This is a genomic window from Streptomyces sp. NPDC033131, assembly GCF_055578365.1.
Genome location: NZ_JBVIPA010000026.1, coordinates 1 through 56,858, shown reverse-complemented (window position 1 = coordinate 56,858; position 56,858 = coordinate 1). Strand labels below are relative to the sequence as shown.

Here is a 56,858-nt window from a genome sequence, read left to right as displayed (position 1 = left end):
ACGAAGTGGGCAACGGAGCTGCGGCGCATGGCCACCGTCACCGCCTCATGCGTGGCGGCCGGGCCGTACAGGGCCGTGGCGTCGGGGAGGAGGCGCTGCAGAGCGGCGCATTCCTCTTCGGCGGAGGGCAGGGCGGGCGCGCCCGGTGTGTCCGGCAGTCCGACGATCAGTGTGCCGCCTTCCAGGTGTTTGTCGGCGGGTGGACGCTCGTCGGCGCCCGGCCCCTCGTCAGGGCCGGCCGCCCGGCGTGCGTGCGCCAGCGTTCCGATGGTGGGGGTGTACGAGGTGACCGCTCGGTCGAGTACCGACGGACCGGTCCCGGCCTCGTCGTACTGCTCGGCCGCGTGCAACGGGAGGAAGGCCATGATGCCGACCGGACACCACCACAGTCTGGGCAGGGCTGTCCCGTCGGGCGGCGGAACGCTCATGCCGCAGGCGTCCATCACGGGCGACGCGACCGTGTCCCACAGGTCTCCGAGCACCCTCGCCAGATCCCGCTGCGCCGCCCGTCGGCCGCCATAGCTCGGTTCGCCGTAGATCCGTGTACAGGCCGACCGCAGCCGCACCACCAGGTTCAGTGCGCGTTCCCATGAGAATCCGGCCAGTTCGACGACGTCGACCGGCCGGTCACCTTCCGGGCGCAAAACGAGCGCGTCGCTGCGCAAAGGGCCCGCGTAGACCGTGACGACGGGGCCCTCGGCGGCCTGCGCACGCAGTTCGGCGAGCGCGGGCGGCAGCAGGAAGCGTGCGAAGTCGTCGTGCGAGCGCCTGATGCGGGCCAACAGATCTGTCCAGTGGTCCGCGAGTTCCCTGCGCCGCCGGATGGCGGCCCGTTCGGAGAGCGCGGGTTCGAGGCCGGGGCCGGTGGTCGAGGGCAGGAGACTCTCCGCGGCTCGAGTGCGGGAGCGGAGGCGCCGGAACTCCTCGGCCAGGTCCGGTTCACGATCTGCCAGCGCGTCCAGAGCGGTCCGGGTTCCCATCAGTTCCGACTGGAGCAGCGCGCGTGACTGCTCCAGCAGTTCCAGGGCACGTCCGGGCTGTCCTGCAGCGGTGGCGGCCCCCGCCGCCTCCGCTGGCAGCCCGGCCACCGCGCCGAGTCCGGATTCCCGGTCCTCGCGCAGCAGTTCGCGGGGCGCGATCCTCGGCAGCAGGTCGACGGCCCGCTCGAAGGCGGCGAGGGCGCCGGTGTGGTTCCCGGCCAGGTGGGCCGCCCGGCCGGCCAGCCGTGCTGCGGCGATGCGGTCCTTCGCCCTCGCCTCTTCGCGTGCGGCGACGCGTTCCGTCAGTTCGTCGTGCGCCTCTTCGAGGGCCGCGCGTCCTCGGATCCGGTCGGGATGGGCGCTGCCGAGGGCGAAAAGCGCCTGTCCGAGCGTACGGACAGCGGCAGGCATCAGGGTGGACTCCGCGGGCAACATCGTCACCGCCGCCCGCGCCAGCGTCACCGCCTCCTCCAGCTGCGTCACGGTGCCCGGCTCCGCCGCCTGGTCGTCCGGCCACAGGGCGCACAAGGCTTGGGAGAGGATCAGCAGCGCACCGGCCAGGTCCGGGTTGTCGTCGTCCAGCGCGGCCACGGCCGAACGGCAGATGTCGACGGCCTCCCGCGCCGGCGCGGGGTCCGCGTTGGTCCGAGCCGTCTCCAGCAGCAGCCGGGCGAGGTCGTACAGGTTCCCGGCGTGGTGGGGGTGGTCGGGCGGACAGCTGGCGACGGCGAGCCGCGCCAGCGTGACGGCCTCTGCCAGCGGTTCGGGGTCCTGTTCGCGTGTTGCGAGCAGGTGGAGGGCGTTGACCAGTCGGTTGATGACCACGACGCGGTGTGCCTGCCCCTGTGTGGTGGCCGCCACGGCGCGGCGGCCCGCATCCACTGCCCACAGCAGGGATTGCAGGTCGCCGTCCCGGTCATGGCGCAGCCGGAGCGCGAGGCACAGATTCCCGAGCGCGGTCGCGGCCATGGGCCCGTCCGCAGCCTCGCGTGCGGCGGTGGCGGCGTGCCGGACATACTCCTCGAGGCACGCGTCGTCGCCGGTGTTGCTGTACAGCAGACGCAGTGAGGCGGCGAGGCCGGTCAAGCACTCCAGGCGGTCCACGCGGTCGTCGCCGACGGTTTCCACCGCCTCCCGCGCCGCCGCGAGCGAGGCGTCCATCAGTGCGCGGTCGCCGCTGCGCGCGGCGAGCACCCGCAGTGCGTTGGCGTGGTTGGACAGGGCGACCGCTCGGCCCGGGTCCTTGGCGGCGAAGGTCGCGATCGACTCCTCCCCCGTCGTGGTCACCTCGTCCGCCAGGCTGCCGTCATCGGTTCGTTCGAACAGGGACACCAGAGCGTTCTGCAAGTTGCCCGTCACGAACGCACGCACCCGGTCCCGCCGACCCCGGGTGAGCACCTCCGCCTCCCGGCCCACCGTCACCGCCTCGTCCAACGCAGCGCGTTCACCGGTGCTCTCGCGGTACAGGGAGTGCAGGGAGTTGCACAGGTTGGCCATGCGGCCCGGTCGGTTGCGGTCTCCCGGATCGGAGCGTCGTACGGCCTCGCGATTCACGTCGACGGCTTCGGCCAGCAAGTCCGTGCCGCCCTGGCGCTGGTGGAGGTCTTCCAGGGCACATCCGAGATTCGACAGCAGGGCGACATGCGACGGCCGGCCCGCCGCCGCGTCGCGGATCCTCACCGCTCTGCCGGTCTCGACGGCCTCGACCAGCGGCGCGATCTCGCCGGTGCGCGCGAACAGGTCCCGCAGAGCAGCGGTCAGCTGGATGTGGAGGGTGTCGCGCGCCTCGGGGGCCGTGGCGGCTCTCCTCAGGAGGCGCACGATCTCCCGGAGGATGTCGAGATCGTCCGTGCGCCGATACGCGTCCAGCAGTTCGCCGGGAGACCGCTGATCCGGCCCGTCGAAGTCCTCGGGTTCGGGACCCGTCATGTGTCTGCCCTGCCGTCCTGTCACATTTCCTGTGGCCTTTCCGGTCACCCGGATGGCCACCCTTCGTATTGCCTACACTGCACAGAGCGAGCCGTCAGCGAAACGGTTCACATGTGGACGGTCATCGACGCGTGGGGCCAACGTGCCCGCGCGCGAACGGAAGCGAGCCGTTTGTATGGAGTTACCGCCCGTGTACACCGACACCGAGACCGACACCGAGACCGACACCGACATCCCGACGGACTTGCCACCCGAGGCCTCCCAATCGCTGGCGGAGGTAGGGCTGTTCCTCAGGGATGACGTCCGCTCCTGGGAACAGCACTCCTCGGGGGTCCCGGTCGGCAACATCGTCTTCCACGGTTGGCAGGTGCGGCCGCTGCCCACGCCGCCCGACCTGCCGGGCCGCGACGTGTATCTGGTCAAGGCGCGCTACGACGTGGACTTCGACCCTGAGGTGCCGGGGCCCCAGTGGGCCGAGGCGGGCTTCTCGTTCGACGACGGAGACCTCATCGTCAACGCCGCGCTGCCCACGGGTGTGGCACGGCCCGAGCCGGCGCGAACGTACGTACTGACCGGCGACCTTGAGTTCGCCCTCCCGGACGCCGACAGCCCGGGCGGCACGGGCTCGGGCGGAGGCGCAGGCGGCGACGGGAGGCTCGCTCGTGTGCCGCTTCCCGCCCTCACGCCGGACATCACCGTCTTCGGAGTCGGGGGACGTGCCTGCCGCTGGCGGCATCGCGCAGTCGACGGCGGCGAGGTGCGGCTGGGCTCGCACGTCGGCTGGTTCGTCCTTCTGGTACCGGCCGGCTGCGAGGAGGCGCATGTCACGGCGAAGGCAGGCTACAGACTCACCGCTGAGGCGGCGATGGGGATGGAACCCCACGCTTTGACCGACGAGTTCACCGTACGGCTTCCGATGCCGGAGACGTCCGAGCCGCCGGAGGCGTCGTCACCGGGCGCGGCGAGAACGGTCCGCCACGGGAACGACGGCCCGCGCAAGCCGACCGAGATGCGGATGGGCTTCGGTGTCGATGTGGTCGGGTACTCCGACCGTGACGCCTTGGAAAGGACGACACTGCAGACGCGTCTGGACCGGCTCGTGCGTGAAGTCCTCGGCGACATCGGCTTCGACCTGGAGGATCTGGAGCACCAACGCAGCGGCGACGGCATGAACGTCGTCCTGCCCCTGGACACCGACATCACCCAGGCGCTGCCTGGGCTGATCAACGTGATGGGGTCCCTGCTCCGCAAGGACAACGAGCGGCACGACGACCAGATGCGTCTACGGATGGCCTTCGACGCCGGTACCTTCAAGGCGGGCGCCAACGGCTATGAGGGCGAGGCGGTCCTGAGCTTCTGCCGCCTGCTGGACAGCTCCCCGTTGCGCGATGCCCTCCGGGCCCGGAAGAGTGCCGAACTGGGCGTGCTGATCAGCCAGTTCCTCTACCGACAGGTCGTCACGCCGGGCTATCCCGGACTGAGTCCGGCACAGTTCACTCGGGTGACCGCCGTGGTGAAGCACTACCAGGCGGAGGCATGGCTGTACACGTCGCCCCATGCCGGGGGCCTCGAGTGACCCGCTCGTCCGCCGAACGCGCGGATCTGCTCGCGACCGTCCGCGCGTACACCGACGCCCCCGTCGGCGAAGGCGGGCCCGGCGCCGTGGCGGCCCTCGGACGTCTCCTGAGCTCGGTCGGCGACCTCTTCGAGGATGTGGAAGTGGCCGTCGCCGCCGGAGAGTTGCATCTCCGGCGCGCGACAGTGGCGCGGGCCGGCGAGCATGCCGCGGAAGCGGACCTGCGGGCGGCCGCCTGGTACTTCCTCCCCGTGGTCGCGGAGGGTGCGACTCGTCCGCCCCGTGCCGTCGCCGACTTCTACGGACGCGCCGCCGCCGCGCATGTGCCCGGCGGCGGGCCTCCGGCCGCTCCCGGGCTTTCGCTTCGCGCCTGTCACGACCGGATGGTGTCGGCGATCGACCGGCACGCTCCCGGCTCCCGGGGCGGAGCAGCCCTGCGGCCGGCCTTGTTCGTCCTGCGGCACATCGCGGCCACCTCGAAGGCGGGCACCGAACAGCGGGCGGCCTGCCTGTCCAATCTCTCCGGTGCTCTGCTCACGCTCTACCGGCAGGACGGTGAGGCAGGACTGCTGGACGACGCCGTCGCCGCGGCACGCGAGGCCGTCCGTGCGACCGTGACCGAGACCTGTGACAGCTCCGGCACCAGCCCTGGCACCAGCAGCGGCAGCGGCTCCGTGTCGCAGGACGGATCGTCCTCCCTGGCATCGGAGCAAGAGCTGGCGGCCCGTCTGATGAACCTCGTCGGTGCGCTGCACGCCCGCTACGGCCGAACCGGCTCCTCGGAGGATCTGCGCGACGCCTTGGAAGCCGGCCGCAGGGCCGCCTCCCTCGAGTCCGCACCGGCCGAGGACCGGGCACTCAATCTCAGCAATCTCGCCCTGGCCCTCCTGTCGCACTTCGAACGGACCGACGACGAGGAGGCACTCGTCGAGGCGGCGGCCCACGCCAGGCAGGCTGTCGCCCTCGTACCTGACGGAGCTGCCGCTGCCCTGCCTCTCGCCAACCTCTCGGCCGTTCTTGGGACGTTGGGATCCCGGACGGCGGACACCGACACCGTACGGGAGTCGGTGGACGCGGCCAGAAGGGCCGTGCTGTCCGGGGGCGATGCGCTCGACGGCCCCGAGGAGTTCGCCCTCGCGCTCGCCCAGTCGCTTTACGACCTTCACCGTACGACCGCCGACATGGCTGTCCTCGACGAGTGTGCCGAAGTGTGCCGCGCGGCGCTGGTCTCTCTGCCCGCGCACAGCCCTGAGCGATATCGCCACCTGCTGACGCTCGGACGGGCGCTGCGCGCGCGGGCACATTCCACGGCAGGCGGCCCCGCGGTGCTGTCCGAGGCGGTCGGCGCGCTGAGGGAAGCGGCGGCGGCCACACCCCCCGGTCATCCCGGCCGGGCGGCCACGCTCGGTAACCTCATGCTCGTCGTCCAGGACGTCTACGACGCCACCGGTGACCCCCTGGCGCTGGACGAGGCGATCGACACCGGCCGGCTCGCCGTGCGGGCCGCCGCCGAAGGCGATCCCGAACTCCTCAAAGTCCAGGGCAACCTTGCCAATTCCCTGCTCGACCGCTATCACCGGACGGGCAGCGGTACGGATCTCGACGAGGCGGTGGAGCTCGGCCGCCGTGCGGTCGCCACGACGCCTCCCGGTCATCCCGACGAGGCCGCCCATCTCACCTCGCTGGCCCACCAGATGCTCGTCCGGTATCAGGCGACGGGCGACCCGACGGTTCTCGAGGAGAGCATCGCCACCTCGCGGCGGGCGATGGGCACGGCAGGCGCGGGAAGTGCCATCGCGGTCGCGGTACAGTCCAACCTCTCCATGGCACTGGCCACCCTTTTCGAACGGACCGGATCGACGGAGGCACTCGAAGAGGCGGTGGCGCTCAGACGTGAGACGGTGCACACGACACCCGTCGGCTCACCAGCGCTCGCGGGGCAGCTCTCCAACCTCACCGGGGTGCTCCGGATGTTGTACGAACACACCGGAGACCGTTCCGCGTTGGGGGAAGCCGCGACTTGCGCGGGTCAGCTCATGTCCCTCATCACGCCAGGGCAGCCGGAGTTCCCCCTGCGCATGGCGAACGCGGCCACCACACTCCACCAGTGGAGCGAACTCGCCCACGACGACGCGGCCGGCGAGGAAGCCGTGACCGCCGCCCGCCTGGCGGTGGACGCGGTGCCCGAGACCCACAGGGCACGACCGGCACTGCTGAGCAACCAGTGCGGGATCCTCCTTCACCGCTACCGGCGGACCGGAGATCTCGCCCGGCTCGCCGACGCGGAGAGCGCGGCCCGCGCGGCGGTCCACACCGCGCACCCCGACGACCCGGACCGGCCGCTGTACTTTCTGAACCTCGCGATGGTCCTGCGGTCGAAGCACGAGCGCACAGGCGAGCCGACCGTGCTGCGCGAAGGCACCAACGCGGCGAAGGAGGGTCTTCGCCTCGCTCCGGCCGGACAACCGCTCCGCCCGCAGCTGCTGTCCCAGATCAGCCTGGGGTTGCGGGCCCGCTACCACCGGAGCGGCGAGCTACGGCACCTGACCGAGTCGGTCGAAGCGGCACGCGAAGCCGTCTCCGCCTGCCCACCCGCTCACCCGGACCACGCCATGTACCAGTCGAACCTCTCCGGGGCTCTGCAGGTGCTGCACCAGCGACAGGACCAGCCGGACGCCGAGAACACAGTCGGCGAAGCGGTCGCCGCCGCCCGCACGGCTGTCGTGGTCACCGAGCGCGGCCATGCAGACCTGCCCGCTCTGCTTTCCCATCTCTGCGGGGCGTTGCTGTTCCAGTACGGCGTGACAGGCGGTCGGCGGGAGCTGGCCGCCGCCGTCGCCGCCGGCCGCCGGGCCGTCGCCCTCTCCCCGCCGGGTCATCCCGACCAGACGCACCGGCTCGCCAATCTCACGACCGCTTGGAGACTGCGGTATCGCCACGACGCCTCGCCCAAGGCCCTTGGCGAGGCGATGGCCACCGCCCGTCGCGCTGTCGCCTCCCTCGCTCCCCAGCACCCCGACGAGGCGTCCGTCCTTACCGGCTGCGCGGCCGCAATGCGCACCGCGTACCGCGCAGGGGCAGGGGCAGGGGCAGGGGCAGGTCGTGCGGAGCTCGATGAAGCCCTGCGTCTGCTCGACCGGGCGGCTCGCTCCACGGTCAGCCCGATCGGGGACCGCATCAGGGCGGCCCGTGCCCTCGGCCGTGCTGCCCTGGAGGCAGGCGAGACCGGGCGGGCTCTGCAGGCCTACGAGAGCGCGGTCGACCTGCTCGGGCAGCTCGCTCCCTGGCGGCTGGCGCGCGGGGACAGGGAGTTCGGTCTCGGGGAGATGGAAGGACTGGGCAGCGAGGCCGCTGGGGCGGCATTGAACTGCGGAAATCCCCCACGTGCTGTCGAACTGTTGGAGCAGGCACGCGGTGTGATGCTCAACCAGACCCTCGACATGCGCGGCGACATCGACGACCTACGGGCGGCCTGCCCCGACCTGGCCGACGAGTTCGAGGCCCTACGGGCGAGGCGAGACGCCGCCGACCACATCAGTCTCGCAGAGCAGTTCGACGAAGCGTCCGGTGCGCAGCACGATGAAGCCGGAGACACCGACGGCACGAACAGCGTCGTCAGCCCCGGTCAGGCCATACAGCGCATCGCCGCCGACCGGGCAGCGATGGACTCGCAATGGCACGCGCTCCTCTCGCGCATCCGAGCCGTGCCCGGCCTGGACGGCTTTCTCGGCCGCCCCCGCCTGGAAACGCTCCGGCGGCAGGCCGAGCACGGCACGGTGATCATGCTGGCGGTCAGCAGGCACCGCGGTGACGCCTTGCTGCTCACCTCGGATCCGAGTTCACCCGTCACCGTCGTGCACCTCCCTGAGGTGACCGAGAGCCGTGTGATCGACTGGGCGGGCCGGCTGCTGGAGGGACGTGTGCCGGGCTCCCCGCCCGTGACCGACTACGCGCAGGCCAAGCGGCGCATGCGGGACCTCGTCGAGCTGCTGGAGTGGCAGTGGGACCACGTGGCGGAGCCGGTGCTGGAGCGGATCGGACTGACCCGGTCCCTTCGCCCGGACGACGATCCCGGTGAGTGGCCGAGGATCTGGTGGTGCCCAGCCGGAGTCACGTCCTTCCTGCCCTGGCACGCTTCGGGCCACCACCAGGAAGGCGGAGCGCGGTGCGGGACCGCACGCACCGTCATGGACCGCGCGGTCTCCTCCTGGACGCCGACCATTCGGGCACTGGCCCACGCGAGACGCCCCGCGCGGACGACGGCACCGGTTCCCACGTCCAGGCCCGGCGCCCTCGCCGACGGGAGCGGAAAGAGCGCCCTGCTGGTCGAAATGGCGCAGCCGACCGGAACAACCCGCCCGCTGCGGCACGTGAGGACCGAGACCGAACACATCGTCAGCCTGTTGCCCGGTGCGACCCGGATCGGACCTCCTCACAACACGCCGCAGACCGTGCTCGGCGCGCTCTCCGCCCACCGAGTGGTCCACTTCGCCTGCCACGCCGTCAGCGAGTGGGGCTCTCCGGGGCGCAGCGGACTGCTCCTGAGCGACGGCGATCGGGCCGATGGCGATGGCGCCGGCAACGGGACGGCACGCCTCACGGTCGACGCGATCTCCTCACTGCACTTCCCGGACGCCGAACTCGCCTATCTCTCGGCGTGCAGTACCACGCTGACCAACCAGCGGCTGGCGGACGAGTCCGTTCACATCACGGCCGGATTCATGCTCTGCGGCTATCGCCATGTGATCGGCACCCTCTGGCCCGTCGACGACACGGCGGCCGGAGAGGTCGCCGTCGATTTCTACACCCTGCTGGCGGGTGACCACGCCACGGCTCCGCCGACGGAAAGCCCGGCGTACGCTCTGCACCTCGCCCTGCACCGGGGGCGGGCGAAGCGCCCGTGGGCCCCGTCGCTGTGGGCGGCGCATCTGCACGCCGGAGCCTGAGGCGGCCGTGTCGTGTCCTGGGCAGCGCGGTCACCGCTACCAGTCAGGCGAGTACTCCGGCGATGATCACGAGAACCAGCCCGAGGGCGAAGAAGACGAATGACATCTGCACGTGCCGGTGCTTACTCCAGGCAATCTTGCTCATGACGATGAGTTGCCGGCTGAGGACGGGGAGCGGATCGGTGCGTCTCAGGGACTCCGCCAGTTCGGTCGCCTCGCGGTGCAGCAGGTGGCCGAAGTAGACGAAGTTGTCCGAAGCTTCGGACCGCATCCGGGGGGGCTCGAAGCCGGGGTACGACGACGAGTACCGCGAACACGGCAGCGACCATGATGAGCGCGCTGCCGGCCCAGAGCAGGCAACGGGATGCCCAACCGTGCAGATCGGCGAAGAGGTTGTCGTTGCCGGAGAGCGCGACGATCCCGGCCGCGGCGGCTGCTTCGAGAGTGAGCGCGAACGAGGCCTTGGCGTCGACCCGGGCCGTCCACTCTCCGACCGCCCCGTGAATACGCCAGGCTGTCTCCACGGCCCTCTCCTCGGACTCGGAGCGCGCTCCACCCGGCTCGGGCATCAGTTCTTCCACCGGTGAAAGGCTCGGCAGGTCATCGTCACGTGTCCCCCTCACTGACGTCGCCGAGCGGGCCCGCGATGTCCGGAGCTCAGTCGGCGTTTCCCGATGTCGTGCGCTGCTGGATGACATACCCAATTCCGGTCGCCTGGTTGCGGCTGCCCCGTCGTCAGCACAGTCAGGGTGCTCCGAACGATGCCTGACCTCGCTGTCGGTGCCCGGTACGCAACCGCCTCCGCCTCCCCCTGGCGTCCGTCGCCGACACTGACCCCGCGGACGGGGGACCGGGACATTCCGCGGGCCGCGGGAGTCGTACCGATGCGCAGACTGGCCAACTGCCGTTCTCTGTACGCGCTTTCGTGGGTCGGTCACAGGCTCGCGAGGAGGTCGTCGAGCGGGGCCGGTACCTGTCCGGGGTCCAGGGTCTCCACCAGGAGAAAGCCGTAGCGGATCTTGCGGCCCTTCTTCGTGCCGAGGAAGCGCCGCAACTGCTGGTGCCGAGGCCGACCGAGCTGTGCGGGCTGGCGCTGGAAGGTCTGCCAGGCCCGCGAGTCTCCCTCGGTCCGGATGATCTCCTCGACCCGCGCCGTGCCCAGCGCGCGGATGAGCTCGTCCTCCAGGTCCGCCGCGCACACGAAGAAGCCCCGGTGCGGCGCCCTGGCCCGCTCCAGACCGCGGTCGTAGAAGCGCTGCTCACCCTCGTCGCACAGCCCCCTCAGGTGCAGGCCGAGACCGGGTGGCCCGAGAAGACCGGCGTAGCGGCCGACACTCATCGCCCCGCCCATCGCCACGACGCCCACCCCTTCGGCGGCCAGGTCCCGGCCACGCCGTGCGGCCAGCGCCTCGACGGCCGCAAGGTCACTCGGCCCTTCCAGCAGCACCGCCGTGCGCAGCCCCAGTTGGACGGCCAGGTCACTCGCCGTATCGCCGGGGCCCCCGGCCGCCCAGCGGCTGACCTCGTCCCGGAACGCGCGCATGTCCGCCATGGAGCGAGTCTGCACTCCCCCCGACCACAACCGCACTGCATATTCGACGGCTTCCCGCTCGACAGAGCCGACGCCACCTCGGCCCCAGGCCGCGGGAGCGGACACGCGTGATGCCCCGGCCGCGGACTCGCCTGGGCGAACGGCGAGCGGCAGTGACCTCGACCGGTGCCGCGCGCCGAGCGCCAGACGCGCCGCACCGCTGTGAGCACCTTGTTGATCCGGCCGTCTCCGCACGGGCCGGGCTCTCGGCGAAGCACGCCGGCCGTCAGGGTGAGCGGGGCAGGAGCGCCTGCCTACGAGGAGGCCAGTTTCCGCAGGAGCACCGCGGAGACCGGCGTGGGCAGGGCACGCAGGGTGCGGACCAGCGCCGCTGTGGGCCAGGGGAAGTACGCCTGCGCCGGTTCCTTCTCCAGGGCGCGTACGACGTGCCGGGCCGCCTGCTCCTGGCTGATCTGGAAGGGCTTGGGCAGGCCGTCCTGGCTGATGCGCTCGGTGGCGACGAAGCCGGGGTGGATCGTCGTGAAGCGGATGCCCCGGGGTGCCAGTTCGACGCGCGCGGCATCGATGAGGGTGCGCGCGGCCGCCTTCGCCGCCGAGTACGGTCCCTGGCGAGGGATGCCCAGCAGCCCGGCCAGTGAGCTGGTGTGGGCGATCAGCCCCCCGTCCTTCTGGCTTCCCATCTGCCCGATCAGCGGGATGAGGTAGTTGACGACGACGTCGTAGTTCAGCGCCATGATCCGTGAGACGTCGTCCACGGTGACCTGGTCCATGGACATGTCCGGTCCCTGGCCGGCGTTGAGCAGCGCCATGTCGATGGACCCGTACTCCGCCGCCATGGCCGCGACGACGTCTGCGGCCGCCCGTGGGTCCAGGGCGTCGGCGGCGATGTCCAGGCAGTCGCTGCCCGCGGCTCGTATCCCGCGCGCGATGGCGGCCAGCTCGGGGGCGCGCCGTGCGGTGATGACCAGTCGGTTGCCACCCGAGGCGAGGCGGCGCGCCACCTCGGCGCCGATGCCCGACGAGGCGCCGACAATCAGGATGGTTCTGCCGGTGATGCGCGCCATTGCGTTCCATTCGCTCGAAGACCCGTGCCCCGTCACAGCAGCCACCGGTGTCACAGGCAGTGTCACGTCTCCACGCGGTTCCTGGAAACGGTGCCGGCAACCCCGCTGCCGCTGCCGCGCGGGTCGGTCGTGGCCCCTGCGGCGAACCCGCGTACGCCACGCGCATGCCCAGAAGTCAACACCAGGCCGCCACCGCACCCCGTTCGAGGACTGAGGGGCAGGAAGCGAGTACGCCCACGTCCGGGCGATGCCCCAAGCGCACACGCGAGACTTCCGAGTTTCGGATCTCCGCCTCCCCTGGCTCGCTCTACACTCAGCGCGTGGGGCTTCCTGGCCGCGGAGAGAGCGGTGCCGGGCGGGCCCCGTGACGTGTTCGCTCCTATCGTGGAACGGCACAGTGACGCTCGGCGCCGAGGCAGGCAATACATGAAGGAACCGCACATCGACTATGCGGTGGTCTTCCGGGCTCTGCCCGGCATGGTGGCACTGCTCACCCCTGACCTGGTGTACGCCGACGCCAACGACGACTTCCTGCGGCTGGCCGGGCGTACCCGCGAGCAGCTGCTGGGCCGCTACATCTTCGATGTCTTCCCCGAGAACCCGAACGATCCGGCGGCGGCCGGCATGCGGGAAACCCGGGAGTCGATGCTGCGGGTGGTGGCCACCGGCGAGCGCGACACCATGGCGCTGCTCCGCTACGACATCGAGGATCCCCGGCGGCCCGGGCACTGGCAGGAACACTATTGGAGTCCGGTCAACGCACCCGTCATCGGCCCCGACGGGCAGGTGGCGCTGATCGTGCACCGCGTCGAGGAGATCACCGAACTCATCCGCGCCCGCGGCGGCGCGGGCAGCGACAGCCGGGCTCGTGTGCTGGAGGCCGAGCTCTACACCCGCGCCCGCGAACTGCAGGAGGTCAACGAACGCCTGCGCAAGGCCCACGCCCACGAGCGCGAGGTCGCCCTGGCTCTCCAGGCGGCGATGCTGCCCGCCCCCCGGCCCCTCGGTCACCACCAGGCGGCCGTGCGCTACCAGCCCGCCATCGGCGCCCTGAACGTGTGCGGCGACTGGTACGACCTGGTCGAGCTCACCGGCGGGAGGCTCGCCGTCGCCGTCGGCGATGTCGTCGGCCACGGCCTCGCCGCCGCCTGCGTCATGGGACAGCTGCGCAGTGCCCTGAGCGCTGCCTGCCGCGTCGCCGTCGGCCCGGCACAGGCCCTGGACGCTCTCGGACTGTACGCCCGCTTCGTCGAAGGCGCCGAGTCGGCCACCGCGGCGACGACCTACATCGACTGGGACGACCACTCCATCACGTACAGCAGCGCCGGCCACCCGCCGCCCGCCCTGCTCCACCCCGACGGCACCGTGGCCTTCCTCGACCAGGCCACCGACCCACCGCTCGGCGCCCGGCCCGAACCGGTGCCCCGCCCCCAGGTCCGCACCCCCTTCACCGAGGGGTCCAGCCTGATCCTGTACACCGACGGCCTGATCGAACGCCGCACCGAGGACATCGACACCGGTCTGAATCGCCTCGCCGACTCCCTCACCCACCATCGGCACGCCGCCCCCGAGGCCCTGGCCGACGCCCTCCTGACCGACCTCCTCCCGCCCACGGGCAACACCGACGACACCGCGCTGATCGTCCTCCGCCTGTAGGACGACCCCGGTCCGCGGTCCGCGGCAGGAGGAGCCGCCCCGGCCCCCGGCCGGCCTTGTCACGGTCGAGCGCGACGGTCGCCGAGGCCGCGGTCGCCTGCCTCGATCCCAGCCGTCCCCGCCGCGGTGGTCCACAGCCGTCCCTCGCCGTCACGGGTGAGCCAGCCCCGCTCCACGTTCGGCCTCGCTGCGGGAACCGTGACGCCCGAACGGCAACCAGGCGGGACGTGACCGCAGCGAACGCCGACTGCCTACTGCCGCACCGTGTGTGCCGGGGTGCACCATAGCTCGTGCACGTGGAAAATCGTGGGCCAAGCAGTCGTGGTCCAGGCAGGATGCTCTCTGTGAATCACGTCCTGTGCGGGCTCGCTGCCAATGCGGCCCTGCCGTCCTACCTCGTCGACCGGCTGATCGCGGTCGCGGACGCCGACATCGCCACGCACCTCGCCGGTCGGCCGGACCTCGGCCATGCGCAGGCGGTTGCGCTGCTCTCGCGCGTCGAGGAGAGCGGTGTGCAGCTCGCCTACCAAGGGCTGCTGACCGCCGCCGACGTCGATCCTGCGACACAGCCGGACGCCGCTCTCACCTTGCTCGACGAGCGCGCCGGCAGCCCGGAGTGGGCGCGTCTCCTCGTGACGGATCCGCTCCCGGAGCGCCGGGAGAAGCTGGCCGGCTGCTCCGGTCTCCCGGCCGATGTGGTGGAGGCACTCGCCACGGACGGGGACGTACGCGTTGTCGTAGAACTCGCGTTGTGGACCACACCGGAAGTGGCCGCCGGGCTTGCCGCGCATCCGCATGCCGAGGTCCGCCGCGCGGTTGCCGCCAACGAGGCGACTCCTCCGGACGTACTGACGGCTCTCCTCACCGGCGAGGGGCTGCCTCCGGCTCGGCGATGCCTGGTCTGTGACCAGGAAGCGACGCCATTCGTGCACGAGCCGCAATGCCCGTGGCCCGACTGCCAGTTGGTGTCAGGCGCTTCCTGCGACGGTTCCCACGAGTCCACCCTGCACGCCATACAGGAGGCGGCGCTGCGGAACCCGTCGACACCCGCCGAAGCCGTAGCCGGTTTCGCGGACCATCCTTCGGTGCTCGTTCGTTGGTCGCTCCCCGGCCGCGCCGATCTGCCCCCGGAGGTGTACCGGAGGCTGGCCGCAGACCCTGTTCCGGGCATCCGAGGAGACCTCGCGGAGAATCCCGCGATCGACGACGCCCTCATCCGCACCCTGGCCGACGACCGCGGCCACGACGTGCAGCGCAGGCTCGCGCACAACCCACGGGTGCCGCTCGACGTGCTCACCCGCCTGGCAGGCGCCGTCAGGATCGGCGCCACCCTGCTGCCACGGATCGCCGCCGCATCTCCTGCCGAGGTCCAGATGCTGGCTCAGTCGCCGGACCCGGCCGCGCGCATGCTCCTGGCCCAACGACGCGACCTGCCGTCTGCGGTCCGTGACGCGCTGGCCGGCGACTCCGACGCGAAAGTGGTCAAGGCCATCGCTCCGCACCGGGGCCTCACCGAAGCACAGTTGCGCGCCATGGTCGGCCGCCACGGAGTCCGGGTCCTTGCCAAGGTGGCGTCCAACCCGGACGCGAGTCCGGCGCTGCTGGAGGACCTGACCCGGCATGCACCATCAGCGCAGAAGGCGTTTCGCGAAATCGCCCGGCACCGAAACGCGACGGCCCAAGCCCTGCTCGCCTGCTTGACGGACAGACAGGCAAGGCCCTTGGCCGCCGGCCATCCGGCACTCCCGCCGCCGGTCATCGTGGAACTGCTCACCGACGCCGACTGGCAGGCGGCGGAAGCAGCAGCGGCCAACCCGTCGCTGCCGCCTTCCGTGATGTCGGATCTCGTGCCCCGACGGCAAGTGCCTTGAGGTGACATCGAACGCTTTCGAAGTCCGAGTCCCGAGAGTGCCGCTCGGCTACGCCGTGCTCGGCGCCGCCGTCGGGCCGATACCACGCAGTTGCTGGATCGTCCCGCCGAGCTTGTTCCGGAACTGCTCCAGCATCTCCGGCTCTTTCGCGCTGACGATCCAGCGGGAGCCGACCAGGTACTTGCCCCCGTAGACGGCGGCGGACTCCAGCCAAGCCTGCTTGTACCGCTCCTCGGGGAAAGTGGTGATGAGGTAGTCGACCTTCGACGTGTGGCAGAGTCCCTGGCGCAGTTCATCCGCCTCGATGCGGATCTTGGCCTTGCAGCCGGTCAAAGAGGCGATCACCTCGACCTGCGCCGGGGCCACCACACCAGCCGCTGGGGCGGCGGAAATCTCCGACGGCTTGCCGTTCGCCGAAGTGCCGTCCTCATCGCCACCGCTGCAGGCCGTGGCAAGGGGAAGAAAAGCCAGGCTTGCGGCCAGCGCGGCCCCGCGTGTGAGGCGGGCCGTGGGCAGACTACGGCCGATGCGGCCTCGCCGGGGCCGCTGTGAGTGCTCGAGGTGCTGTGGCACGTACCTCTCCGTGTCCGGGCTGTTCCTGCTCGCATGTGCGGCCAGGTGTACGACAAGGGGTACGAGTGAGCGCCGGGGGCTGTTCATCCGCAGCCGCCGGATTCGGGAGCAGTGCGAACTCGATGTCCGTCTTCACGGATACGGGAGGCGGTGCAGTCGACCGCGGCACCTCCCGGCATCACGACGTCGGTGGCGCGCAGAGTTGCGGCAGTCCTCAGGACGGACGGACATGCTCCGCCGAGGCGCGGGCGCGACGACACGTCGCCTCACATGGTGATGACGATTTTGCCGCGTGCATGGCCCTGCTCCAGATGCCGGATGGCCTCCGGAACCTCGCCCAGCGAGTACGTCCTCTCGATGACCGGCGTGACCTGGCCGGTCTCCATGAGCTGTGTCAGGAACTCAAGGTCCGCGCTGCGTTCCGCGGACATCAGGCCGCGCAACTTCTGCCGGGTGAACGGCGACAGGACCATCGCCTGCAGCGTGCGGTCCACACCCTGCAGCCACCGTCCGTCTCCCTCGCCGCCCACCAGGACGAGGGTTCCGTCCGGGGTGAGGGCGCGTCGGAGGAGGGACAAGGGGCGGTTGCCCGCGGTGTCGAGGACGAGGTCGTAGCGGCGGGCCCCGTCCGTGAAGTCCGTGAAGTTCTCGCGGGTGTAGTCGATGACGTCGTCCGCGCCGATCGACCGGACCAGTTCCGTCTTCGTCGTACTGCACAGGCCCGTGACGTCCGCCCCGAAGACCTTGGCCAACTGCACGGCGTACGTACCTATGCCGCCTGCCGCGCCGATGACCAGGACCTTGTGCCCTGGCCGGACCTGTCCCCTGTCGCGAAGGCCCTGGAGGGCGGCGAAGGCAGCGGTGGGAACGGCCGCCGCCTGCTCGAAGGTGAGGTTGGCCGGCTTCGGGGCCAGCCTGTCGTGCCGACCGCGCGCGTATTCGGCGAAGGAGCCGTCGCAGACGCCGTACACCTCGTCGCCCGGACGGAAGCACGTCACGTTCGTGCCGACCGCCTCGACCCGTCCCGCGACATCCAGGCCGCGGACGCGGTTCTTGGGCGCGCGCAGCCCGTATCCCATCGCACGCATCAGGTAGGGCAGGCCCGTCATGCAGTGCCAGTCGGCCGGGTTCACTCCTGCCGCGAGCACCTGCACGAGCACGTCGTCGGGCCCGGGCTCCGGCTTGTCGATGTCCCTGAGTTCCAGGACTTCCGGCGGGCCGTACGTGTGCTGAACAACTGCCTTCATGGTGTCTCCTCTTCGTGGTCCGAGTACTGGAACACGTCGTCCAGCGGGACTTGGAACACCTTGGCGATCTGAAATGCCATTTCCAGGGAGGGCGAATAGCGGCCCTGCTCGATGGCGATGACGGTTTGGCGGGACACACCGATCAGGTCCGCCAATTGCGCCTGGGTCATTTCTCCGTGCGTGAATCGGAGAGAACGGATCGAGTTCGTGACTCGGGTGGTGGGCCTGGGCTTCGGCTTGGGTTTCACCACGGCTGGAAGCCCCGGCGGTAGGCGACGATCCTGGCGGCGGACCCGAGGATCGCGGACAGAACGAACGCCAGGTAGATGGTGTTGGAGATCCAGAAGTGGTCCAGCTCGGCCATCGACATGCCGAGGGCCGACACTCCGCCCACGACGAGGAACGACTGGCCGATGTATTCGCCGAACCGAATGATCTCCTTGTCGCGCTGGTCCTTCTTGCGGGCGTCTTTCGGCGAGAAAGTCGCGACGAGGACGTGCAGCACGATCGACGCGGCTATCGAGGCACCGACGGCCCACAGCATCGTCGACACGTACGCCACGTCGGCGAGGGGAACGCCTCCCGCCCGCCCAAGAATGACGGCGCCGTAACCCGCATATGTGCCGATCGCGAGGACCGCCATGATCCACGCGCTCTTCTCTTCGAATGGCATGACGCGAATGTAAAGCAGCATTGACATGGTGTCAAGATTTCTTTACACGCTTGAGGTGAGCCTGATCGCGCTTCAGGGCGCTTGCGAGTGCTTGGGGGCGCCTCGGGGGGGGCATGCAAGCAGCGCGTCCGGAGGACAACCGGCTGGTCACCCGTGGTGCGGTGCCGACTCCTGCCGATACGCCGCTGCGATCCGCTCCCGGAACGGGCGGCGGCGTAGCGCGTCCGCCACCTCCGTCAGCAGCTCCGCCAGCGGCATCGAGAGTTCCGCGTCCACCTCGGCCATCGCCGCCACCGTCGCGTCCCACTCCGCCTCGATCTGCGGCAGTAGGGCATGAGCCCTGGGCGTGAGCCCGATCAGCCGGCGGCGCGCGTCCAGCGGATCCGGGGTGTGGGTGACCAGGCCGGCACGGGCCATCTGGGCCGCCGTCTGGCTTGCGGCCGAGTGGGTCACGCCCACCGCCGCGGCCAGATCGCGGACCGGCAGCGGGCCTTCGGACAGGAGAGCCCGTACGACCGGGGAGAAGCGCGGCCGGTACTCGGCGAGGTCCAGCTCCTCGTAGACCTTCGCCACGTCACCGTCGAGCAGTTCGAGGACGTGGCGGAGCAGGGTGCCCACGGCGGCCGGGTCCGGATGATGCCTCACGCGGCTAATCTAACAGCACTGTCAGATATGAGGAGGGTGCGCCTCCGTGGCCGAACTCCATCCCCCCGTCGAACCGTACGAGCTCGGCATGCTCGACGTCGGCGACGGCAACCGCGTGTACTGGGAGACCTGCGGGAATCCCGCGGGCAAGCCCGCCCTCGTCCTGCACGGCGGACCGGGGTCCGGGGCGGGGCCGTTCTGGCGCCGGCTGTTCGACCCCGCGGCGTACCGCATCGTGCTCTTCGACCAGCGCGGGTGCGGGAGGAGCACGCCGGACGCCGCCGATCCACGGACCGCGCTCGCCGCCAACACCACCCCGCATCTGATCGCCGACATCGAGCTGCTGCGGCAGCACCTGGGCATCGACGCATGGCTGGTCCTCGGCGGCTCCTGGGGCGCGACCCTCGCGCTGGCATACGCCGAGCAGTACCCCGGGCACGTATCGGAGTTGGTGCTCTTCAGCGTCACCAACACCACCCGCCGCGAGGTGGACTGGGTCACCCGGGACATGGGGAGGGTCTTTCCCGAGGAATGGGCCCGGTTCCGCGACGCCGTACCGGAGCGGGAGCGCGACGGCAGCCTGGTGGAGGCCTACGCCCGGATGCTCGAAGACCCCGATCCGGCCGTACGGGATCGGGCGGCAAGGGAGTGGTGCCGATGGGAGGACGTGCACGTGGCCACTCACCGTGGCTACAAGCCGGACCCTCGTTTCGAGAACCCGCGCTTCCGGCTGCGCTTCGCCCGCCTCGTCACCCACTACTGGCGGCACGCGGGTTTCCTGGAGGACGAGGCGCTGCTGCGCGACGCCGGTGAGCTCGCCGGCATCCCCGGCGTGATGATCCACGGGCGGATGGACATCAGCGGGCCCCCGGACGTCGCCTGGCGGCTGGCGCAAGCGTGGCCGGACGCGGAACTTGTACTGATCGACTCGGAGGGGCACGGACTGTCGGGGGATGCCACGACGGAGGCGCTGTTGGCGGCCACGGACCGGTTCCGGACGGCTCAGTAGGACACAAGTTTGCAGGTGAGCCCCCACGTTGCCGATTCATGAGAGGCGCTGGAGTACGAGAGTCCTTGGATCTCGAGCCGTGTGCAGCCAGGGCCCGTACCGGCCCCTGTTTCGTCTGTGCGTGTGCAGGCGGCGACCCGGACTACCGGCGGACGGTCTTCGCGCCGGAATCGGAGACCTCAGGGGCGCCCGGAACGGGGCCGTAGGCGGCGCCGGCGGGCCCAGGGGCATGTTCGGGCGGGGTGCGCGACCTCTTGAGCCGACCGCTCTCCGGCACGCTCTCACTCACCCGTCCACGGCCTACCGGAAAGGCTTTGACCTGGTGTTTTCCTGGATTCTCCCTAAAGTGGGGGAGGTCTGCCAGCTGCCATGGGAGGGGTCTTCGTGAATGGGGAGGGCGCGGGGTACGACGTTGCCCGGATCGAGGTGCTGGAGGGGCGGGAAGCCGTTCGCAAGCGGCCCGGGATGTGGGTCGGCTCGATCGGCGAACGCGGTCTGCGTCACCTGGCGTTCGAGGTCGTCGGCCGGGCGGTGAACCAGGTCCTGGCCGACGGCGGCGGCTCCGTCGACGTCACGCTCACGCCCGACGGCGGCGTGCGAGTCGCCGCCGACGGTGCGGGGGTTCACTTCGAGGCCGTCGGGGACACCGGCGGCCCGGGCCTCGAAGCGCTGCTGACCGGGTTCTCCGCCGGCCCCGAGCCCAGCGGCCGGCACATCGCGGCCGTAGGCCATGTCGGTTCGGGCCTCTTCGTCGCCAACGCGTTGTCGAGCCGGCTGACGGCCGAGGTGCGGTGCAAGGGCGTCCGCAGGGTGCAGGAGTACGGGCGCGGCGTCGCTCTCGCCCCGCCCGCCGCCGCGGGGCCCGCGAGCGGGACCGGGACGACCATCGCCTTCTGGCCCGACACCGAGATCTTCGGTACGGCGCGGTACTCGTTCGCCGTGCTGGCGGAGCGTTTCCGGCAGGTGGCCTTCCTCAACCGCGGCCTGGGCATCTCGCTGACCGACGAACGCCCGGCGGGCGAACCCCGGGCGGTGCTGTTCCGGTTCCCGGACGGAGTGCGGGACTTCGTGGCCGCCCTCGACGCGGAGGCGGGGGCGGACCTCCATCCGGACATCATCGGCTTCGAGCGGGAGGACCCGCGGATGGCGGGCACGATGGAGGTGGCCCTCCTGTGGAGCGGCTTGCGCGAGGAGCGGATACGCGGCTTCGTCAACAGCTGGGCCACTCCCGAGGGCGGAACGCACGTTGACGGCCTCCGTGACGGAGTGGCGGCCGCGGTCACCGCGTACGCGCGGAAACGGGGGCTGCCGGCAGCGGCGGACCCCGAGCCAGGCGCCGACCGGATCAGCCACAACCTCACGGCGGTCGTGTCGGTGAAGCTCGACCGTCCCGAATTCCCGGGCTCCACGCGCGGGCTGCTGGGCAACAACGATGTGCGGGTCTGTGTCGGGGAGGCCGTCCGGGAACACCTCGGCAACTGGTTCGAGGAGCAGCCGGAGCGGGCCGCGGAGGTCGTCGACCGGATCGTCCACCAGGAGGGAAACAGCAGCGGACGGGCCCGACAGCGTCCGCGCGACGGCGTTGCCGGCTGTGACTGAGCGCTGCGGTTGAGCGCTGCGGTTGGCTGTGTCCTCGACGCAGTGCCTGATCAAGTCGACGCAGGACGGCGTCACGGGACGGTCCGGGGTCTCGCGCCGGCGGCGCTCTTAACACATGCCGCGCCACCGCGCATGACATGCGCACTCCCCCGTACGGCCCCATCCTGAGAAGCAGCACCATCGGCTGCACAGGCCGACCATCCCCCGGGAGGTCCTGTGATCCTGCTCGTTCTGCTCGCGCCCGCCCTGATGATGGCGTTCCTCTTCGCCATGGACGCTCTCGAGGAACGCCTGTTTCCCCGCCTGCCAGAAGCGGATGACGTGGGACCTTCAGCCGACGACATACCAGCGTCCCCTTCCTCTCCCTGACAGCGGCATGGTGAGGATCGGCCGGCGCGTCACCGGGCATCGCGCCGCACTGCGGGTGCCTCGACGAGGTGGGGCGTGCCGCCGCCCCCGGGACGCACGTCGCGCATCCTCGCGTGAGCTGCGCGGATGCGGGCCGGTGCGGCTCGGATGATCCTGGAGCCATGGCCGGACAGCTGCGCGTCATCGTGTATCCGCCGTCACCGACGGGCGGCCGACGCGTGCGCGTCGACGGCGAGATCCTGGGCCTGGCCCACAGCCTCTCCGACATCGCCGAGTTCCTTCGTCGCGCCGGGCTGGACATCGATGCCGCCGAGCTGCCCCACTCCCCTCTCATCGACTGGCGCGGTTCCGGCCCTCAGTACTGGAGACCGGAGCCGGACGGCTGAGTCATTCGCCGACCCTCGATCGACGCGGACGGGCACGGATTGCCACAGTGCCGCGCCTTCCTCGGGGTCCGGGTGCGGGGCGTCGATCCCGGGGAGGCGCTGCGGGCGATGGAGGCGGAGCCGCTCTTCGCGGGGGCGTTCACCGTGCCGGGCGTCGACGCCGACTGCACGCTCCTCCTGCTCTTCGACGGTGGCGTGACGGGGAGCTTCGGACCACCTCCGAATCGCCCATGGCCCGTGACGGCAGCACCCCCGACGACCTGAACTACGTGGTGCGCGAGGTCGGTTTCGACCTCTCCGACAGCGAGGGCCGCACCTGCGCGACCGTCGACGCCAAGGCGGCGGTCCTCGCCCTCGCCGAGCGGCTGACCGGCGCGCGGGTGACGGAGGCCGTACAAGAACACCCGCGAGGAGGTCGAGACCGCCGTGGCGCGGGCCCGCCCCGAGGCGGCGTGGCGGTGATCTCCCCGCTCACGCTCCGGTGGCGTAGCGTTCGACGTAGGGACGCCCGCTGCGCCGGTGACTGCGCTGGCGTCAGTGGCGGCCGCACTGGAGGTTTCCTTCGGACGTTGGACTCCGTCGCCCCGGTGGCACGACGAGACGCCGACGACAGGGCCTCGGCCCCGTGAAGGAACCTGAGATGAGCGCCGACGACACATATGGCAGCAGTCACCTCACCCAATGGCTGCTGGAGACCGACTCGCTGGAAGACTTCCTGCAGACACTGGCCGACGCCGCCCTCGAGCTCTCCCGCGTCCAAGGTGCGGGCCTCACCCTGGAACGCGACGGGCGGCCACTGACCGTGGTCAGCGCCGGAACCGTGGCCACGAAGCTGGACGAGAAGCAGTACGGCCAGGACGACGGCCCCTGCCTGCAGGCTTTGCGTACCGGCGAGGAACTGCTCGTCCGGGACATGCTGCAGGAGTCCCGGTGGGGCGACTATCCCCCCTATGCCGCGGCCTGCGGGATCCGCTCCTCCCTGTCCCTGCCGATCGCCGCCCACACTCACACCGCATGCGCCATCAACCTCTACGCGGCCCCGCCGGACGCGTTCGGACAAGCGGATCTCACGGTCTTGCGTTCACTCGCCGCGGAAGCCACCGGCGCCATCTCGTTGGCCCAACGCATCGCCGACACGCAGGAATTCGCCGACCAGTTGCAGACTGCCATGCGTTCCCGCAGCGTCATCGACCAGGCCCTCGGCGTGGTCATGGGACAGCGCCGCTGTTCCGCCGACGAGGCTTTCGGCGTCCTGCGGTCGGCCTCCCAGCACCGCAACATCAAACTCCGTGACCTGTGCACCGAGCTGATCACCAATCTCACCGGCCGGCCACCGACCGCTCCGGAACTGCGCCCCCGCCCCTGAAAAGGGTGGTCCCACGCGTCACTCACGGCCGGACACCCTCACGTGCCGACTCTGGTCGGCGCGTCCGCCCGCTCCGAGTGGGCCGGTGGAGCGGAAGGGCGAGTCGGCCTCGAGTCGGGGCAGCCGACGTCGGGACACGCGTAGCACGACGGGTGGCAGCGCGGCACGCCCCGCCTGGACGAGGCGCAGCCAGGCGGGCATGTAGACGGCGGTACGGCGGTGCTCCACGGCCCAGGCCAGGCGTGCGGCGACCCGGTCGGCCGGATGCACGCGGCGAGCGGGCCCCGGCATGGCGGCGCGCAGTTCCCGCAGCACCGCGTACCGGTCGGCGTCGCGGATCATGTCCGTGTCCGTCCAGTTGATGTAGGCGACCCCCACGGCCACTCCGTGGTGGGCCACCTCGGCGCGCAAGGCGTGGGCGAAGGCCTCGACGCCCGCTTTGGAGGCGCAGTAGGCGCTCATCAGGGGCGCGGCGCCGAAGGAGGCGAGTGAGCCGACCTGGAGGTAGTAACCCGCCGTCTCCATGAGGTCCGGCAGGAAGGTGCGGGCCGTCAGCGCGCTGCCGGTCAGGTTCACCTCGATGACCCGGCGCCAGTCGGCGGGGTCCGAGGCGGCGAACGGGCCGCCCTGCGCGATGCCGGCGTTCGCCACGACGGCCGAGACAGGGCCCAGACGCGCCCGTACCTCCTTCGCGGCCCGGGCCAGCGCCTCCCCGTCGGTGACGTCGGCCTCAACGGCCACGACCGGCGTCGACAGGGATGCCGCGACGTCCTCCAGCCCGGCTTTCTCGTGGCCGAGCAGGGCCAGCCGGGCCCCGCGCCGTGACAGGTCCCGGGCCATGGCCGCCCCCAGCCCGCGGGCGGCTCCCGTCACGACGACGGTGCGGTTCTCGAGCGGGCTGCGTGCCATGGGCCGTTCCCTTCGTGCCGACGCCCGTTCAGACCGGGCTCATCCTCCGCTTCCGGCCGAGGCCCCGCACCGGATGCGGATCACACCTGCGGCATCCCCTGCCGTAGGTCCGTCGTCGACTGGTTCCGCTCCCGTGCGCAGGTGTCGCACTCGCGCGTGGTGTCCGAACGGGCGGTGTGATCGGGGTGGCCGACCGTGCGGCGGGCTTCCTTCAGCTCCGCCTCGTACAGGTGGTCGCGGCCGTCGGCGAGTTCCTCCACGGCGGCACGGGCGAGGTCCCTGAACGGCTGGTAGTAGGTGCTGTCGTAGGCCTCGACGATCTGGAAGGTCCAGTGCCCCGGAATGACGTTGCGGCCCAGGACCTGCGTCTGCACCATCTCGGCCCACTCGGGACGACCGGCCTCACGCAGCAGCCGCACCGCCCGGTCCAGTTCGAAGTCCGCGGTCCCGGTCAGCTGGTGGAAGCTGTACAGGTGGCCGCGGGCGCGCTCGGTCGTCTCCAGCGCCTTGGACAGTGACCCGAGAGCCTCCACCGTCTCGTCGGTGACGCCTTCAGGCCGCTGATGGTCACGGTCGGGCCCGTCGCCTTTCCTGGTCATGGTTCGCCTCCAACGGTGTGGCAGTGCAGGGTCCCCTGCGGGCCGGTGGGGCCGGCCCCATGCCCACGACTCGCGCCCGCTGCCGCCGCCCGGGTTGCCCGGGTCTGCCGGCCGTCCCGGCACACCGGACAACATGCTCGTTCGGTGCGCCGTGCCCGCTCGGCGCGGGGCTCATCCGTCGTCCGCCTGTCGGTCGCTGTGTGTACGCCGCGAGCCGGTGCGGTCACGGCGGGCCAGGATGCGTTGTGCCTTGCTCCCGCCCGGTGGCAGACGCCGACGCAGTGCGGCGCGTGCGGCGTTCGCGCCCGGAGCCCCGTGCACCCCGCCGCCCGGATGCGCGCCCGCGGACGCGAGGTAGAGGCCGCCCACAGGGGTCTCCGGCCGCCCGGTACCGGGTGTCGGGCGGAAGAGAAGCTGCTGGTGAAGGGCGGTCGTGCCGCCGTTGATGGCTCCGGCGACCAGGTTGGCGTCGAGTGACTGCAGCGTGGGCGGAGCGAGGATCCGGCGGGCCCGGATCAGGGAGCGGAAGCCGGGGGCGAACCGTTCGACTTGACGTTCGACGCGGTCGGCCATGATCTCCTGTTCCTTTGCGTCCCAGCTGCCCGTCAGGCCCTCTTCACCCGCGTCGCCGCCGACCTCGCGGGGCATATGGGTGTACGCCCACGCGGACTCGGTGCCGGTCGGCGAGCGCGAGGGGTCGGACGTCGTCATCTGGCCGAACAGGCAGAAGGGGCGGTCGGGGACCTGGCGCATGGCGATCTGCGCGGCGAAGCGGGTGAGTTCGTCGACGCCGTCGGCCAGGTGGACCGTCCCGGCCCGCGCGGCTTGCGCGGCCTGCCACGGCACCGCGCCGTCGAGGGCCCAGTCGACCTTGAACGTGCCGAAGTCCCATTGGAAGCGCCGCAGGTCGTCCAGCAACTGGGCGGGGAGGTGATGCTCGGCGAGGAGTTCGCCGTACAGAGCGGGCACGGACACGTCCGCGAGTACGGCGAGCCGGGCCGGGACCGTTTCGCCGCCGGCGGTACGCACGCCTACCGCGCGTCCCTGCCGGACGACGACTTCATCGACCCGCTGCCCGCAGCGCACGGTGCCGCCCAGCGTGTCCAGCCGGCGGGTCAGCGCTGCGGTGAGGGCACCGGAGCCGCCGACCGGAACGGGAAAGCCGTAGGTCTGTCCGAGCATCGACATCAGCCAGCCGAAGCCGCCGCTGCCCGCGGCTTCCGGCGCCAGGTCGGCGTGCAGCGCGTTGCCGGCCAGCAGCAGCCTGCCACCCTCACCCCGGAACTCCTCCTCACCCATGCGCCGCACCGGCAGCAGCAGGCTGCGCGCCAGACGCAGGCCTCCCGCCCCCCGCAGGCGTACGGCGAGGCGCGCCCCGGCACGCACCGGCGGGAAAGGCGTGAACAGGGCCCGCAGCAGGTCCTCCCGCACGCCCTGCCACACCTCGTGCAGACCGCGCCAGGCGGCTCCATCGCCCGGCGCGAAGGCCTCCAGCGAGTCCGCGGTGACGTCGAGACGCCGGTCGAGGACCGCGCAGCTGCCGTCGGTCAGCGGGTGGGCCAGCACGTGCGAGGCGTGGCTCCACCGCAGCCCGTGGTCCTGCAGGCGCAGCCCGGCCAGAATCGGGGAGGCCGCGGCCAGCGGGTAGAAGGAGCTGAAGAGATCGCTGACGAACGCGGGGTCTACGCCTCGGTCGTGGCGCACGGCACCGCCGGCCTCCGTCTGCTCCTCCAGGACGGTCACGCTCCACCCCGCGTCGGCGAGCAGGTTCGCCGCCACCAGTCCATTGGGGCCGGCCCCGATCACCACGGCATCAGGCATGGCCGCTCTCCGCTGGGCCGATGCTCGCACCCCCGTGCGACTCGGCACCATGCTCGCGCCGCCCGGCGTCCCCTTCGCACACCTTGGCGAGCCGGGGGAGCATCGCGCGGTGCCGCAACTGGATCAGCGCCTCGGTCCCCACGGTGTGCAGCGTCCCGCCGACGCCCCGCAGGGGATGCTCGTCCACGATCACCAGACAGTGCTCGCCCCAGGGGCGCAGCTCGATGGCGATCCGCGCCGTGCCCAGCCATCCGGCGTGGGCTTCGAGTTCCAGCGCGGTCCCCTCCTCGCATCGCCGTACCACGGTCTCGTTGGTCAGCCGGGCCGGACCCAGCCGGACCTCGTAAGTGATCGCCGCACCCTTCTCCGGCCACCGTCCCCGCAGCGGGGTCGAGTCCGACGTGCCCACCACCCACTCCGCGTACCGGTCACCGTCGGCAAGAACGGCCCACACCGTCTGTGGGCTGGCCGTGATCAGACGATGGCGTACCGCCATTCGAACCTCCCGCGCTCGGTGTCCTGTCCGTCGTCATCGCGGAGTGCCCTGCCCGCCCGATTCAAAACGGGCCATTCCGGGCGCGGGCGGTGACGACTCGGACCGGGGGCGCCGTCGCCCCGGTCCGGATGACGGACCGTGTGGCGCCATGCCGTGGCCGTACCGATGGCGCCATGCCGTGGCCGTGCCGACGCGGACGCGGGGGCGCATCGCCGCGCCACTGTCGCGGATCCCGGCGACGGCCTGCCACGCCTCGCCGACGCCTCACGATCCGGTGAACGGCAGTGCCGTGGTAGTGGTCGTCGAGATATTTGCACAGCGATGGGCAACTAACTCGTCCCCTGAGGAGCTTCCGATGTCCCTCCTGGCACAGACACCTGTCGAGAAAATGACCGGGCCGTACACACGGCGCTGGTGGGCTCTGCTCGTGCTCTGTCTGAGCCTGCTGATCGTGGTCATGGCGAACACGTCGCTGATCGTGGCCGCCCCCGACATGACCCGGGATCTGAATCTGAGCAGTAGCGATCTGCAGTGGGTCATCGACGGCTACACCGTCCCCTACGCCGCGCTGATGCTGGTCCTGGGCTCGATCGGCGACAAGTACAGCCGGCGTGGCGCCCTGATCGCCGGTCTGGTGATCTTCGGCGGCGGTTCCGTGATGGGCAGCCTGGTCGACGGGACCGGACTGGTGATCGCCTCCCGGGCCGTCATGGGCGTCGGCGCCGCCGTGGTGATGCCGGCCACGCTGTCCCTGCTGGTCGCGACCTTCCCGCGGGCCGAGCGCGCCAAGGCCATCACGGCCTGGACGGCCACCTCCGGCCTCGCGATCGCCGTCGGCCCCCTCGTCGCCGGCTGGCTGCTCGAGGACCACGCCTGGGGTTCGACGTTCCTGATCAACGTCCCCATCGTCGTCGCGGCCATCATCGGGGCGCTCTTCCTCGTACCGCCGTCCAAGGCCAAGGACATGGGCCGGATCGACTACGTGGGCGGCCTGCTCTCCATCGTCTCGGTCGGATCCCTCGTCTACGCGACCATCGAAGGCCCGCACTTCGGCTGGGGCATCGGGCCTGTCACGGCGGCCGTGGTCGCGGTCCTCGGTCTCCTGGCCTTCGTGGCCTGGGAGTTGCGGCATCCGCGCCCCATGCTGGACGTGCGCAAGTTCCGGCTGCGGCCCTTCGGCGGGTCGATGCTCGCGGTGCTGTTCTTCTTCTTCGGCACCTTCGGCGCGATCTACTACTCCACCCAGTTCCTGCAGTTCGTCCTCGGCTACGACGCCCTGCAGACCGGCGTACGGCTGCTGCCGCTGGCCGGCGCGGTCTTCGCCGGCGCCGCTCTCACCGGCCGGCTGACCTCGCAGTTCGGCATGAAGGCGTCGGTCGTCGCCGGCATGGTGATCGGCACCGCGGGGGTCCTCCTGCTCACACAGGTCGACAAGAGCTCGACGTACAGCGACTTCCTGGCGCCGATGATGATGCTCGGTTTCGCGATCGGACTGAGCGTGTCCCCGGCCACGGACGCCATCATGGACTCCTTCCCCGAGGCCGAGCTGGGCGTCGGAGGCGGCGCCAACGACACCGCCCTGGAACTCGGCGCCTCCCTCGGCATCGCGGTCCTCGGCTCACTCCTCGGCACGAGCTACCGCGACGAGCTGACCGGTCTCGTCGGCGGCCGGCTGCCGGCCGCGGCCCTGGACACCGCCAAGGATTCGGTGGGCGGCGGCCTGGCCGTCGCCGAGCAGGTCGCCAAGGATCCGGCCGCGGGGCCGCAGCAGGCCCAGGTCCTCGTCGACGCCGTCCATCAGGCATTCGCCCATGGTGTCGCCCAGACCAGCATGGTCGGCGGGATCGTCATGGCCGCCGGTGCCCTGATCGTCCTGGCGGTCCTGCCCGGCCGCTCCGGCGCGGGGAAGCGCCGGCCGGAAGACGCGGTCGCGCAGGGAGCGGACGCGACGGAAGAGCACCACACGAACGTCGGCTGAAGCCCGGCCCTTGTGCCCCCTCCCGAGCACTTCCGGCCGCTACCCGCGGTCAGGCCGGGCCGATGCAGGGGGTGATGGGCGATGTCGCGGGCGTCGGCGGCGGGAACCCCCAGCATGCGCAGCACCCTCTCCGCCAGGTTGGCGGCCGCTTCGTCGGCGTCGAACTCGGGGCGGGCGAACGTCAGCTCCATCAGGGACACCAGGGACCCGCCGAGCGCGGACAGGGCGACGGTCGGGTCGATGCCGGCGAAGCGGTCCGCCGCGACGCCGCGCTCCAGGTCGCGCAGGCTCGGGGCGCCAGCCCCCGGTCGGAGTGGATGTCTGCCGAGTCCGCGATGACGCAGTACCCGCATGAGCTCCGGCCCCGACCAAGGCGCACGTGGCCCCTCGAAGACGCGTGACGTAGGAGCCGACCTCCGTCTGTCGGCCGTCATAGGCCAGGATGGGTCCCATGAGCGTAGTCAAGATCAACGTACTGACCGTCCCCACCGAGCAGCGCGAGACGCTGGAGAAGCGCTTCGCCTCCCGCGCCCACGCCGTGGAGAACTCCGACGGGTTCGAGTGGTTCGAACTTCTCCGCCCCGTCGAGGGCACCGACAGCTACCTCGTCTACACCCGGTGGCGTGACGAGGAGTCCTTCCAGGCATGGATGGAGGGCCCCATGAAGGCGGCCCACCAGGGCGGTGACGCCCAGGGTGGTGAGCGTCCCAAGCCGGCAGCGAGCGGATCCACGCTGTGGTCCTTCGAAGTAGTGCAGCAGGCGGAGCCGAAGAACGCGTAGCAAGCCGTCACGGGCAGCGAGGTCGCGGGAGCCGCAGTCCGGCCCCGCCGGGCGGCGGAGCCGTCTGTTCCAGGCCACGGGCCACGGTTGCTCAACTGCCCGGCGGCCATGAGCCGTTCGCCTGACGGCAGCCTTCGCCCGAGCCGTGCGCGGCGGTCCGGCACCCACCCCCTCACTGCGGGGGGTGCCTCTATGTCCTTCGTCAAGGCTGAGTGGGTCATGCGGGGGCGGTTTCGGGGGTGCGGGGCTCGTAGAAGGTGCCGTCGCGGAGCATGGCGAACAGCACGCTGATGCGGTGACGGGCCAGGCGGAGAAGGGCCTGCGTATGGGTCTTTCCGCGGGCCCGGCATTTGTCGTAGTAGGTGCGGGAGGCGGGATCGTGCAGGGCGGCGAAGGCGGAGAGGAACATGGCCCGCTTGAGCTGCCGGTTTCCGCCTCTGGGTGCATGTTCGCCGTGGATCGAGGTCCCGGAGGATCTGGTGGCCGGTGCCAGGCCGGCGTAGGAGGCGAGGTGGGCGGCGGTGGGGAAGCTGGTGCCGTCGCCGACGGTGACCAGCAGCACGGCAGCGGTCCTGACCGCGACCCCCGGCATCGAGGTCAGGACCTTCGAAAGAGGGTGATCCTCCAGGAGGGTTTTGATCTGTGCTTCCAGGGCCCGGCGTTGTTCGTGGACGGCGGCGAGGGAGCGGGCCAAGGACGGGATCACGGTGTCGAGGGTGCCGGTGCCGGGGACGACGACGGTCTGTTCGTCGAGTGCGTCGAAGACCTCGTCGATCAGGCGTTGGGCCATGCGCGGGGCCTTGGGCCGGATCACCTCAACGAGCTTGCGGCGACCGGCCTTTCGCAGTGCGGCCGGGGATCCGTAGCGTTCCAGCAGCCAGGTCACGGCGCTGTGGTCCAGGCGGGGCCCGAGTACGCGTTCCAAGCTGGGGTGGAACTGGGTGAGCAGGCCGCGTATTCGGTTGGAGGTGCGGGTGGCCTCGGCCGCCAGGTCCTGGTCGAAGCCCACCAGGACCGTGAGTTCGGCGGTGATCTCATCGGTCAGTTCCAGCGAGCGCAGGGTGTGGGGCATGGTGCGGGCGGCGTCCGCGATCACCGTGGCGTCCTTCGCGTCGGTCTTCGCCTCGCCCGGGTAGAGATCGGCGATCCGCCGCATCGACAGGCCGGGCAGGTAGGCGACCTTGCAGCCGGCGTCCCGGGCGACTGTCAGGGGCAGGGCGCCGATCGAGGCGGGCTGGTCCACGATGACCAGGACGGTGCCGAACTTCGCGGCCAGCTTGTCGAACACGGCCCGCAACTTGGGCTCGCTGTTGGGCAGCTGTTTGTCGAAGACCTTCTTGCCGGCCGGGGTCAGCCCGTGCCCGTGGTGAGCGGTCTTGCCGACGTCCAGGCCGAGGAAGACGCCCACGTCGTCGATGTCGTCCAACCCATCCTCCCAAGCGGGGTTCGTGCGGTGCTGGCCAGGGCTTCGGTGTCGTATGCGCGCATCCACGTTATGCAGACCTGCCGCCCGCGAGCAGCCGGGCATTGCGCCAGGCCGGGCGGTAGTCGGACCTCTCATCAGCGTCTCCAACGGCACCCCGCGGACCCGGTGACACCACCCCCCAGGTCATCCCTGCGACAGGGGGGAACAGTCATGCCGGGCCCGGAGGCCAGCGGTCCCATTGCGGAACCGCGAAGAACATAACGGGGCGGGTGCCGAACCGCCGCCGCCGTGCAAAGCCAAGCCAAGCCCACAGCACCACTCGTGCCTGGTCATCCGACCGGGCACCGTCACCGCTTCAGCGCCGGCCGGCTCGGTCTCGTCCCGAAGGTGACGAGGGCGGCGAGTCCGGCGATGAGTGCCAGAAGTCCGAACACCCGGGGGTAGCCGCCTAGTGGCGCGACCAAGGCGGCGCCGGCGAAGGGGGCCAGTGCGGAGGCTGCCGTGGTGGGCGCGGCGAGCAGTCCGGACAGACGGCCGTAGTAGGTGGTGCCCCAGCGGTCGGTGACGGCGGTGCCCTGAAGGAGGGTGAGGTTGCCGCAGACCATGCCGGCCACGACGGACAGGGTGACCAGCAGGGCGTACGGGCCGGGGACGAGCGCGAGGGCCGTTGTGGTCAGGGCGCCGAGCGCGATCAGTGCGGTCGTGCGGGTCGCTGTCCCGGTGCGGCGGGCGGTGGTCGCGTACAGGGTGCGGCCCAGGGTCTGGCCGGCGCCGCCGAGGCCGAGCGCCCAGGCGGCTTCGGTGGTGGAGTAGCCGCGTTCGAGGAGAAGGGGCACGAGCGCGACGACGACGGCGGAGACGGCGAACGCGGAGAGGGTCAGGGCCGCGGCCAGCATCCGGAAGGGGCGGCTGCGGGACCACCGCACCTCGCCGCGTTGCCGAAACGCCCACGTGGCTCCTCCCCCACGCTCGAACAACCTCGCGCGGGGGGACCCCCATCGCGGCCGCTCCGGCGCCTTGCGATGCACGGCACCAGACCACGCGACCTGATCGGACGCTCATAGTGAAAGGACCCCTTAGCACCCCTGCGACGACGCCGGGGGCCGGGCGGCGGTCAGCCGAGCCAGCGGCCGTCGCGCATGAGGTCGCGTCCCTGCAGCTCGTTCGCCTCCCGCCAGGCCTGGATGCGCCGCGGCCGGATCCGGAAGTACTGGTAGGGCTCGTCGAGTTCGCGCGGATCGAAACCGGTCCTGGTCGCGAACGCGTCGCCTGTCTGTGGGTCGAGCCCTGCGATGTCCACCGGCTCGGCGGTGCCCTCGACAATGACGACGTCGCGCGTCGGCCCGAGGCTGAGGCGCACCCGGCTGTCCGCCAGCAGGTTGCGGCCGGTGATCGAGGCACGCGGAGTCGAGACGAGGAACGCGGTTCCGTCCCAGAGGTACGAGAGCGGGATGAGGTGGACGCCGCCCGGGGAGCCCGACGTCGCGATCCAGAGATCGACGTCGCCCTCCAGCCGTGCGCGAGTGTCCCGCAGTCGCTCCTCAAGCCCACGCGGCGGCGTGCCCGTCATGCTTCCTCCAGTCACCTCGTCAGGAGTCCCTTCCTCCGGGAAGTCTCCTGAAAGTCTCCGTCGCCGACGGTCGGTTCACTCGGCGGCCGTCTCATGATCGGCTGCCGGGCAGGGCGGACAACAGTGCCACATCAGGGCGTGGGCGTCAGCGACGCGGCCTCCCATGCGAAGCCGTCCGGGTCGGTGAAAGGCCCGGCCGCGCCGCCGATCGTGAGCCGGTGCGATCCGCTGCCGTCGGGAGAGACGCCGGCGTCCTTGGCAAGGGCACGACGTCGGTACAGCGCCAGCTTGACGGGACTCGGTCCGGCGGCGAACTCGACGTACATGCGGCCGAAGCTCTTCGCGACAGCAAGGCCCCGGCCGACGTAGAACCGCTTGCTGGCGGCCACGTCCGCGACTCCCAGCAGGAGCACGATCTCGTCGATCTGGCGGGTGTCAGGGCCGGTGTCCTTCTTCGCCGAGGTCGCGACCTTCCAGATCGTCCCGTCCGGGGCTTGTACGACACCGCCGTAGCCCCAGAGCGACTTCGCGGCAGGCTTCAGCGGCGTGGCGCCGGCGTCGAGGGCGGTGCCGATGAGGCTGTCGACAGTCGCCGGCCGGGACACGGTGAGCGACAGGGTGAACCCGCGGAAGCCGGTCGTCGGAGCCTCGGAGGCCCGCAGGCGTAGCTGCGTGTCCAGCCCGAAGGCGGCGGTGTAGAAGCGGTTGGCGGCCGTGGGGTCGGCCACGTCGAGGGTGACGGATTCGATGGATGCCATGGCCGTCACGCTAGGTGCGGTTCGCCGACCGGCGCTTCTTCATTCCTGACCGATCCGGCCACCGGCTGCGCTCAAGGCCGCCGGCACCGGACGCGTACGGCCGGCCCCGGTCGCGACGGGCGGCGGTTTCGCCCTCTCATGTCGGCGGGCCGACACAGCGGCTCGCCTTCGCTGCTCACCGGTGGGCTGTGGTCCGCCCGTCCCTCGCGTGGTCCGGTCCCAGCATGTCGGGTTCCGGCGTGGAGAGAGCCGTCCGGAGGAACCGGCGCAGAACCGGGGAGTCCTCGTCGGACCGCCAGCAGACCGCGGTCTCCAGTACGGCGGTGTGCCGGCGCAGCGGGCGGGCGACGAGGCCTTCCCACATCATCGTGGTGTACTGCGCCGGCAGCAGCGTCACACCGGCACCCGCCTCGACGAGGGCGAGAGCGTGCAGCACCGACCCGGCCTCGTGCCGGACCCCGGACGACGCCCCGGCATCCGCCCAGGCGGCTCGCGCGTGAGCGGTGAACCCCTCCCCCGCCCCCTGCGCGATGACCACCCGGTCGTCGCGGACTTCCGCCAGGTCGATGCGCTCCGTCGCCGCGGCCCGATGCGACGCTGGGAGCACCGCGACCAGCGGCTCGCGCGCCACCACAGCGATCTCCAGACCCCGAGCGCGTCCCTGCACGGACCCCGTCCGGCCGGCCGATCCGGGTTCGAGGGGCTCGAGGTGGAGGAGGCCCGCGTGTGCGTCGCGTCGGTGGACCCGCTCGACCACGTCGGAGTCGGACACCTCCGCGAGGACGAAATCCACGTCGGGGCCGAGCGTGGCACCGCTGAGGAGGTGGGACAGCAGGCGCGGCGGCACGGTGCGGCCGACCGCGAGGCCCAGCCGGCCGCGGGTCCCGAGGCCGACGGTGCGCACCATGTCGGTGGTGGTGTTCAGCTCCGCGAACAGCCGTCGCGCGCGTTCGGCCAGCACCCGGCCCGCCGCCGTCAGGTCGACCCCCCGGCCGTGCCTGACCACCAGGGCGACTCCGAGTTCCCGTTCCAGAGCCTGCAGCCGTACCGTCAGCGGGGGTTGCGTCATGTGCAGCGACGCCGCGGCGCGGCTCACGGAGCCTTCGTCGGCAACGGCCAGAAAGCACTCGAGCGCCCGCAGATCCATATCCTGAGCGTATATCGGCTACCGCGACTTCGTATTGGACGTATAGCTGGGTGCTTCCCATACTCATGCGTGTAAGTCGAGGCAGAGCAGCCCGACGGTCCGCTTCCCGTGCACGGAGGCTCGGAGGGCTCCTCGTTGCCCGGCAGGTGGCGACAGGTTCCGGGCGCGGCTCGGCATCGCGCCCGACATCCAGAGACGAGGCTGCGTGAGCGAGATCGGGAAGCTGTCCGACGAGGTCCTGACGACGGACGTGCTGGTGATCGGCAGCGGGCCGGCCGGAACGTCGGCCGCCCTGTTCCTTGCCACCTACGGCGTGGACCACATCGTGGTCACCAAGTACCGCTGGACGGCCAACACCCCGCGGGCGCACATCACGAACCAGCGCACCGTCGAGATCCTTCGAGACCTGGGGATCGAGGAGGACATCAAGGCGCAGGGCACGCCCGTCTCGCTCATGGGCGACACGGTCTTCTGCACCAGCCTGGGCGGTGACGAGATCGGCCGGGTCCGTACCTGGGGCACGCACCCGGCACGCAAGGCCGACTACACCCTCGCCAGCCCCTCGGAGCACTGCGACCTCCCGCAGACCCTGCTCGAACCGATCCTGATCGGGCACGCCGCCGAGCGCGGCAGCCGGATCCGGTTCGACACGGAGTACCTGTCGCTCGAACAGGACGACCACGGCGTCACCGTCACCGTGCGCGACCGACTCAACGGGCACGTCTACCGGATTCGCGCGAAGTACGTCATCGGTGCCGACGGCGGCCGCAGCCAGGTGGCGAGCGACGTCGGGCTGCCCTTCGAGGGCGAGATGGACCTCGCCGGGAGCATGAACATCGTCTTCCACGCCGACCTGACGGCCTACGTCGAACACCGGCCGAGCGTCCTGTACTGGGTACTGCAGCCTGGATCGAACATCGGCGGCATCGGGATGGGCCTGGTGCGCATGGTGCGGCCGTGGGACGAGTGGCTGGTCGTATGGGGTTACGACATCAGCCGGCCACCCCCACAGGTCGACGACGTCATGGCGACGAAGATCGTGCACGACCTGATCGGCGACGACACGATCCCGGTCACCATCCGCTCCACCTCGCTCTGGGGCAACAACAGGATGTACGCCACGCGCTACCGGGCGGGCCGGGTGTTCTGCTCCGGCGACGCCGTGCACCGGCACCCGCCGTCGAACGGCCTGGGCTCCAACACTTCCATCCAGGACTCCTACAACCTCGCCTGGAAGCTCGCCGCGGTCCTGTCCGGCAAGGCGGGCGAAGGGCTCCTCGACAGCTACGACGCGGAGCGGGCACCGGTCGGCAAGCAGATAGTGCTCCGCGCGAACAAGTCGATCGCGGAGACCGGCGCGATGTTCGACGCCCTCGGGTTCACGGATACCGACGACCCGGCCGAGCAGATCGCGAACATGCGGGCGCGCGCGGAGGACACACCGCGGGCCGCCGAGCAGCGCGCCGCGCTGCGGGCGGCACTGGAACTGAAGGACTACGAGTTCAACACGCACGGCGTGGAACTCGGCCAGCGCTACCTCTCGCCGGCCGTGATCGGCGACGGTACGCCGGAGCCGGAGTTCACTCGCGACCCCGAGTTGTACTACCACCCGACCACCTGGCCGGGGGCGCGGCTGCCGCACTGCTGGCTCGGCCGCGAAGGGCACCGTGTCAGCACCCATGACATCACCGGCAAGGGGCGGTTCGCGGTGCTGACCGGTATCTCCGGGCAGGCCTGGGCGAAGGCCGCGGCCGGCGCGGCCCGCTCGCTGGGCATCGAGATCGACGCGCACGTCATCGGGCCCGGTCGCGAGTACACCGACGCCTACGACGACTGGTCGCGGCTGCGCGAGGTCGGCGAGTCCGGCTGCGTGCTCGTACGGCCGGACGCCCATGTCGGCTGGCGCGCCCACGAACTGCCCGCCGACCCGGAAAAGGCCCTCACCGCGGCCCTCGCCCGACTGCTCGCCCGGGACTGACGCCGGCCGAGACCGAAAGAGGCACGTCCCGATGACACACCACTTCTCCCACACAGCGCTCCCCTCCCGGATCGTCTTCGGGCCCGGCACCCTCGATCAGGTTCGTGAGGAGGTCGAGCGGCTCGGCCGGTCCAGGGTCCTCGTCCTGGCGAGCCCGGCTCTCGCCGCGGCGGGCGACCGGATCGAGAAGGCGCTCGGCCCGCTCGCGGTGGGCCGCTTCGACAGCGCCACCATGCACACGCCGGTCGCGGTCACCGCGCGGGCACTCGAACTCCTGCGGGAGGCCGGGGCGGACTGCGTGGTCGCGGTGGGCGGCGGCTCGACGACGGGGCTGGCGAAGGCGCTCGCCGTCCGCACCCAGGTCGACCAGGTGATCCTGCCGACCACCTACGCCGGCTCGGAGGCCACCCCCGTTCTCGGCGAGACCGAGGACGGGCTCAAGACCACCCGCTCCTCGCCGGACATCCTCCCCGAAACGGTGATCTACGACGTAGAGCTCTCCCGCGGCCTCCCCGTACCGGTCGCCGTGACCAGTGCCGTGAACGCGCTCGCCCACGCCGTGGAGGCGCTCTACTCCCCCGGCGCCAACCCGGTCGTCGACGGCATGGCCCTGGACGCGGTCGGCCGGCTCGCCCGCGGCCTGCGCGGACTCGTGGCCGACCCGGACGACCTCGACGCGCGATCCGACCTGTTGCGGGGCGCCTGGCTGGCCGGAACCTGCCTGGGTGCCGTGGGAATGGGCCTGCACCACAAGCTCTGTCACACCCTCGGCGGCAGCTTCGGTCTACCGCACGCCCCGGTCCACGCCGTCGTACTCCCGCACGCCATGGCCTACAACGCGTCCGCGGCACCCGAAGCCATGCGCCGGATCGCCGAGGCGCTCGGTGCCGCCGACGCGCCGACGGCGGTGTACGACCTGATCGTCGCGGTCGGCGGTCCGACGTCCCTGCGCGATATCGGCCTGGCCGAGGCCGACCTCGACCGCGCCGCCGCACTCGCGACCGCCGAGCCGTACCCCAACCCCGTCGAGCCGACCCGCGACGGCGTTGCGCGGCTGCTGCGCGACGCCTGGGAGGGCAACCGTCCCGCGACCACGGCCGCCACCGGCCCGCCGGGGCTCGACCGGCTCACCGCGCAGGTCGTGTCGACGTTCGCCGGTACGCCGGATCCGCGGCTGCGCCGGCTGCTGTCGGACCTCGTCACCCGGCTGCACGCGTTCGCCGTCGACAACGACCTCACCCAGAGGGAGTGGCAGCGCGGCATCGACTTCCTCACCCGCACCGGGCAACTCTGCGACGACACCCGGCAGGAGTTCGTGCTGCTGTCCGACACCCTCGGCCTGTCCAGCGTGGTGGACCTGCTCACCAACTCCCGGACCCCGGACACCACCCCGTCCGCGGTACTCGGCCCCTTCTACGTGGACGGTCCGCCCGAGCTGCCGCAGGGGGCGGACATCGCGCAGGGCCTGCCCGGCACGCCGCTCTGGGTGGACGTCCTGCTCACCGACACCCACGACGCACCCGTGCCGGACGCGATCGTCGACGTCTGGCAGTCCAATGACGACGGGTTCTACGACGTCCAGCTGCCCGAGCTCGAAGGGCCGGTCCTGCGCGGGCGGCTACGGACCGACGGCGACGGCCGCCTGCGATTCTGGTCGATCCTCCCCTCGGAGTACCCGATTCCGGCCGACGGTCCGGTCGGCGCGATGCTCCGCGCGACCGGGCGCCACCCCTACCGGGCCCCGCACCTGCACTTCATGATCGAAGCCGAGGGCCATCAGCAACTGATCACCCAGCTCTTCGTCGCGGGCGGCAAGTACCTCGACTCGGATGCCGTGTTCGGGGTCAAGGAGTCGCTCATCGTCGGCTTCGAAGCGCGCAGCGGCCCCACACCCGACGGCCGGCAGGTGACCGGCGAGTGGCGTGAACTCGGCTTCACCTTCCGGATCGCACCCCGCGCGTCGTGAGAGGGGCACGATGGCACGGCGGAGGTCAGCAGGAGCGCTAGGCGAAACCGCCGTTGCTCATCAGCAGCTGTCCGTTGACCCACTGGCCCTTCGGTGAGCAGAGGAAGTCCACGAGGTGGGCGGTGTCCTGCGGGGCGCCGAGGCGGCCCAGCGGTGTCTGGCGAAGCAGGTGCTCGCGCATCTCGTCGGACATCCAGCCGGTGTCCACCGGCCCTGGATTGATGACGTTGGCGGTGACGCCGAGGTGAGCGAGCTCGTGAGCGGCGGCCATGGTGATGCGGTCCAGGGCTCCCTTACTCGCTCCGTAGGGAAGATTGCCCACGGTGTGGTCGCTGGTGAGGCTGATGACACGTCCGGTTCCGGGAACGCCGGTGAACCGTCGGCCGTACTCGCGGATCAGTAGCCAGGTGGCGCGGGCGTTGACCGCGAAGTGGCGGTCGAAGCTCTCGACCGTGGTGTCGAGCAGGCCGGAGTCGACCGACTCGCAATGACACATCACCAGGGCGGTGACGCCGCCGAGGTGACGCTCGGCCTCGTCGAAGATGCGGGCGGGTGCGTCCGGATCCGTGAGGTCGGCCTCGACGGCCACCGTGTCCGCGCCGCGCGCCGTGAGCTCTCGGGTGATGTCGTCAGTCGCTCCCTTCTCGACGCCCCAGGGCATGCGCTGGTCATAGGGCGTCCAGTACGTGAAGGCGATGTTCCAGCCGGACGCGGCGAGTTGGCGGGCTGTACCGGCGCCGATGCCGACCGTGCGGCCGACGCCGGTCACCAGCGCCAGTGGCCGGGGTCCGTCAAAGCCGTGGTCCTCTCCGGTGTTTGTCACAGCATCAGATCGTTCGCGACCGGCGCCGGTGGGGCAAGCGCTTTTGTCCGCGCGCTTCCCGTTCCCCGGACATCCCGGGCTCGCGAGCCCGGCCTGACTTCGAAAGCCTGTGACCAGCCGATGTCAGCCAGAAGCCGTACATGCCAAGGGCATTGACCACGGCGGGAGTTCGGGTGGCGGGCGGCCTTGGCTAATCTGCACGGGTGACCACCGACCTGACCTTGCTGCCGCGTGTCGCCTGTCGCGGACAGGAAGTCACCGCGCCCCGGCTCCGCGGCCTCCTCGCGCTGCTGGCGGGTGACTTGCGCACGGGCTGCAGCACCGAGCGGCTGGTGGCCGGGCTGTGGCCGGACGCGTTGCCGGAGCGGCCCGGAAAGGCGCTGCAGGTCCTCGTGTCCCGGGCGCGGGCGCAGCTGGGCGCCGACGTCATCGCCAGTACGCCGACCGGATACCGGCTCACCCTCACCGAGCAGCAGGTCGACAGCTCCGCCCTGTTGGTGCACGCCGCCGCGAGCGCGGACCGGGCCAGGGCCGGGGACCACGCGGGCTCGCTGGCCGCGGCCGAGGCCGGGCTCGCGCTGTGGGAGGGCACCCCTGACGAGGCCGGCGACAGCGACGACCCCGTGGTCGCGCTGCGCACCGAGCGCGCCCCCGTCCGCGACGCGATCGTCCGCGGGCGGGCCCTCGCGCTCGCCCGGCTGGGGCGGCACGCGGAAGCGGCCGGGCCGCTGGCCGCGGCCGCCGCGGAGCATCCACGCGACGAGGAGGTGCTCGCCGAGTTGCTGCGCTGCGAGGCGGCGACGGCGGGCCCGTCCGCCGCGCTGACGCGGTACGAGGCCTACCGCCGTCAGCTGCGCGATCAGCTCGGGACGAATCCGGGCGCCGGGCTCAAGGCCGTACAGCAGGAGCTGCTGCGCGGCGAGGCGCCGGTGGTCAGGCACGGCGTGCCGCATGAGCCGAACCCGCTCCTCGGCCGGGACGAGGACGTCGCGGCGGTGCAGCGGCTGCTGCGCGCCTCCCGCGCCGTCACCGTCGTCGGCCCCGGCGGCCTCGGCAAGACCCGGCTCGCGTACGCCGTCAGCCGCCGGGCCGAGCAGCGCCTGGTGCATTTCGTGCCGCTCGCCGGCGTCACCTCGGACGCGGACGTGGCCGCGGAGGTGGCCTCCGCGCTCGGGGCGGGCGAGGTGCGGCCGGGCGCCGTGAGCGGCCACGCGGCGGCCGATCCGGTCCCCGGCATCATCGGCGCGCTCGGCTCCGGGCCCGCGCTGCTGGTGCTGGACAACTGCGAGCAGGTCGTCCGGGGCGCCGCCGACCTCGTACGGGCCCTGGTCTCGTCCTCGAAGGACCTGCGGGTGCTCGCCACCAGCCGGGCCCCGCTCGGCCTCACCTCGGAGGCGGTGTACGCGCTGCCGGAGCTCGGTCTCGGCACCTCGGTGGAGCTGTTCACCCAGCGGGCCCGGGCCGCCCGGCCCGGCGTGGAGCTGCCACCGGACGCGATGGCCGAACTCTGCCGTCACCTCGACGGGCTGCCGCTCGCCGTGGAGCTGGCCGCGGCGCGGGTGCGGGTGCTGTCGGTACCGGACATCGCCCGCCGCCTCGGCGACCGGTTCGCGCTGCTGCGCGGCGGGGCGCGGGACGTGCCGGAGCGCCATCGCACGCTGCACGCGGTCGTGGAGTGGAGCTGGAACCTGCTGGGGCAGGACGCCAGGGCGGCGATGCGCATGCTGTCCGTCTTCCCCGGCGGTTTCTCCGGTGAGGCGGCGGAGCAAGTGCTGGGCGGGGACGCGCTGTTCCTGCTGGAGCAGTTGACCGATCAGTCGCTGCTCACCGTCGCCGACACCCCGGCCGGCGTGCGGTTCCGGATGCTGGAGACCGTACGGGAGTTCAGTGCTGCCCGGAGCGCGGAGGCGGGTGAGGAAGACGAGGCCGTCGGCCGGTTCCTCGGCTGGGCGCGGGACTTCGGGGTCGCGCACCACGACTGGCTCTTCCGCTCGGAACCGCTGACCGACCTGGAGCGGATCAGGGCCGAGCAGGACAACCTCGTGCTGGCCCTGCGGCACGCCCTGGCCCGTTCGGACGGCCCCACCACCGCCGCCCTCACCGCCGTCCTCTCCGCCCTGTGGTCCATCGGTTCCAGCTACCCCCGCCTCGCCGCCCTCGCCGCGGACACCGGCCCGCCGCTGTCCCACTACCACCCCGAGCCCGAATACGTCGAAGTCGCCCGCGCCGCCGCGGTGTTGTGCACGACGAGCCTGTTCATGGGCTACGGCCCGGTCGCCATACGCCAGCTCGTCACCCTCCGGCGGCTGCCCCCGGCCCCGCCGGACACGCTGCTGCGCGCCATCGCGCTGGTGCTGAACGCGGTCCCCGAGATGCTGCCGCCCCACTACGACGTGCTGCAGAAGCTCTGCGACAGCGAGCAGCCACTGCTCGCCGGCACCGCCGAGTGCGTCGCCACCTACGTCTGGGAGTCGGAGCACGACATCGACCGCGCCCTCGCCTCGGCTCGGCGGATCATCGTCGCACTGGGGCCCGCCGACAGCCCGTTCCTGCAGGTCATGGGTCACTCCCGGCTGAGCGAGTTGTGCCTGCAGACGGAGCGGGGCGAGGAAGCGTACGGACACCTCAAGGCAGCGCTCCAGGCGCTGCTGCGGCTCGGCGACGAGCACGACCTCATCGGCATCCGCTGGGGCCTCGTTCTCGCCTGCCTCCAGCGCGGTGACCCCGACGAGGCCGAGTACTGGCTGCGGCAGGCGGAGGGCGCCAACACCACGCAGCAGGACGACTACAGCATGGACCTCCTCGGGCGCGCCGAGATCGCGCTCGCCCGCGGACTGACGGAGGTCGGGCTGGGCCTGTGGCGCAGCGCCGTGCAGCCGCTGCCCGCAGTCGGGTCGATAGACGGCGGCGACCCCTTCTTCGACCGGTGGGTGCTGGAGATCCTGGCGGTGGCGGTGACCGCGCACGCGCACGCCGGCCGTCTCGAGCTCGTCGCGGAGCCGCTCGACCGGTTGGGGCAAGGGCTGCGGAGCCTGCTCTCCGGTCCGTCCGGCTCGCCCATGGAGCTCCCGGTGCTCGGGACGGTGCTGCACGCCCTCGGCATGGCGGGTCTCGCGTCCGGCGACGCCACTGCCGTACGGATGATCGCGCTGGCCGAACGGCTGCGGGCGCTGCGCTCGTTCCAGCCGACGATGTCGGCGGACCGTGCGCGGAAGGCGGCCGAGGACGCCGACAGGGCGGCGTACGCCGACGCCGTGTCGGAGTACGCCGCCCTGGGGCGGGACGAGCTGCGGGAGGCGGCCCGCGCTGTCATGGCGGTTACTTCGGGTCGCGGTTGAACAGCGACGTGGACCAGCGGTAGCCGAGCGCTGTCAGGCCGACGCACCAGGCGATCGCGATCCACCCGTTGTTGCCGATCTCGGTGCCGAGCAGCAGGCCGCGCAGGGTCTCGATGGCGGGCGTGAAGGGCTGGTACTCGGCGATCGGCTGGAACCAGCCCGGGATCGCGTCGATGGGGACGAAGGCGCTCGAGATGAGCGGGAGGAGGATCAGCGGCGTTGCCATGTTGCTGGCCGCCTCGGGGTTCGGGCTGGCCATGCCCATCCCGACCGCGATCCAGGTGAGCGCCAGGGTGAACAGCGCGATCAGCCCGAACGCCGCCAGCCACTCCAGGGCCGAGGCGTCCGTGGACCGGAAGCCGATGGCCACGGCGATGGCACCGACGAGAACCAGGCTGGCCAGCACCTGAAGCACGCTGCCGACGACGTGTCCGACGAGGACGGAGCCGCGGTAGACGGCCATGGTGCGGAAGCGGGCGATGAGGCCCTCGGTCATGTCCATGGAGACAGAGACCGCGGCCCCGATCACGGTGGAGCCGATGGTCATGATCAGGAGGCCCGGGACGAGATAGGCGATGTAGTCGGAGCGGTCGGCGCCGCCGCCACCGATGCCCGCGCTCATCACCCCTCCGAAGACGTAGACGAAGAGCAGCAGCAGCATGATCGGCGTGAGCAGCAGGTTCAGGGTCATGGACGGGTAGCGCCGTGCGTGCAGCAGGTTGCGGCGCAGCATCGTGTTCGAGTCGCGTACGGCGAGGGAGAACCGGGTCGGGCGGGCGGGGGCCAGGGTGCTCATCGGACGGTCTCCTTGGGCTGGTTGGTGACGTTGGTGCCGCCGGTCAGGGCGAAGAACACGTCGTCGAGATCGGGGGTGTGCACGGTCAGTTCGTCCGCCTCGACGCCGGCCGAGTCCAGCCAGTCGAGGACGGCGCGCAGCTCACGCTGGCTGCCGTCGCTGGGGATCTGCAGCGACAGCGCCTCGTCGTGCCGGGTGGCCTCGCGCAGGGCGACGGCGGCGGACTGGTACGCGGCCGGGTCGGTGAACCGCAGCCGCACGTGCCCGCCCGGGATGAGCCGCTTCAGCTCGTCGGCGCTGCCCTCGGCGGCGATCTTGCCGTCGGTCAGCACCGCGATGCGGTCGGCGAGTTCGTCGGCCTCCTCCAGGTACTGGGTGGTGAGGAAGACGGTGACGCCGTCGGAGACGAGTTCACGGATGATCTGCCACATGTTGTGGCGGCTCCGCGGGTCGAGGCCGGTGGTCGGCTCGTCGAGGAAGATGATCCGCGGGTTGCCGACCAGCGTCATGGCGATGTCGAGGCGGCGCTTCATGCCGCCGGAGTAGGTGGAGACGGGCTTCTTCGCGGCTTCCACCAGGTCGAAGCGCTCGAGGAGTTCGGCGGCGGTACGGCGGCCATCGCCGCGGGAGAGGTGGTGCAGGTCCGCCATGAGGAGCATGTTCTCCTCGCCGGTGATCAGGCCGTCGACGGCGGAGAACTGCCCGGTGACGCCGATCGCGGCCCGTACGGCATGCGGGTCGGTGGCCAGGTCGTGGCCGCCGACGTGCAGGTCGCCGGCGTCGGCGGTGATGAGGGTCGAGAGGATTTTGACGGCGGTGGTCTTGCCGGCGCCGTTCGGGCCGAGCAGGGAGAAGACGGTACCGGTCGGCACCGCGAGGTCGATGCCGTCGAGGACCGTCTTGTCCCCGTAGGCCTTGCGCAGCCCCTTGGCCACGATGGCGAGTGAGTGCGATGTCGTTGTCGTCATGCCGCAGAGAGTGCGGCAGGGCGCATTCACCGCGGTTTCACGACGGTTTCAGCGCCCTGGAACCGGGGGCGCCAGGGCGGCTGTGGCGCGCCGGTCCCACGGAAAATCGGTTTTGCGGCTGGGCGACATCACTCGATCATGGGGGGATGACCGAGCAGCTGACGATCAGTACCTTGACCTTGCAGCACAGAATCCTGAACGACTGGGCGGCGGACCCCTGGGCCGAGGTGCGGCCTCTGATCGACGGCGTGGATGTCCTGAAGGAGGTCCATCCGGAAGGCGTGGCGCTGAGTTGCCGGTACTGGAGAGGCCCCGCCGCGGGCTGGCCGCTGGCGGTCACGGAGGAGCCTCGCAGGATCATGATCACCGAGCCGACCTGCACCGCCGGCTGCTGCGGCGCCCTGTACGTCACCATGCGCCGCGAGGGCGATCGGGTGATCTGGGACTCCTGGGAGAACACCAGCGACATCACTGCTCTGCCGGCGGCGATCCGCTTCGATGCCGTCCAGTACGAGGCCGAACTCGCCCGGGCCGCGGCGGACCGCAGTTGGGAGGAGCCGCTGGACACCATCGCCCGGCTCCTCGAACAGACCCTCACGGAAAGCGGCTGGTTCGAGCGGTGGGGCTGTGTCCTCACGAGTGTCTCGCCCCGACGCGAGGAACCCGACTTCCCGGCGGAGCTCACCAGCCCGGAGGGCGTCGATATCGAATTCCAGGACGCCCAGGGGTCAGGCGGCCGTACGGATCATTACGAGTACGAGTTGTTCGTCACCCGCGACCAGTCCGTGGAGGAGCAGGTACGCAGGCTCGCGGCCTCCATACTGGCGGACGATCCGCGAAAGACCGCTGAACGGCGAGATTACTGAGGAGACGTTCGCCGTGTGGCGCAGCCGGTCGGACCACTCGGATAGGCACGGCTGTCCACCCTCACGCTCGCCGACATCGCCCGACCCGATATCGCCGAATTCGCCGGCCAGGTGAAGGATTCGGTTTCGCTGGGGGTCCTGCCCCCCAGGCGCTGACCCCGCACACCCTCACCTCGCCCGAGGCGCTCACCGCCGCCGTGGAGCGGGCCGCCGACGAAGGCTTCGCCCTGGTCGGCCAGGAGTTGGAGGCGGGACTGCGGTCGCCGGCCGTACCGGTCCGGGACCGGAGCGGGCGGGCCGTCGAGGGCCGTGGACGTCGCCCTGCACGCCGGTCCTGAGCCTCCCGAGCACACCCGGGACACCCTGCTCCCCGCCCTGCGCGCCTGCGCCGCCCGCATCGAGTCCGACCTGTCCGTCGCGTCCGCCCACGGTCCCCTGCAGACGGGCTGACCATCCATGTGTGAGCTTTGGCGAGATCCGCGAAGGCGCCGGACCTACCATCGAGGCATGACCGTCGACCTCTTCGCCGGGATTCCCGTCAACGACTACGCAGCGGCACTGACCTGGTATGAACTGCTGTTCGGCTCCCCGCCGACGTTCGTCGCGAGCGACACGGAGGCCGTATGGGAACTCGCGGAGCACCGGTCAGTGGTCATCGAACAACGGCCCGAGCATGCCGGCCACGCTCTGCACACCATCTTCGTCGGGGACCTCGACACCCTCGTCGCCGGGATCACCGGCCGGGGACTGGAGCCCACGAAGCGGGAGACCTACACCAACGGCGTACGCAAGGTCACGTACCACGATCTCGAGGGAAACGAGATCGGCTTCGGCGGCGCTCCGCTCCGCACCGCATCCGGCTGAGTCAGCCCCGCGGCATGTAGGCGGTGGGGCACGGCACGACGGCCGTCACCGTCTTTCCCGCCGCATGGACCCGGACCCGCACCTCCGTCGACAGTTCCTGCACCACGTGCCAGCCGAACCCGCCCGGCTTCCCGGCATCCCATGGCATCGGCCGCAGTGGCAGCCGGCTGGCGTCCGCCACCGACACCGTCACCCTCCCCGGGCCCGCGTCCAACCGGAATCCGGTCACCCCGCCGGCATGCTGCACCGCGTTGGCGATCAGCTCCGACACCACCAGCAGCACCGCCTCCACCCCGCTTCCGCCGTCCGGCGCGGCCACCGACAAGAAGCCCCGGGCCACGTTCCTGGCCTGCTCAGCCGTGCGCACGCTGCCGTCGTCGGCGGGATCCTGCTCATGCCCGGACGCATACACCATCGCGGTCTCCGGAGTTTCGGTACCCAGACCCCTCCGCCTGCCCCCGATGGGACACATCACGCACAAAATCAGCCACTGGCTGACATTCTTCGCAGAGAAACGGACTACCAGTCCGTCTGGGAGAGGGCCTTTCCGGGCACACCGCGTGTGTTGCCGACGGCCCCGTCCCATAACCTCGTGCAGGGAAACGTCCGATGCCGTGGGTATGTATGCACTCTGGGGAGGCGATGGTGCTCGGTAGGGGCACGTATTTGCTCGCGGGCGCCGTGATCGCGGCCTGCATGGTGGCCATCGGCCCCAATGCACCACGCGGTGCCCTCTTCGCCGGGTCGCTGCCCGCCGAAGCCGTCAAGGATGCCGTACCGAACCGGGTCATGACGTGGAACATCTGCAATCCCTGCGAGGTGAGCAACGTCGACCGGGCGGCGGAGATCGCCACGTACGCGCCGCAGGTCATCGGCCTGCAAGAAGCGTGCGTGCGTGACGTCGAAAGCATCCGGGACTATCTGAAGAGCCGTCACGGGCTGGTCTACCACGTCAAGTACGGGTCGGTTCTTCGGAACTGGGGCCGCTGCGGGGGCGCGCTGTGGAGTCCGGGGGGCTACGGCCAGGCGGTTCTCTCGGCGGCACCGATGACGGACCACGTCACCGTCGAGTACCCCGACGGTGGATCCGAGGACCGCGGCTACATGGCGGTCACCACCACGGTGGACGGCCGGGCCGTCCGGGTCTTCAACACACATTTCGCCGAACGACGTCAAGAGGCAGTCCGGGCAGACCAGGCCGGCGTACTCGCCGCAGCCGTCGCCCGGCACGACCGCGCGATCGTTCTCGGCGACTTCAACGCCGTGCCGAACGCCCCCGAACTCACCAAGATGTGGGCATTGGCCACGGATACGGATCCCCAGTGCCGCCCCTCGGCCATCGGCGACTGCGAGACGACCACCGACTGGCAGAGCAAGTTCGACTACGTCTTCCTGCGAGGCATCGTCCCCGTCGAGCACCGTGTGCATCCGTCCGCCGCCTCGGACCACCACCTGCTGCACACCGACGTGGACATGACTTAGGGGTCCTTTCACTATGAGCGTCCGATCAGGTCGCGTGGTCTGGTGCCGTGCATCGCAAGGCGCCGGAGCGGCCGCGATGGGGGTCCCCCCGCGCGAGGTTGTTCGAGCGTGGGGGAGGAGCCACGTGGGCGTTTCGGCAACGCGGCGAGGTGCGGTGCCAGACCACGCGACCCGGACGGGCATAGTGAAAGGACCCCTTAAGTGGGCATCCTGGCCGGACGGTCCGTTGATCGCGAGTGTTCGCGGCCTCTGTTGGGGCCGGAACGCGACGCAGGACCCGGCTGCCAGCCTGACCCGCCGGGCCTGCCCTAACGCGTCCTCACGAACCGGGCCCGCCGGCCCGGCGCCAGGCGCTCGGTCGCGTACCGCACAGTGATCCGCGGCAGCTCGGCGAGATGCCGGTCGAGGAAATCCACCAACATCTGCTCGTCCCGGCGGCCGATCTCCCTGAGCATCCACCCCAACGCCTTGTGGATCAGCGGCTCCGGATCGCGGCGCAGCCTGAGCACGAGCCGGAGTGTCGGCTCGAAGCGACCGGCACGGATCAGTGCCAACGTGGCCAGCACGGCGATCCTGCGGTCCCACAACCTCGCCGACCCGGCCAGCTCATCGAGCACGTCCGACACGTCGAGCGGTCCGTCCAGCAGCCACGGCCCCAGCACGACATGCGCGGAACCATCCACCAGATCCCAGTTGTCCACGCAGTCGGTGCGCGCCAGATAGAAATCGGCCAGTGCCTTCCGGTCGGCGCCCCGCGCACCGCGTACCTGCTCGGCCAGGACCAGCAGACCGGTGAACCGCTCCTCATGCACCCGGCTGTGCAGCAGAACGTCCACGTCCCCCAGGGACAACTCCCGGTACCGCCGGGCCAGTCCGCGCATCACCGGAACGCGTACGCCGATCAGCTCGTCGTCGTCCGCAGGGCTGAGCACCCGCACCAACTGCGCCCGGACACGGGGCTCCGCATGATCCCTCAGCTCGGACCGCAGGATGGTCAGGGCACCAGTCGTCATGCTGACGAACGCTAGCGCCCGAAGCGTGCGATCTGTACCGAGTTCGGCGGGCTGACAATCAAGTCCTGTGCGGTCGAGTCGGTTCCCCTCGGATGTCGCAATCCGACGCCGCTCAGTCCCCCGACCGGCGCGCGAGCATGCCGCCGCGTTTCAGCGAGCTGAGGACGAGCGAGGTCTCCACGGACGCCACGTCCCGCAGCCAGGGCGCCCGGGTGACGAAGTCGTACAGCGCCGACTCGCTGGGCAGCGCCGCCAGCACCAGGATCTGGTGCTCCCCGGTGACGAAACTGGCGTACCGGACGTGGACGTTGTCCGCCAGCGCCGCGGCCACCGCCTCGGCCCGGGCCGGAGCGACGCGTACCCGCAGCATCGCCTCCACCGGCAGGCCGAGCAGTGCCGGCTCGATCACCGCGCGGATGCGTACCCTGCCCTCCCGCCGCAGCGCGCCCAGGCGCCGCCGTGCGGTGGCTTCCGACACCCCCGTGACGCGGCCGAGTTCCTCATAGGTGCACCGCCCGTCCTCGGCGAGCGCGTTCAGGAGCAGCCGGTCCGACCGGGAGAGTTCGTGTGTCGCGTCGGCGGGCGGCATCACGTCTGCGTCGGCCGAGGACGGTGCGGGCACCTCGGAGGGGTTCTCGAGCGTGGCGATCTCGTCGTCGGTGAGCAGACCGGAGTGCCACTCGCGGATCGTACGGATGTGGCGCAGCACCGGCAGCGTGAACGTCTCCAACATGCCGGGCAGGCCCGGCAGTTCGTCCATCACCAGGCTCACCAGCCGGTCCCGGGGACAGAGCAGCTCCGCGACACAGTCCGGGGAGCCGGTCAGCACATGGGTGAAGACACAGTCGGACCGGCGGGCCAGCGCGCTCGCGACCATCCGCGCCTGTCCCGGGGCGCAGCGCACACCGACCACCGCGCTGCGGCCGTGCAGCGCCATGGCGCCGATCCGCACCAGCCCGGAGTCCAGCAGCCGGGTTCCCCGGCGGACGACGGTGCGCTCGGCCTCGCCCAGCGCTGCCGCGATGCGGTGCCACGAGGCCCTGCCGTCGATCTGCAGGGCGCTGATGATGCGGCGATCCAGCGAATCCGCCACGGGACCGGTCTGCTGTGCATTCATCGCACCAAGCATATGGCCGATTCCGTCACCTCGGCCGAGATTCTTGTTCCCTTCCGTCATCGTGTCCGAGTCTGCGGGTGACACCCGATGAGCCGCACGAACCGATGACTCCCGCTCAATGAACGTACGGAGATGATCGACGTGACCTCGACGCAAGGAACCCCGCTCCGGGATCAGGCAGTTGCACCCGCTGAGCCCGCCCAGGCCCCGGCCACCAGGCGAGGCCGACTGGCTCTGCTGGGCCCCGGCCTGGTCCTGGCGGCCGCGAGCGTGGGCGCCGGCGACATGGTGACGTCCCTCGCGGGCGCCTCCGGGTACGGGATGGCGCTGCTGTGGGCGATCCTCATCGGCGTCGTCCTGAAATTCGTCCTCACCGAGGCGGTGGGGCGGCTGTACATGGCGACCGGCCAGACCGTGATCGCCAGCCTGCGGTCGGTCGGACGCTGGCTGCCCGCCGCGTTCTTCGTCTTCGTCCTGGTGATCGGACTGTTGTACGGGGCCGCCCTGAGCTCGGTGGCCTCGCTGGCCCTGTCCACGCTGTTCCCCGCGCTCCCCGCGCGGCCGCTGGGCATCGCGATCGCGCTGGCATCCGCCGCGCTCGTGTACGTCGGCCGGTACGCGCTCTTCGAGCGGGTGATGAGCGTCTTCATCCTCGTCAAGTTCCTCGGCATGGTCGTCCTGGCGGTGGCCATGCTCGCCACCGTCGACGATCTGCCGGGCCTCGTCTCCACGATGCGCCCGAGGCTGCCGGAGGGGGATGTGGTGACGGTGCTCGCCCTCATCGGTGGCGTCGGCGGCACGGCCGGGATCGCCTCGTACAGCTACTGGGTACGGGAGAAGGGCTGGCACCATCGCAGCTGGCTGCCCGTCATGCGGGCCGACTCGGCGGTCAGTTACGCCATCACCTTCCTCTTCGTGCTCTGCACGACCATCGTGGGGACGGGCCTGCTGTACGGCACCGGCAACACCATCAGCGGCAACGACGGCCTGGCCGCGCTCGCCGACCCGCTCGGCGCGGACCTCGGGTCGGCGGCCCGCGTCCTGTTCCTCCTGACCTTCTTCTTCGTGACGCTCAGCGCCCTCGTCGGTGGCTTCAACGCCCTGTGCTACCTGCTGGCGGACTCCCTGCGGACGATGCGCGGCGTTCCGGAGGCCGATGCCGCGCCCCACATGGCGCAGAACAGCAGGCCCTTCCGCGCCTTCGTCCTCTATTGCGCGGCCGCGTCGGCCGCCGTCACGTTCATGGGGAAGCCGGTCGCCCTGGTGCTGACCTACGCCGCCTTCGGGTCCCTGATCCTGCCGCTGCTGTCCGGGGCCCTGCTGGTGCTGCTCAACCGGCGGGGCATCGAGCCGCTGTACCGCAACAGGGTCATGTCGAACGTGCTGCTGTCCGGCGCCTTCCTCCTGTTCGGGGTGCTGGCCGTCGTACAGATCAAGGAAACGTTCTGAGAGGTCTGGAGCCGTAGTGAAGCCCATGAACGAGACAAATGGAACGGATGAACTCTGCTTCCGGAGCGCCACCGATCTCGCCGCCGCGATCCGGCGCCGTGAGGTGTCCGCCCGGGAGGTCGTCACCGCCCACCTGGAACAGATCGAACGGGTCGATCCGGCGGTGAACGCCGTCGTCACCCTGGTCGCCGACCAGGCGCTGGAAGAGGCGGCCAAGGCCGACGCGCGGCTGCTGTCGGGCGCAGAGGTCGGCCCGCTGCACGGCCTGCCCGTCGCGCACAAGGACCTGCACGACACCGCCGGCATCCGGACCACGTACGGTTCGCCGATCTTCGCCGACCGGGTCCCCGACCGGGACCACCTGGTCGTCGAGCGTCTGAAGAACGCCGGGGCCATCACCCTGGGCAAGACCAACGTCCCCGAACTCGGCATGGGTTCGCACACCGTCAACAAGGTGTTCGGGCCCACCCGCAACCCGTACGACCTCTCCCGCAGCGCGGGCGGCAGCAGCGGCGGCGCGGGGGCCGCGCTCGCCTGCGGGATGCTGCCGATCGCCGACGGCAGTGACACCGGCGGCTCGCTGCGCAATCCCGCCTGCTTCAACAACGTCGTGGGGCTGCGCCCGTCCCCCGGGCGCGTTCCCTCCTGGCCCGACAAGGCGCCCTGGGGGCAGCTGTCGGTGAAGGGGCCGATGGCCAGGACGGTGACGGACGTGGCACTGGTCCTGTCCGTGCTCGCGGGCCCCGATCCACGCAGCCCGCTCGCCCTGGAGACACCGGGCTCCGCCTTCGCGGGACCCCTGGACGGCGACGTGCGCGGCCTTCGCGTGGCCTGGTCGGGCGACCTCGGCGGGACCGTGCCCGTCGACGCAGAGGTACGGGCCGCGCTCGAACCGGCGGTCGAGGCGTTCGCCTCGCTGGGCTGCGAGATCGAGGAGGCCTGCCCGGATCTGTCCGGGGCCGACGACGTCTTCCTCGTCCAGCGTGCCTGGCAGATGGAACTCGCCTACGGCCCCCTGCTCGACGAGCACCGCGACCGGATGGCCCCGGACGTGGTGTGGAACATCGAGGAGGGACGCGCGCTCACCGGCCCGGACCTCGGCCGGGCCCAGCTCCTGCAGGCCGCCCTCTACCACCGCGTCCGGGAGTTCTTCGAGACGTACGACCTTCTGCTGCTGCCGGTCAGCCAGGTCGCCCCGTTCGACCTCCGGCTCCCCTATCCCGCCTCCGTGGACGGCACGGCGATGGAGACCTACTTGGACTGGATGCGCTCGGCCTACCTGATCTCCGTCACCGGTTGTCCCGCGCTGTCGGTACCGGCCGGTTTCACCCCACAGGGTCTGCCCGTCGGGCTTCAAGTGGTCGGCCCCCACCGGCAGGAGTGGGCGGTGCTGCGGGCCGGGTACGCCATCGAGCAGGCGCTGCGGACCGGCGAGCGCAGGCCGCCCGTCGCCCTGAAGGACAGGAGTGCCGCATGACCCCGCGCAACACCGTCGTGCCCCCGCGCACCACCGCCGTGCGCCCGCGCACCGCCCTCGTGATCGGCGCCGGCATGACCGGACTGGCGACCGCCTGGTTCCTCCAGGAGGCCGGCGTCGAGGTCACCGTCGTCGACCGTCGGCATGTCGCGGCCGGCGCGTCGTGGGGAAACGCCGGCTGGCTCTCCCCCGCCCTCGCCGTACCGCTGCCCGAGCCGGGCGCCCTGCGGCTCGGGTTGCGCACCCTGCTCTCGCCGGCCTCGCCCCTCTACATCCCGCCCCGCGCGGACCCGCGGCTGGCCCGGTTCCTGCTGTCGTTCAGCCGCAACTGCACTCCGCGGCGCTGGCGCGTCGCGATGAGCGCCCTCGCCCCGCTGAACCGGCAGGCGCTGACCGCGTACGACGAACTCGCCCGAGGCGGCGTCGCCGAACCGACCCGGGCGAGCGACCCGTGCCTCATCGCCTTCACCACCGAGGCCGCCCGCGCGCCGTTCGTCCATGAGCTGGAGGCGGTACGCGCGGCGGGCCAGAGCGTCGACTACGACCTGCTCTCCGGCGCCGAGGCCCGCAACCAGGAGCCGGCGCTGTCGGAACGGACGGACGCCGCCGTACGGCTGCACGGCCAGCGTTTCCTGAACCCAGGAGCCTATGTCACGGCGCTCGCCGACGAGGTGCGCGAGCGAGGCGGCAAGATCGTCGAGGGTCTGCGGGTCACCCGGATCCAGGATCACGGGAGCGAAGTCGCGGTGGCCGGCTCCGACGGTACGGATCTGCGTGCCGACGTCGCTGTTCTCGCCAACGGAGCCTGGCTGAACCGGCTGGCGGCGCCCTTCGGTGTACGCGCCGCCGTGCAGTCCGGCCGTGGCTACAGCTTCACCCTGCCCGCCGAGGGACTGCCCACGGGGCCCACGTACTTCGCCGCCCAGCGCGTGGTCTGCACACCGCTCGGCATGGGGGTCCCCCCGCTCGAGCGAAGTCGAGAGTGGGGGAGGGTACGGGTCGCCGGGATGATGGAGTTCACCGCCCCCGACCGGCCCGCGGACCCCCGCCGGGTCCAAGCCGTCATCGACGCGGCCCGTCCCATGCTGCCCGGCGCCGACTTCAGCCGCCGCAGCGACGAATGGGCGGGCCCACGCCCCTGCACCGCCGACGGTCTGCCCCTCGTCGGCCCGACCCGCTCACCGCGCGTCCACGTCTGCGGTGGCCACGGCATGTGGGGCATCGCTCTGGGCCCGCTGAGCGGCAGACTCCTCGCCGAGTCGATCGTGACCGGGCGAAGCCCCGCAGAGCTCACTCCGCTGCATCCGCTGCGCTGAACCGCCGGAGACACCGTAAGCCGATCCAGGCCGTCAGCCGTCAGCCCGGATCGGATCGGCCTTGTCGAATGCGCCGGTTCCCGATCGACGTGAGAGTAAAGGCAGGGCATCCCAGGATTTCAGGAGCACCCCATCGTGACCGTAACAGCGGATATGGCCATCTCCCTCGACGGCTACGTCGCCGGCACCGACGTCTCCGTCGACAACCCGGGCGGCGAAGGCGCCGAGCCGCTCTTCGAGTGGATCCACAACCTGGCGAGCTGGCGGCAGCGCCAGGGGATGACCGGCGGGGAGGAGAACCGCGACTCCGAGTTGATGCGCGAGTGGTTCGACGCCACCGGAGCCGTGGTCATGGGCCGGATGATGTACGACACGGGTGAGAAGTTCTGGGGCGACAACCCGCCGTTCCGGACGCCGGTCTTCGTGCTCACCCACCGGCCCCGGCCGGCCCTGGTCAAGGAGGGCGGCACCACCTTCACCTTCGTCACCGACGGCATCCACAGCGCCCTGGATCAGGCAAAGGCCGCCGCCGGAGACAGGAACGTCGACATCGCGGGCGGCGCCGGCACGGTGCAGCAGTACCTCAGGGAGGGACTCATCGACGAGCTGCAGTTGCACGTGGTGCCCGCCCTCCTGGGAGAAGGACTGCGGCTCTTCGAGGGGGTGGGCACCGGGCGGCGCAAGACCGAGCGGGTCAGGGTGGTCGACACGCCCCTCGCCACTCACCTGAAGTACCGCTTCGTGAAGTGACCCTGCGCTAGCGCGCCGCCGGCCGCGCGTGCCGTACGGCATTCAGGAGGCTGTCCCACGACTCCTGGAACTTCTGGATCCCTTCGGTCTCGAGCACGTGGGCGACATTGCGGAGGGAAATGCCCAGGCCTGCGAGGACATCGAGATCGGCGCGGGCCTGCTCGTAGGTGCCGGTGACGGTGTTGCCGTTGATCTCGCCGTGGTCGGCGGTGGCGTCGAGGGTGGCCTCCGGCATGGTGTTGACCGTGCCCGGTGCCACCAGCCCGGTGACGTACAGGGTGTCGGGACGAGACGGGTCCTTGACGCCCGTCGAGGCCCACAGAGGACGCTGCTTGTTCGCCCGGGCCCCGTGGAGGGTCGCCCAGCGGCCGGAGGGCCGGCTCGAACCGTCGGCGGAGCCGAACACCTCCTCGTACGCCCGGTAGGCGAGACGGGCGTTGGCCAGGGCGGCTGTGCCGCGGGCCCGCCTCGCCTCGGAACTGCCGATCGCGTCGAGGCGCTTGTCGACCTCGGCGTCGACGCGGGACACGAAGAAGGACGCCACGGAGTGGATCTTCGAGAGGTCGAGACCCGCTGCCCCGGCCTTCTCCAGGCCGTCCAGGTAGGCGTCCATGACCTCGCCGTAGCGCTCCACCGAGAAGATCAGCGTGACATTGACACTGATGCCGAGGCTGACGGCCTCGGTGATCGCCGGGAGACCCGCCTTGGTGGCCGGGATCTTGATGAGCGTGTTGGGGCGGTCCACCAGCCAGGCGAGCTGCTTGGCCTCGGCGACGGTCGCGGCCGTACCGTGCGCGAGACGTGGGTCGACCTCGATGGAGACCCAGCCGTCGTGGCCGCCGGTGGCGTCGAACACCGGCCGCAGGATGTCGGCCGCCTCCCGGACATCCGCCGTCGTGATCATGCGGACCGCCTCGGCGACCGTCACCCCCCGCAGCGCCAGTTCACGGATCTGGTCCGCGTAGTCGTCACCCCTGCCGACCGCCTGCTGAAAGATGGTGGGGTTGGTGGTCACACCGACGACGTGCTTGCGCTTGATCAGATCGGCGAGGTCGCCGGAGGTGATCCGCCTGCGAGAGAGGTCGTCGAGCCAGATCGCGACGCCTTCATCGGAGAGGCGCTTGAGTGGGTCACCGGTCATGGGCGTTGCTTCTCCTACCTGCTGCGGCTTGCTTTCACGGTCACCGTCCGGGGCGGCGAGGGCGTCACGAGCCGCGCTGGCCACGTTCTCGGCGGTGAAGCCGAACTCGCGGAAGAGCACCTTGGCGTCGGCCGAAGCACCGAAGTGTTCGAGGGAAACGATGCGACCGGCGTCGCCCACGTACTTGCGCCAGGTGAGACCGATGCCGGCCTCGACCGCGACGCGGGCCTTCACGGACGGCGGCAGGACGCTCTCGCGGTACTCCGCGGGCTGCTCCTCGAACCACTCCACGGACGGCATCGAGACGACCCGTGTGCCGACTCCCTCGGCCTCCAGCCGCTCCCGCGCGGCGACGGCGAGCTGGACCTCGGAACCGGTGCCGATCAGGATCACCTCGGGTGTTCCCGTGGAGGCCTCGAACAGCACGTAACCGCCGCGAGCCGCATCCGGGTTCGGCGCGTACGTCGGCACGCCCTGGCGGGTGAGCGCGAGACCGTGCGGGGCGGGGTCGGTGGCGTGCCGCTTGAGGATCTCGGCCCACGCGGTCGCGGTCTCGTTGGCGTCGGCGGGCCGCACGATGTTCAGGCC

At 71.1% G+C, this 56,858-nt stretch carries 47 protein-coding genes and 4 pseudogenes (1 of these 51 running past the window's edge); 23 read left to right on the top strand and 28 right to left on the bottom strand.

Going from position 1 to position 56,858, the window contains the following annotated elements:
- A protein-coding gene (locus tag ACZ5XS_RS28865; protein WP_468656121.1) for a CHAT domain-containing protein crosses the window boundary here: on the bottom strand, positions 1-2,909 show its 5' portion. It extends 424 nt beyond the left edge of the window; the window shows 2,909 of its 3,333 coding nt (coding positions 1-2,909); its start codon is at positions 2,907-2,909; its stop codon lies off the left edge, out of view.
- Between the two features lie 190 nt (positions 2,910-3,099).
- Between ACZ5XS_RS28865 and ACZ5XS_RS28860 the strand changes: the two genes are divergently transcribed.
- Both ACZ5XS_RS28860 and ACZ5XS_RS28855 read left to right on the top strand, forming a co-directional pair.
- Positions 3,100-4,485 carry a hypothetical protein gene (locus ACZ5XS_RS28860; RefSeq protein WP_468656120.1) on the top strand — a complete coding sequence of 462 codons (1,386 nt, stop codon included), beginning with the start codon at positions 3,100-3,102 and terminating at the stop codon, positions 4,483-4,485.
- Positions 4,482-9,431 (top strand): CHAT domain-containing protein, encoded by a 4,950-nt coding sequence (locus ACZ5XS_RS28855; protein ID WP_468656119.1) that lies wholly within the window; start codon positions 4,482-4,484, stop codon positions 9,429-9,431. The genes ACZ5XS_RS28860 and ACZ5XS_RS28855 overlap by 4 nt, the downstream gene beginning before the upstream one ends.
- A gap of 43 nt (positions 9,432-9,474) precedes the next feature.
- Here ACZ5XS_RS28855 and ACZ5XS_RS28850 read toward each other — a convergent pair whose 3' ends face one another.
- The 4 genes and pseudogenes from ACZ5XS_RS28850 to ACZ5XS_RS28835 all read right to left on the bottom strand — a co-directional run bounded on the left by ACZ5XS_RS28850 (position 9,475) and on the right by ACZ5XS_RS28835 (position 12,047).
- Positions 9,475-9,702, bottom strand: coding sequence for a Pycsar system effector family protein (locus ACZ5XS_RS28850; RefSeq protein ID WP_468656118.1), 228 nt, complete (start codon positions 9,700-9,702; stop codon positions 9,475-9,477).
- Between the two features lie 37 nt (positions 9,703-9,739).
- Positions 9,740-10,000 (bottom strand): annotated as a pseudogene (locus ACZ5XS_RS28845) (Pycsar system effector family protein); the annotation flags it as partial.
- Between the two features lie 365 nt (positions 10,001-10,365).
- Positions 10,366-10,983, bottom strand: coding sequence for a TOPRIM nucleotidyl transferase/hydrolase domain-containing protein (locus ACZ5XS_RS28840; RefSeq protein ID WP_468656117.1), 618 nt, complete (start codon positions 10,981-10,983; stop codon positions 10,366-10,368).
- A 293-nt stretch (positions 10,984-11,276) separates the two neighbouring features.
- Positions 11,277-12,047: an SDR family NAD(P)-dependent oxidoreductase gene (locus tag ACZ5XS_RS28835; RefSeq protein ID WP_468656115.1), complete on the bottom strand. Its 771-nt coding sequence runs from the start codon at positions 12,045-12,047 to the stop codon at positions 11,277-11,279.
- Between the two features lie 426 nt (positions 12,048-12,473).
- Between ACZ5XS_RS28835 and ACZ5XS_RS28830 the strand changes: the two genes are divergently transcribed.
- Both ACZ5XS_RS28830 and ACZ5XS_RS28825 read left to right on the top strand, forming a co-directional pair.
- Entirely contained in the window at positions 12,474-13,703 is a 1,230-nt protein-coding gene (locus ACZ5XS_RS28830) for a PP2C family protein-serine/threonine phosphatase (RefSeq protein ID WP_468656113.1), read from the top strand.
- 344 nt (positions 13,704-14,047) lie between these two features.
- Entirely contained in the window at positions 14,048-15,574 is a 1,527-nt protein-coding gene (locus tag ACZ5XS_RS28825) for a hypothetical protein (RefSeq protein ID WP_468656111.1), read from the top strand.
- A gap of 48 nt (positions 15,575-15,622) precedes the next feature.
- Here the strand turns inward: ACZ5XS_RS28825 and ACZ5XS_RS28820 are convergent, their stop codons facing one another.
- The 5 genes from ACZ5XS_RS28820 to ACZ5XS_RS28800 all read right to left on the bottom strand — a co-directional run bounded on the left by ACZ5XS_RS28820 (position 15,623) and on the right by ACZ5XS_RS28800 (position 18,712).
- Positions 15,623-16,147 carry a hypothetical protein gene (locus ACZ5XS_RS28820; RefSeq protein WP_468656109.1) on the bottom strand — a complete coding sequence of 175 codons (525 nt, stop codon included), beginning with the start codon at positions 16,145-16,147 and terminating at the stop codon, positions 15,623-15,625.
- A 266-nt stretch (positions 16,148-16,413) separates the two neighbouring features.
- On the bottom strand, positions 16,414-17,394 hold the full coding sequence (locus ACZ5XS_RS28815) for an NAD(P)-dependent alcohol dehydrogenase (protein WP_468656107.1): 981 nt from the start codon (positions 17,392-17,394) through the stop codon (positions 16,414-16,416).
- Positions 17,391-17,642 carry a helix-turn-helix transcriptional regulator gene (locus ACZ5XS_RS28810; protein ID WP_468656282.1) on the bottom strand — a complete coding sequence of 84 codons (252 nt, stop codon included), beginning with the start codon at positions 17,640-17,642 and terminating at the stop codon, positions 17,391-17,393. Before ACZ5XS_RS28810 ends, ACZ5XS_RS28815 begins: the two co-directional genes overlap by 4 nt.
- Positions 17,639-18,067, bottom strand: a complete 429-nt coding sequence (locus ACZ5XS_RS28805; protein WP_217238479.1) for a hypothetical protein — start codon at positions 18,065-18,067, stop codon at positions 17,639-17,641. Before ACZ5XS_RS28805 ends, ACZ5XS_RS28810 begins: the two co-directional genes overlap by 4 nt.
- Before the next feature lie 147 nt (positions 18,068-18,214).
- A complete protein-coding gene (locus ACZ5XS_RS28800; protein ID WP_468656105.1) occupies positions 18,215-18,712 on the bottom strand; it encodes a MarR family winged helix-turn-helix transcriptional regulator in 498 nt (165 codons plus the stop codon).
- 46 nt (positions 18,713-18,758) lie between these two features.
- Here ACZ5XS_RS28800 and pip point away from each other — a divergent pair, with 46 nt between their 5' ends.
- From pip to ACZ5XS_RS28775, 5 genes are all read left to right on the top strand, one after another.
- Positions 18,759-19,721: a prolyl aminopeptidase gene (gene pip / locus ACZ5XS_RS28795; protein WP_468656103.1), complete on the top strand. Its 963-nt coding sequence runs from the start codon at positions 18,759-18,761 to the stop codon at positions 19,719-19,721.
- Between the two features lie 384 nt (positions 19,722-20,105).
- Positions 20,106-21,320: a DNA gyrase subunit B gene (locus ACZ5XS_RS28790; RefSeq protein WP_468656101.1), complete on the top strand. Its 1,215-nt coding sequence runs from the start codon at positions 20,106-20,108 to the stop codon at positions 21,318-21,320.
- Positions 21,321-21,850: 530 nt separating this feature from the next.
- The gene (locus ACZ5XS_RS28785) at positions 21,851-22,075 is read left to right on the top strand and encodes a hypothetical protein (protein ID WP_468656099.1); all 225 of its coding nucleotides are present in this window, start codon (positions 21,851-21,853) and stop codon (positions 22,073-22,075) included.
- 230 nt (positions 22,076-22,305) lie between these two features.
- On the top strand, positions 22,306-22,704 hold the full coding sequence (locus ACZ5XS_RS28780) for a DUF6461 domain-containing protein (RefSeq protein ID WP_468656097.1): 399 nt from the start codon (positions 22,306-22,308) through the stop codon (positions 22,702-22,704).
- 11 nt (positions 22,705-22,715) lie between these two features.
- Positions 22,716-23,441 (top strand): GAF and ANTAR domain-containing protein, encoded by a 726-nt coding sequence (locus ACZ5XS_RS28775; RefSeq protein WP_468656095.1) that lies wholly within the window; start codon positions 22,716-22,718, stop codon positions 23,439-23,441.
- A gap of 18 nt (positions 23,442-23,459) precedes the next feature.
- Here ACZ5XS_RS28775 and ACZ5XS_RS28770 read toward each other — a convergent pair whose 3' ends face one another.
- The 4 genes from ACZ5XS_RS28770 to ACZ5XS_RS28755 all read right to left on the bottom strand — a co-directional run bounded on the left by ACZ5XS_RS28770 (position 23,460) and on the right by ACZ5XS_RS28755 (position 27,266).
- Entirely contained in the window at positions 23,460-24,350 is an 891-nt protein-coding gene (locus ACZ5XS_RS28770) for an SDR family oxidoreductase (protein ID WP_468656093.1), read from the bottom strand.
- A gap of 80 nt (positions 24,351-24,430) precedes the next feature.
- The gene (locus tag ACZ5XS_RS28765; protein ID WP_468656091.1) at positions 24,431-24,949 is read right to left on the bottom strand and encodes a hypothetical protein; all 519 of its coding nucleotides are present in this window, start codon (positions 24,947-24,949) and stop codon (positions 24,431-24,433) included.
- Positions 24,950-25,120: 171 nt separating this feature from the next.
- Positions 25,121-26,770, bottom strand: a complete 1,650-nt coding sequence (locus ACZ5XS_RS28760) for a phytoene desaturase family protein (protein ID WP_468656089.1) — start codon at positions 26,768-26,770, stop codon at positions 25,121-25,123.
- On the bottom strand, positions 26,763-27,266 hold the full coding sequence (locus tag ACZ5XS_RS28755; RefSeq protein ID WP_468656087.1) for an SRPBCC family protein: 504 nt from the start codon (positions 27,264-27,266) through the stop codon (positions 26,763-26,765). The genes ACZ5XS_RS28760 and ACZ5XS_RS28755 overlap by 8 nt, the downstream gene beginning before the upstream one ends.
- Before the next feature lie 355 nt (positions 27,267-27,621).
- Here ACZ5XS_RS28755 and ACZ5XS_RS28750 point away from each other — a divergent pair, with 355 nt between their 5' ends.
- Positions 27,622-29,244, top strand: coding sequence for an MFS transporter (locus tag ACZ5XS_RS28750; RefSeq protein ID WP_468656085.1), 1,623 nt, complete (start codon positions 27,622-27,624; stop codon positions 29,242-29,244).
- Between the two features lie 86 nt (positions 29,245-29,330).
- Here the strand turns inward: ACZ5XS_RS28750 and ACZ5XS_RS28745 are convergent.
- Positions 29,331-29,597, bottom strand: a pseudogene (locus ACZ5XS_RS28745) (TetR/AcrR family transcriptional regulator); the annotation flags it as partial.
- Positions 29,598-29,695: 98 nt separating this feature from the next.
- On the opposite strand from ACZ5XS_RS28745, the gene ACZ5XS_RS28740 reads away from it, so the two are divergent.
- Entirely contained in the window at positions 29,696-30,025 is a 330-nt protein-coding gene (locus ACZ5XS_RS28740) for an antibiotic biosynthesis monooxygenase family protein (RefSeq protein ID WP_217238492.1), read from the top strand.
- A gap of 217 nt (positions 30,026-30,242) precedes the next feature.
- Here the strand turns inward: ACZ5XS_RS28740 and ACZ5XS_RS28735 are convergent, their stop codons facing one another.
- The 5 genes and pseudogenes from ACZ5XS_RS28735 to ACZ5XS_RS28715 form a co-directional block, all read right to left on the bottom strand.
- Entirely contained in the window at positions 30,243-31,451 is a 1,209-nt protein-coding gene (locus ACZ5XS_RS28735; RefSeq protein ID WP_468656082.1) for an IS110 family RNA-guided transposase, read from the bottom strand.
- A 347-nt stretch (positions 31,452-31,798) separates the two neighbouring features.
- A pseudogene (locus ACZ5XS_RS28730) lies at positions 31,799-32,368 on the bottom strand (MFS transporter); the annotation flags it as partial.
- A 197-nt stretch (positions 32,369-32,565) separates the two neighbouring features.
- On the bottom strand, positions 32,566-33,021 hold the full coding sequence (locus ACZ5XS_RS28725; protein ID WP_468656080.1) for a pyridoxamine 5'-phosphate oxidase family protein: 456 nt from the start codon (positions 33,019-33,021) through the stop codon (positions 32,566-32,568).
- Between the two features lie 131 nt (positions 33,022-33,152).
- Positions 33,153-33,779 (bottom strand): glyoxalase, encoded by a 627-nt coding sequence (locus tag ACZ5XS_RS28720; RefSeq protein ID WP_468656078.1) that lies wholly within the window; start codon positions 33,777-33,779, stop codon positions 33,153-33,155.
- Between the two features lie 175 nt (positions 33,780-33,954).
- Entirely contained in the window at positions 33,955-34,926 is a 972-nt protein-coding gene (locus tag ACZ5XS_RS28715; protein WP_468656076.1) for a LysR family transcriptional regulator, read from the bottom strand.
- A gap of 205 nt (positions 34,927-35,131) precedes the next feature.
- On the opposite strand from ACZ5XS_RS28715, the gene ACZ5XS_RS28710 reads away from it, so the two are divergent.
- A complete protein-coding gene (locus ACZ5XS_RS28710) occupies positions 35,132-36,904 on the top strand; it encodes an FAD-dependent oxidoreductase (RefSeq protein WP_468656074.1) in 1,773 nt (590 codons plus the stop codon).
- Between the two features lie 31 nt (positions 36,905-36,935).
- Positions 36,936-38,870: a maleylacetate reductase and hydroxyquinol 1,2-dioxygenase domain-containing protein gene (locus tag ACZ5XS_RS28705; protein WP_468656072.1), complete on the top strand. Its 1,935-nt coding sequence runs from the start codon at positions 36,936-36,938 to the stop codon at positions 38,868-38,870.
- A gap of 37 nt (positions 38,871-38,907) precedes the next feature.
- On the opposite strand, the gene ACZ5XS_RS28700 is transcribed toward ACZ5XS_RS28705, so the two are convergent.
- Entirely contained in the window at positions 38,908-39,693 is a 786-nt protein-coding gene (locus tag ACZ5XS_RS28700) for an SDR family oxidoreductase (RefSeq protein WP_468656070.1), read from the bottom strand.
- Between the two features lie 203 nt (positions 39,694-39,896).
- On the opposite strand from ACZ5XS_RS28700, the gene ACZ5XS_RS28695 reads away from it, so the two are divergent.
- Positions 39,897-43,031 (top strand): ATP-binding protein, encoded by a 3,135-nt coding sequence (locus ACZ5XS_RS28695; RefSeq protein ID WP_468656069.1) that lies wholly within the window; start codon positions 39,897-39,899, stop codon positions 43,029-43,031.
- Here the strand turns inward: ACZ5XS_RS28695 and ACZ5XS_RS28690 are convergent.
- Entirely contained in the window at positions 43,012-43,827 is an 816-nt protein-coding gene (locus tag ACZ5XS_RS28690; protein ID WP_468656067.1) for an ABC transporter permease, read from the bottom strand. The genes ACZ5XS_RS28695 and ACZ5XS_RS28690 overlap by 20 nt on opposite strands.
- Positions 43,824-44,795 carry an ATP-binding cassette domain-containing protein gene (locus tag ACZ5XS_RS28685; RefSeq protein WP_468656065.1) on the bottom strand — a complete coding sequence of 324 codons (972 nt, stop codon included), beginning with the start codon at positions 44,793-44,795 and terminating at the stop codon, positions 43,824-43,826. The genes ACZ5XS_RS28690 and ACZ5XS_RS28685 overlap by 4 nt, the downstream gene beginning before the upstream one ends.
- Before the next feature lie 146 nt (positions 44,796-44,941).
- Here ACZ5XS_RS28685 and ACZ5XS_RS28680 point away from each other — a divergent pair, with 146 nt between their 5' ends.
- The 4 genes from ACZ5XS_RS28680 to ACZ5XS_RS28665 all read left to right on the top strand — a co-directional run bounded on the left by ACZ5XS_RS28680 (position 44,942) and on the right by ACZ5XS_RS28665 (position 46,525).
- Positions 44,942-45,661 carry a hypothetical protein gene (locus ACZ5XS_RS28680; protein WP_468656063.1) on the top strand — a complete coding sequence of 240 codons (720 nt, stop codon included), beginning with the start codon at positions 44,942-44,944 and terminating at the stop codon, positions 45,659-45,661.
- A 197-nt stretch (positions 45,662-45,858) separates the two neighbouring features.
- Positions 45,859-45,999, top strand: coding sequence for a hypothetical protein (locus tag ACZ5XS_RS28675; protein WP_468656061.1), 141 nt, complete (start codon positions 45,859-45,861; stop codon positions 45,997-45,999).
- Complete coding sequence (locus ACZ5XS_RS28670; RefSeq protein ID WP_468656288.1) at positions 45,971-46,111, top strand: hypothetical protein; 141 nt, start codon at positions 45,971-45,973, stop codon at positions 46,109-46,111. The genes ACZ5XS_RS28675 and ACZ5XS_RS28670 overlap by 29 nt, the downstream gene beginning before the upstream one ends.
- A gap of 57 nt (positions 46,112-46,168) precedes the next feature.
- Positions 46,169-46,525, top strand: a complete 357-nt coding sequence (locus ACZ5XS_RS28665; RefSeq protein WP_468656059.1) for a VOC family protein — start codon at positions 46,169-46,171, stop codon at positions 46,523-46,525.
- 1 nt (position 46,526) lies between these two features.
- Here the strand turns inward: ACZ5XS_RS28665 and ACZ5XS_RS28660 are convergent, their stop codons facing one another.
- On the bottom strand, positions 46,527-46,940 hold the full coding sequence (locus ACZ5XS_RS28660; protein WP_468656057.1) for an ATP-binding protein: 414 nt from the start codon (positions 46,938-46,940) through the stop codon (positions 46,527-46,529).
- A 227-nt stretch (positions 46,941-47,167) separates the two neighbouring features.
- Here ACZ5XS_RS28660 and ACZ5XS_RS28655 point away from each other — a divergent pair, with 227 nt between their 5' ends.
- The gene (locus ACZ5XS_RS28655; RefSeq protein ID WP_468656055.1) at positions 47,168-48,007 is read left to right on the top strand and encodes an endonuclease/exonuclease/phosphatase family protein; all 840 of its coding nucleotides are present in this window, start codon (positions 47,168-47,170) and stop codon (positions 48,005-48,007) included.
- Between the two features lie 308 nt (positions 48,008-48,315).
- On the opposite strand, the gene ACZ5XS_RS28650 is transcribed toward ACZ5XS_RS28655, so the two are convergent.
- A complete protein-coding gene (locus ACZ5XS_RS28650; RefSeq protein WP_468656053.1) occupies positions 48,316-49,020 on the bottom strand; it encodes a DNA alkylation repair protein in 705 nt (234 codons plus the stop codon).
- 112 nt (positions 49,021-49,132) lie between these two features.
- The gene (locus ACZ5XS_RS28645; protein ID WP_468656051.1) at positions 49,133-50,137 is read right to left on the bottom strand and encodes an Lrp/AsnC family transcriptional regulator; all 1,005 of its coding nucleotides are present in this window, start codon (positions 50,135-50,137) and stop codon (positions 49,133-49,135) included.
- Between the two features lie 132 nt (positions 50,138-50,269).
- On the opposite strand from ACZ5XS_RS28645, the gene ACZ5XS_RS28640 reads away from it, so the two are divergent.
- The 4 genes from ACZ5XS_RS28640 (at position 50,270) to ACZ5XS_RS28625 (ending at position 55,129) form a co-directional block, all read left to right on the top strand.
- Entirely contained in the window at positions 50,270-51,586 is a 1,317-nt protein-coding gene (locus ACZ5XS_RS28640) for an Nramp family divalent metal transporter (RefSeq protein ID WP_468656049.1), read from the top strand.
- A gap of 25 nt (positions 51,587-51,611) precedes the next feature.
- Entirely contained in the window at positions 51,612-53,063 is a 1,452-nt protein-coding gene (locus ACZ5XS_RS28635) for an amidase (RefSeq protein WP_468656047.1), read from the top strand.
- Complete coding sequence (locus ACZ5XS_RS28630; protein WP_468656045.1) at positions 53,060-54,379, top strand: NAD(P)/FAD-dependent oxidoreductase; 1,320 nt, start codon at positions 53,060-53,062, stop codon at positions 54,377-54,379. The genes ACZ5XS_RS28635 and ACZ5XS_RS28630 overlap by 4 nt, the downstream gene beginning before the upstream one ends.
- Before the next feature lie 135 nt (positions 54,380-54,514).
- Positions 54,515-55,129: a dihydrofolate reductase family protein gene (locus ACZ5XS_RS28625; RefSeq protein WP_468656043.1), complete on the top strand. Its 615-nt coding sequence runs from the start codon at positions 54,515-54,517 to the stop codon at positions 55,127-55,129.
- Positions 55,130-55,136: 7 nt separating this feature from the next.
- Here ACZ5XS_RS28625 and tal read toward each other — a convergent pair whose 3' ends face one another.
- Entirely contained in the window at positions 55,137-56,270 is a 1,134-nt protein-coding gene (tal, locus tag ACZ5XS_RS28620; RefSeq protein ID WP_468656280.1) for a transaldolase, read from the bottom strand.
- Between the two features lie 141 nt (positions 56,271-56,411).
- Positions 56,412-56,663, bottom strand: a pseudogene (locus tag ACZ5XS_RS28615) (transketolase-like TK C-terminal-containing protein); the annotation flags it as partial.
- Between the last annotated feature and the right edge of the window lie 195 nt (positions 56,664-56,858).

What these genes read in the sequence shown, in the direction of transcription:
- ACZ5XS_RS28785 (WP_468656099.1), top strand. Translation starts at nt 21,851, where the DNA reads ATGGCCGGACAGCTGCGCGTCATCGTGTATCCGCCGTCACCGACGGGC.
- ACZ5XS_RS28765 (WP_468656091.1), bottom strand. Translation starts at nt 24,949, where the DNA reads ATGACCAGGAAAGGCGACGGGCCCGACCGTGACCATCAGCGGCCTGAA.
- ACZ5XS_RS28780 (WP_468656097.1), top strand. Translation starts at nt 22,306, where the DNA reads ATGGCCCGTGACGGCAGCACCCCCGACGACCTGAACTACGTGGTGCGC.
- ACZ5XS_RS28660 (WP_468656057.1), bottom strand. Translation starts at nt 46,940, where the DNA reads ATGGTGTATGCGTCCGGGCATGAGCAGGATCCCGCCGACGACGGCAGC.
- ACZ5XS_RS28850 (WP_468656118.1), bottom strand. Translation starts at nt 9,702, where the DNA reads ATGCGGTCCGAAGCTTCGGACAACTTCGTCTACTTCGGCCACCTGCTG.
- ACZ5XS_RS28680 (WP_468656063.1), top strand. Translation starts at nt 44,942, where the DNA reads ATGACCGAGCAGCTGACGATCAGTACCTTGACCTTGCAGCACAGAATC.
- ACZ5XS_RS28725 (WP_468656080.1), bottom strand. Translation starts at nt 33,021, where the DNA reads ATGACGGGCACGCCGCCGCGTGGGCTTGAGGAGCGACTGCGGGACACT.
- ACZ5XS_RS28630 (WP_468656045.1), top strand. Translation starts at nt 53,060, where the DNA reads ATGACCCCGCGCAACACCGTCGTGCCCCCGCGCACCACCGCCGTGCGC.
- ACZ5XS_RS28740 (WP_217238492.1), top strand. Translation starts at nt 29,696, where the DNA reads ATGAGCGTAGTCAAGATCAACGTACTGACCGTCCCCACCGAGCAGCGC.
- ACZ5XS_RS28815 (WP_468656107.1), bottom strand. Translation starts at nt 17,394, where the DNA reads ATGAAGGCAGTTGTTCAGCACACGTACGGCCCGCCGGAAGTCCTGGAA.
- ACZ5XS_RS28690 (WP_468656067.1), bottom strand. Translation starts at nt 43,827, where the DNA reads ATGAGCACCCTGGCCCCCGCCCGCCCGACCCGGTTCTCCCTCGCCGTA.
- ACZ5XS_RS28770 (WP_468656093.1), bottom strand. Translation starts at nt 24,350, where the DNA reads ATGGCACGCAGCCCGCTCGAGAACCGCACCGTCGTCGTGACGGGAGCC.
- ACZ5XS_RS28750 (WP_468656085.1), top strand. Translation starts at nt 27,622, where the DNA reads ATGTCCCTCCTGGCACAGACACCTGTCGAGAAAATGACCGGGCCGTAC.
- ACZ5XS_RS28655 (WP_468656055.1), top strand. Translation starts at nt 47,168, where the DNA reads ATGGTGCTCGGTAGGGGCACGTATTTGCTCGCGGGCGCCGTGATCGCG.
- ACZ5XS_RS28720 (WP_468656078.1), bottom strand. Translation starts at nt 33,779, where the DNA reads ATGGCATCCATCGAATCCGTCACCCTCGACGTGGCCGACCCCACGGCC.
- ACZ5XS_RS28805 (WP_217238479.1), bottom strand. Translation starts at nt 18,067, where the DNA reads ATGCCATTCGAAGAGAAGAGCGCGTGGATCATGGCGGTCCTCGCGATC.
- ACZ5XS_RS28715 (WP_468656076.1), bottom strand. Translation starts at nt 34,926, where the DNA reads ATGGATCTGCGGGCGCTCGAGTGCTTTCTGGCCGTTGCCGACGAAGGC.
- ACZ5XS_RS28840 (WP_468656117.1), bottom strand. Translation starts at nt 10,983, where the DNA reads ATGGCGGACATGCGCGCGTTCCGGGACGAGGTCAGCCGCTGGGCGGCC.
- ACZ5XS_RS28650 (WP_468656053.1), bottom strand. Translation starts at nt 49,020, where the DNA reads ATGACGACTGGTGCCCTGACCATCCTGCGGTCCGAGCTGAGGGATCAT.
- ACZ5XS_RS28685 (WP_468656065.1), bottom strand. Translation starts at nt 44,795, where the DNA reads ATGACGACAACGACATCGCACTCACTCGCCATCGTGGCCAAGGGGCTG.
- ACZ5XS_RS28835 (WP_468656115.1), bottom strand. Translation starts at nt 12,047, where the DNA reads ATGGCGCGCATCACCGGCAGAACCATCCTGATTGTCGGCGCCTCGTCG.
- ACZ5XS_RS28665 (WP_468656059.1), top strand. Translation starts at nt 46,169, where the DNA reads ATGACCGTCGACCTCTTCGCCGGGATTCCCGTCAACGACTACGCAGCG.
- tal (WP_468656280.1), bottom strand. Translation starts at nt 56,270, where the DNA reads ATGACCGGTGACCCACTCAAGCGCCTCTCCGATGAAGGCGTCGCGATC.
- ACZ5XS_RS28760 (WP_468656089.1), bottom strand. Translation starts at nt 26,770, where the DNA reads ATGCCTGATGCCGTGGTGATCGGGGCCGGCCCCAATGGACTGGTGGCG.
- ACZ5XS_RS28640 (WP_468656049.1), top strand. Translation starts at nt 50,270, where the DNA reads ATGATCGACGTGACCTCGACGCAAGGAACCCCGCTCCGGGATCAGGCA.
- ACZ5XS_RS28830 (WP_468656113.1), top strand. Translation starts at nt 12,474, where the DNA reads ATGAAGGAACCGCACATCGACTATGCGGTGGTCTTCCGGGCTCTGCCC.
- ACZ5XS_RS28645 (WP_468656051.1), bottom strand. Translation starts at nt 50,137, where the DNA reads ATGAATGCACAGCAGACCGGTCCCGTGGCGGATTCGCTGGATCGCCGC.
- ACZ5XS_RS28755 (WP_468656087.1), bottom strand. Translation starts at nt 27,266, where the DNA reads ATGGCGGTACGCCATCGTCTGATCACGGCCAGCCCACAGACGGTGTGG.
- ACZ5XS_RS28635 (WP_468656047.1), top strand. Translation starts at nt 51,612, where the DNA reads ATGAACGAGACAAATGGAACGGATGAACTCTGCTTCCGGAGCGCCACC.
- ACZ5XS_RS28705 (WP_468656072.1), top strand. Translation starts at nt 36,936, where the DNA reads ATGACACACCACTTCTCCCACACAGCGCTCCCCTCCCGGATCGTCTTC.
- ACZ5XS_RS28775 (WP_468656095.1), top strand. Translation starts at nt 22,716, where the DNA reads ATGAGCGCCGACGACACATATGGCAGCAGTCACCTCACCCAATGGCTG.